Source organism: Streptomyces sp. NPDC002306, from assembly GCF_053593435.1.
This window is the reverse complement of sequence record NZ_JBSFCK010000016.1, coordinates 57,160-114,830: the sequence shown is the minus strand read 5'-3', so window position 1 is coordinate 114,830 and position 57,671 is coordinate 57,160. Positions and strand designations below refer to the sequence as shown.

The 57,671-nt window shown below is 70.3% G+C and carries 43 protein-coding genes and 2 pseudogenes (2 of these 45 only partly in view); 9 read left to right on the top strand and 36 right to left on the bottom strand.

Going from position 1 to position 57,671, the window contains the following annotated elements:
* The 4 genes from ACWCQK_RS27300 to ACWCQK_RS27285 all read right to left on the bottom strand — a co-directional run.
* Nucleotides 1-39 carry the beginning of a response regulator gene (locus ACWCQK_RS27300; RefSeq protein ID WP_451159252.1) on the bottom strand. It extends 645 nt beyond the left edge of the window, so 39 of the gene's 684 nt are visible here — the first part of the coding sequence; the start codon lies at nt 37-39; its stop codon lies off the left edge, out of view.
* On the bottom strand, nt 36-1,187 hold the full coding sequence (locus tag ACWCQK_RS27295) for a sensor histidine kinase (RefSeq protein WP_451159250.1): 1,152 nt from the start codon (nt 1,185-1,187) through the stop codon (nt 36-38). Before ACWCQK_RS27295 ends, ACWCQK_RS27300 begins: the two co-directional genes overlap by 4 nt.
* Nucleotides 1,184-1,708: a DUF1453 domain-containing protein gene (locus ACWCQK_RS27290; RefSeq protein WP_451159248.1), complete on the bottom strand. Its 525-nt coding sequence runs from the start codon at nt 1,706-1,708 to the stop codon at nt 1,184-1,186. Before ACWCQK_RS27290 ends, ACWCQK_RS27295 begins: the two co-directional genes overlap by 4 nt.
* A gap of 484 nt (nt 1,709-2,192) precedes the next feature.
* The gene (locus tag ACWCQK_RS27285) at nt 2,193-4,313 is read right to left on the bottom strand and encodes a DNA gyrase/topoisomerase IV subunit B (protein ID WP_451159246.1); all 2,121 of its coding nucleotides are present in this window, start codon (nt 4,311-4,313) and stop codon (nt 2,193-2,195) included.
* Between the two features lie 441 nt (nt 4,314-4,754).
* Here ACWCQK_RS27285 and ACWCQK_RS27280 point away from each other — a divergent pair, with 441 nt between their 5' ends.
* Nucleotides 4,755-4,985: a DUF7455 domain-containing protein gene (locus tag ACWCQK_RS27280; protein WP_451159244.1), complete on the top strand. Its 231-nt coding sequence runs from the start codon at nt 4,755-4,757 to the stop codon at nt 4,983-4,985.
* Between the two features lie 210 nt (nt 4,986-5,195).
* On the opposite strand, the gene ACWCQK_RS27275 is transcribed toward ACWCQK_RS27280, so the two are convergent.
* The 8 genes from ACWCQK_RS27275 to ACWCQK_RS27240 all read right to left on the bottom strand — a co-directional run bounded on the left by ACWCQK_RS27275 (nt 5,196) and on the right by ACWCQK_RS27240 (nt 19,359).
* Nucleotides 5,196-6,059, bottom strand: a complete 864-nt coding sequence (locus tag ACWCQK_RS27275) for a S1 family peptidase (RefSeq protein WP_451159242.1) — start codon at nt 6,057-6,059, stop codon at nt 5,196-5,198.
* A 158-nt stretch (nt 6,060-6,217) separates the two neighbouring features.
* Nucleotides 6,218-7,768 (bottom strand): RNA polymerase sigma factor, encoded by a 1,551-nt coding sequence (locus ACWCQK_RS27270; protein ID WP_451159240.1) that lies wholly within the window; start codon nt 7,766-7,768, stop codon nt 6,218-6,220.
* A 426-nt stretch (nt 7,769-8,194) separates the two neighbouring features.
* Nucleotides 8,195-9,082, bottom strand: a complete 888-nt coding sequence (locus ACWCQK_RS27265) for a FadR/GntR family transcriptional regulator (protein WP_451159238.1) — start codon at nt 9,080-9,082, stop codon at nt 8,195-8,197.
* A 162-nt stretch (nt 9,083-9,244) separates the two neighbouring features.
* Entirely contained in the window at nt 9,245-11,503 is a 2,259-nt protein-coding gene (locus tag ACWCQK_RS27260; RefSeq protein ID WP_451159236.1) for an ATP-binding cassette domain-containing protein, read from the bottom strand.
* A 138-nt stretch (nt 11,504-11,641) separates the two neighbouring features.
* Nucleotides 11,642-12,391, bottom strand: coding sequence for an NUDIX hydrolase (locus ACWCQK_RS27255; protein ID WP_451159234.1), 750 nt, complete (start codon nt 12,389-12,391; stop codon nt 11,642-11,644).
* 140 nt (nt 12,392-12,531) lie between these two features.
* Nucleotides 12,532-14,451 (bottom strand): glycogen debranching N-terminal domain-containing protein, encoded by a 1,920-nt coding sequence (locus tag ACWCQK_RS27250; RefSeq protein WP_451159232.1) that lies wholly within the window; start codon nt 14,449-14,451, stop codon nt 12,532-12,534.
* Between the two features lie 857 nt (nt 14,452-15,308).
* Nucleotides 15,309-16,958, bottom strand: coding sequence for a DUF4192 domain-containing protein (locus tag ACWCQK_RS27245; RefSeq protein ID WP_451159230.1), 1,650 nt, complete (start codon nt 16,956-16,958; stop codon nt 15,309-15,311).
* Nucleotides 16,959-17,199: 241 nt separating this feature from the next.
* Nucleotides 17,200-19,359 (bottom strand): RecQ family ATP-dependent DNA helicase, encoded by a 2,160-nt coding sequence (locus tag ACWCQK_RS27240; protein WP_451159228.1) that lies wholly within the window; start codon nt 19,357-19,359, stop codon nt 17,200-17,202.
* A 907-nt stretch (nt 19,360-20,266) separates the two neighbouring features.
* On the opposite strand from ACWCQK_RS27240, the gene ACWCQK_RS27235 reads away from it, so the two are divergent.
* Nucleotides 20,267-20,887, top strand: coding sequence for a hypothetical protein (locus ACWCQK_RS27235; RefSeq protein WP_451159226.1), 621 nt, complete (start codon nt 20,267-20,269; stop codon nt 20,885-20,887).
* A 408-nt stretch (nt 20,888-21,295) separates the two neighbouring features.
* Here ACWCQK_RS27235 and ACWCQK_RS27230 read toward each other — a convergent pair whose 3' ends face one another.
* The 3 genes from ACWCQK_RS27230 to ACWCQK_RS27220 all read right to left on the bottom strand — a co-directional run bounded on the left by ACWCQK_RS27230 (nt 21,296) and on the right by ACWCQK_RS27220 (nt 23,413).
* Nucleotides 21,296-21,937 (bottom strand): hypothetical protein, encoded by a 642-nt coding sequence (locus ACWCQK_RS27230; RefSeq protein WP_451159224.1) that lies wholly within the window; start codon nt 21,935-21,937, stop codon nt 21,296-21,298.
* Between the two features lie 68 nt (nt 21,938-22,005).
* Complete coding sequence (locus tag ACWCQK_RS27225) at nt 22,006-22,707, bottom strand: ribonuclease HII (RefSeq protein ID WP_451159222.1); 702 nt, start codon at nt 22,705-22,707, stop codon at nt 22,006-22,008.
* Nucleotides 22,708-22,789: 82 nt separating this feature from the next.
* Entirely contained in the window at nt 22,790-23,413 is a 624-nt protein-coding gene (locus ACWCQK_RS27220) for a TetR/AcrR family transcriptional regulator (RefSeq protein WP_451159220.1), read from the bottom strand.
* A 187-nt stretch (nt 23,414-23,600) separates the two neighbouring features.
* Here ACWCQK_RS27220 and ACWCQK_RS27215 point away from each other — a divergent pair, with 187 nt between their 5' ends.
* Complete coding sequence (locus ACWCQK_RS27215) at nt 23,601-25,148, top strand: MFS transporter (RefSeq protein WP_451159218.1); 1,548 nt, start codon at nt 23,601-23,603, stop codon at nt 25,146-25,148.
* A gap of 466 nt (nt 25,149-25,614) precedes the next feature.
* Here ACWCQK_RS27215 and ACWCQK_RS27210 read toward each other — a convergent pair whose 3' ends face one another.
* The 3 genes from ACWCQK_RS27210 to ACWCQK_RS27200 form a co-directional block, all read right to left on the bottom strand.
* Entirely contained in the window at nt 25,615-26,520 is a 906-nt protein-coding gene (locus tag ACWCQK_RS27210) for an ADP-ribosylglycohydrolase family protein (protein ID WP_451159216.1), read from the bottom strand.
* A 12-nt stretch (nt 26,521-26,532) separates the two neighbouring features.
* Complete coding sequence (locus ACWCQK_RS27205; RefSeq protein WP_451159214.1) at nt 26,533-27,192, bottom strand: histidine phosphatase family protein; 660 nt, start codon at nt 27,190-27,192, stop codon at nt 26,533-26,535.
* 118 nt (nt 27,193-27,310) lie between these two features.
* Nucleotides 27,311-27,916, bottom strand: coding sequence for a YdbC family protein (locus ACWCQK_RS27200; protein ID WP_451159212.1), 606 nt, complete (start codon nt 27,914-27,916; stop codon nt 27,311-27,313).
* Nucleotides 27,917-28,069: 153 nt separating this feature from the next.
* Between ACWCQK_RS27200 and ACWCQK_RS27195 the strand changes: the two genes are divergently transcribed.
* On the top strand, nt 28,070-28,594 hold the full coding sequence (locus tag ACWCQK_RS27195; protein ID WP_451159210.1) for a TerD family protein: 525 nt from the start codon (nt 28,070-28,072) through the stop codon (nt 28,592-28,594).
* Nucleotides 28,595-28,605: 11 nt separating this feature from the next.
* Here ACWCQK_RS27195 and ACWCQK_RS27190 read toward each other — a convergent pair whose 3' ends face one another.
* From ACWCQK_RS27190 to nrdR, 5 genes are all read right to left on the bottom strand, one after another.
* Complete coding sequence (locus tag ACWCQK_RS27190) at nt 28,606-29,394, bottom strand: DUF2785 domain-containing protein (protein WP_451159208.1); 789 nt, start codon at nt 29,392-29,394, stop codon at nt 28,606-28,608.
* 389 nt (nt 29,395-29,783) lie between these two features.
* Nucleotides 29,784-30,926, bottom strand: a complete 1,143-nt coding sequence (locus tag ACWCQK_RS27185) for a hypothetical protein (protein WP_451159206.1) — start codon at nt 30,924-30,926, stop codon at nt 29,784-29,786.
* Nucleotides 30,927-30,956: 30 nt separating this feature from the next.
* Complete coding sequence (locus ACWCQK_RS27180) at nt 30,957-31,319, bottom strand: hypothetical protein (protein ID WP_451159204.1); 363 nt, start codon at nt 31,317-31,319, stop codon at nt 30,957-30,959.
* Between the two features lie 156 nt (nt 31,320-31,475).
* Complete coding sequence (locus tag ACWCQK_RS27175; RefSeq protein ID WP_451159202.1) at nt 31,476-34,379, bottom strand: vitamin B12-dependent ribonucleotide reductase; 2,904 nt, start codon at nt 34,377-34,379, stop codon at nt 31,476-31,478.
* A 165-nt stretch (nt 34,380-34,544) separates the two neighbouring features.
* The gene (nrdR, locus tag ACWCQK_RS27170) at nt 34,545-35,123 is read right to left on the bottom strand and encodes a transcriptional regulator NrdR (protein WP_451159200.1); all 579 of its coding nucleotides are present in this window, start codon (nt 35,121-35,123) and stop codon (nt 34,545-34,547) included.
* A 622-nt stretch (nt 35,124-35,745) separates the two neighbouring features.
* Here nrdR and lexA point away from each other — a divergent pair.
* A complete protein-coding gene (lexA, locus tag ACWCQK_RS27165) occupies nt 35,746-36,525 on the top strand; it encodes a transcriptional repressor LexA (protein ID WP_046257039.1) in 780 nt (259 codons plus the stop codon).
* 297 nt (nt 36,526-36,822) lie between these two features.
* Here the strand turns inward: lexA and ACWCQK_RS27160 are convergent, their stop codons facing one another.
* The 4 genes from ACWCQK_RS27160 to ACWCQK_RS27145 all read right to left on the bottom strand — a co-directional run bounded on the left by ACWCQK_RS27160 (nt 36,823) and on the right by ACWCQK_RS27145 (nt 44,692).
* Nucleotides 36,823-38,835, bottom strand: a complete 2,013-nt coding sequence (locus tag ACWCQK_RS27160) for an ATP-dependent DNA helicase (RefSeq protein ID WP_451159198.1) — start codon at nt 38,833-38,835, stop codon at nt 36,823-36,825.
* Nucleotides 38,836-39,390: 555 nt separating this feature from the next.
* Nucleotides 39,391-40,215, bottom strand: a complete 825-nt coding sequence (locus tag ACWCQK_RS27155; RefSeq protein ID WP_451159196.1) for a GNAT family N-acetyltransferase — start codon at nt 40,213-40,215, stop codon at nt 39,391-39,393.
* 84 nt (nt 40,216-40,299) lie between these two features.
* Nucleotides 40,300-42,231 carry an IucA/IucC family protein gene (locus ACWCQK_RS27150; protein ID WP_451159324.1) on the bottom strand — a complete coding sequence of 644 codons (1,932 nt, stop codon included), beginning with the start codon at nt 42,229-42,231 and terminating at the stop codon, nt 40,300-40,302.
* 862 nt (nt 42,232-43,093) lie between these two features.
* Nucleotides 43,094-44,692: a diaminobutyrate--2-oxoglutarate transaminase family protein gene (locus ACWCQK_RS27145; RefSeq protein WP_451159194.1), complete on the bottom strand. Its 1,599-nt coding sequence runs from the start codon at nt 44,690-44,692 to the stop codon at nt 43,094-43,096.
* A gap of 211 nt (nt 44,693-44,903) precedes the next feature.
* Here ACWCQK_RS27145 and ACWCQK_RS27140 point away from each other — a divergent pair, with 211 nt between their 5' ends.
* A complete protein-coding gene (locus ACWCQK_RS27140; RefSeq protein WP_451159192.1) occupies nt 44,904-46,130 on the top strand; it encodes a trypsin-like serine peptidase in 1,227 nt (408 codons plus the stop codon).
* A 279-nt stretch (nt 46,131-46,409) separates the two neighbouring features.
* Here the strand turns inward: ACWCQK_RS27140 and ACWCQK_RS27135 are convergent.
* Nucleotides 46,410-46,605: pseudogene (locus ACWCQK_RS27135) on the bottom strand (hypothetical protein); the annotation flags it as partial.
* 75 nt (nt 46,606-46,680) lie between these two features.
* Here ACWCQK_RS27135 and ACWCQK_RS27130 point away from each other — a divergent pair.
* Nucleotides 46,681-46,878 (top strand): annotated as a pseudogene (locus ACWCQK_RS27130) (hypothetical protein); the annotation flags it as partial.
* A gap of 69 nt (nt 46,879-46,947) precedes the next feature.
* Here the strand turns inward: ACWCQK_RS27130 and hflX are convergent.
* The 6 genes from hflX to miaA all read right to left on the bottom strand — a co-directional run bounded on the left by hflX (nt 46,948) and on the right by miaA (nt 55,622).
* On the bottom strand, nt 46,948-48,441 hold the full coding sequence (hflX, locus tag ACWCQK_RS27125; RefSeq protein WP_451159190.1) for a GTPase HflX: 1,494 nt from the start codon (nt 48,439-48,441) through the stop codon (nt 46,948-46,950).
* Between the two features lie 175 nt (nt 48,442-48,616).
* Nucleotides 48,617-50,218, bottom strand: a complete 1,602-nt coding sequence (locus ACWCQK_RS27120; protein ID WP_451159188.1) for a M1 family metallopeptidase — start codon at nt 50,216-50,218, stop codon at nt 48,617-48,619.
* A 101-nt stretch (nt 50,219-50,319) separates the two neighbouring features.
* Nucleotides 50,320-52,629, bottom strand: a complete 2,310-nt coding sequence (locus ACWCQK_RS27115; protein WP_451159186.1) for a RelA/SpoT family protein — start codon at nt 52,627-52,629, stop codon at nt 50,320-50,322.
* A gap of 299 nt (nt 52,630-52,928) precedes the next feature.
* Nucleotides 52,929-53,822 (bottom strand): diaminopimelate epimerase, encoded by an 894-nt coding sequence (dapF, locus tag ACWCQK_RS27110; protein WP_451159184.1) that lies wholly within the window; start codon nt 53,820-53,822, stop codon nt 52,929-52,931.
* A gap of 250 nt (nt 53,823-54,072) precedes the next feature.
* Entirely contained in the window at nt 54,073-54,576 is a 504-nt protein-coding gene (locus ACWCQK_RS27105; protein WP_451159322.1) for a hypothetical protein, read from the bottom strand.
* Between the two features lie 107 nt (nt 54,577-54,683).
* A complete protein-coding gene (miaA, locus tag ACWCQK_RS27100; RefSeq protein ID WP_451159182.1) occupies nt 54,684-55,622 on the bottom strand; it encodes a tRNA (adenosine(37)-N6)-dimethylallyltransferase MiaA in 939 nt (312 codons plus the stop codon).
* A 183-nt stretch (nt 55,623-55,805) separates the two neighbouring features.
* On the opposite strand from miaA, the gene ACWCQK_RS27095 reads away from it, so the two are divergent.
* The gene (locus tag ACWCQK_RS27095; RefSeq protein ID WP_451159180.1) at nt 55,806-56,138 is read left to right on the top strand and encodes a hypothetical protein; all 333 of its coding nucleotides are present in this window, start codon (nt 55,806-55,808) and stop codon (nt 56,136-56,138) included.
* A gap of 24 nt (nt 56,139-56,162) precedes the next feature.
* Nucleotides 56,163-56,486, top strand: a complete 324-nt coding sequence (locus ACWCQK_RS27090; RefSeq protein WP_451159178.1) for an antitoxin — start codon at nt 56,163-56,165, stop codon at nt 56,484-56,486.
* 178 nt (nt 56,487-56,664) lie between these two features.
* On the opposite strand, the gene ACWCQK_RS27085 is transcribed toward ACWCQK_RS27090, so the two are convergent.
* Nucleotides 56,665-57,513, bottom strand: a complete 849-nt coding sequence (locus ACWCQK_RS27085) for a class III extradiol dioxygenase subunit B-like domain-containing protein (protein ID WP_451159176.1) — start codon at nt 57,511-57,513, stop codon at nt 56,665-56,667.
* 45 nt (nt 57,514-57,558) lie between these two features.
* Nucleotides 57,559-57,671 carry the end of a tRNA (N6-isopentenyl adenosine(37)-C2)-methylthiotransferase MiaB gene (miaB, locus tag ACWCQK_RS27080; protein ID WP_451159174.1) on the bottom strand. The gene runs 1,417 nt beyond the window's last position, so the window shows 113 of its 1,530 coding nt (coding positions 1,418-1,530); its start codon lies off the right edge, out of view; the stop codon is at nt 57,559-57,561.

Sequence of the window (57,671 nt, the reverse complement as noted above, 5' to 3'; positions counted from 1 at the left end):
CACGACCCGCGCGGGCTTCGTCGCCGCTTCCTGCGTCATGTCGGCACCTTCAACGTCACCACGAACCCCTCTTCGTCCGGCTCCGCCCGGAGTGAGCCGCCCAGCAGTTCGGCGCGCTCCCGCATGCCCAGCAGACCGTACCCGGCCCCCGCGCCGGAGAGTTCGCCCGGCGAACCGCCCGAATCCCTCACGTCCAAGGTCACCTGGTGCGCGCTGTAGTCGAGCCGGACCTCCACCTTGGCGCCCAGGGCATGCTTGCGGACGTTCGTGAGGGCTTCCAGCGCGACCCTGCGCACGGCCTGCGACGCCTCGGCCGGCAGGGCTCTGCGTTCACCCGTGACGGTGACCTCGGCTCCGTCGGCCGCGCGGACGAGCTCTGTCAGGTAATCCTCCAGCGGCGTCAGATCGCCGCGCAGCGCGGACAGTGCCTGCCGGGTCTCGTCGAGGCCCTCCCGAGCCATTCCGCGCGCCGCCACGACCCTCTCCAGGATCCGGTCCCGGTCGGCTCCCCGCTCGATCAGCAACCTGGCCGCCTCCAGGTGCACCAGCTGCGCCGAGAGACTGTGGGCCAGTACGTCGTGGATCTCGCGCGCGATGCGAGCCCGCTCCGCGAGCGCCGCGGATTCCGCCTCGGCCGCCCGCGCCGCCCGCTCCTGGGCGAGCAGCCGCTGGGCGCTGCCTCGCGCCTCGGCATCCAGACGCAGCACGTAGCCGGCGAGGGCGAGCCCGACCGTGGTCGCGGCGGTGGTCAGCCATGAGTCGTTGTTGACCACCGCGTAGGCACCGAGGACCACCGACGTCACCGGCACGGCGGCCATGAGAGGAAGCCGCTCGATGGCGGTGACCGCACAGCCGCACCAGATGACCAGGGCGGGCACCCTGAAGTCGACCGCCTGACCCGCGAGCGCGAGGACGAACAGTACGGTGATCAGCGCGATGGAGGGCCAGAGCCGGTGCGCGAAGGTGGTCCTGAAGAAGCCCCAGGCTGCCGCGGCCGCCAGCAGGACACCCGCCGCAGCGGCCACCACGCCCCAGCCGTGCATGCGGCTGTTGCTGAAGGCACCCCACAGCAGCGCGCCGAGAACCGACAGCCTGACGACCCGACCGAGCAGTCGTCGGCTCTGCACGATCTCCTTGCGCCCGAGCGCCTCCCGCGAGGGCCAACGGGTCCAGGCGTTCTCTGTCACACCCGTTCCTTCCGCGTGGACGGGGGCATGGCGTCACCGTACGCGGCGGCTCGGGCGTCGGCCGAGGCGACGGCTTGCGCCCGCCGGACCAGGATGCCGGAGCGGACCAGCAGGGTGGCCGCGAGGCCGAGCATCAGGGCGGCGCTGTCCTGGTGCACGCCCATCAACGAGCCGAGCGCGACGAGACCCACGCGCAGGCCGATACCGGCGACCCAGACGGCCGCGCTCGCCTTGGCGCTCTTGCTCCACACGGCACCGTCCGGCTCCACCCATATGCGGGTGGTCCAGGCCCAGCCGGCTCCCGTGGCCAGGCCGATGAGGAGTTCGACGCCGAGCAGCAGAGCCGCCGCCGTGTGGTGCTGGGAGTCGAGCACGCCCGGCTCCCGCAGGGCCACCGCAGCCAGGATCACGGGTACGAGCCACCAGCGCCGGTCTGCGTCGACCTGCCGTGCGCGGAACTGGCGCACGACCACCAGGGCGACCACGGCCACGATCACCAACACGTTGACGAGCCCGGACATCGCAGCCTCCGTGAGCGGGAGAGGAGATGCCGACAGCGAGTGCCGCCGACGCCTTCGACGCTACGGAAATGGGCGCGACGGCAGATCGGAGCCGAGGTGGATCATGGGTGGATCCCGGACGGCCCAAGCACTCCACCCGTGGGTGGAGACGCCCCACGATGCCCAGGGCTGGGCGGGGCCGGCCGCGCCCCACGGTCCCGACTCGGGGCATGGGCGAGCGCCACGCGATGCCCGGGGCCGGGCAAGACAGCGAGGTCCAAGCCCTGGGAAGGAGGGCGGAGTGCGCGCCCCAGCCCGGCCCAGCCCGGCTCAGCGAAGGCTGGACCAGCCCAGGGCTGGTCCAGCGTCTATCTCAGCCAGCCCCGGCCACACCTAACACCGCACCCGCCCGCCCCAACCCCGGCACGGGCACAGAACACCAGGCCCGGAACGTCAGACCCCCCGCCCCGGGACTCGGAACCCGAACCCCGGCCAAGAGCGGCACCTACGCGTCGATGCGCGACCGGTCCAGCGTCGCCGCCGAGCTCGAGATGAACTCCTTGCGGGGTGCCACGTCGTTGCCCATCAGCAGATCGAAGACCTGCTCCGCGGACTCCAGGTCGGAGAGGTTGATGCGGCGGAGGGTGCGGTGGCGCGGGTCCATGGTCGTCTCGGCCAGCTGGTCGGCGTCCATCTCGCCCAGACCCTTGTAGCGCTGGATGGAGTCCTTGTACCGGGTGCCCTTGCTCTGGAGCTCCATTAGCTTGTCGCGCAGCTCACGGTCCGAGTACGTGTAGATGTACTTGTCCTGGCCCTTCTTCGGCTGGGTCAGCTCGATCCGGTGCAGCGGCGGCACCGCGGCGAACACCCGGCCCGCCTCGACCATGGGCCGCATGTAGCGGTGGAACAGGGTCAGCAGCAGAGTGCGGATGTGGGAACCGTCCACATCGGCGTCGGTCATCATGATGATCTTGCCGTAGCGGGCCGCCTCGATGTCGAAGGTCCGGCCGGATCCCGCTCCTATGACCTGGATGATCGCACCGCACTCGGCGTTCTTGAGCATGTCCGTCACGGACGACTTCTGGACGTTGAGGATCTTGCCTCGGATCGGCAGCAGCGCCTGGAACTCGGAGTTCCGGGCGAGCTTGGCGGTGCCGAGCGCGGAGTCTCCCTCGACGATGAACAGCTCACTGCGGTCGACGTCGTCGCTTCGGCAGTCGGCGAGCTTCGCGGGCAGTGAGGAAGATTCCAGGGCCGTCTTGCGGCGCTGCGCGTCCTTGTGCTGGCGCGCGGCGATGCGCGTACGGGCGGCGGCGACGGCCTTCTCCAGGACGACGCGAGCCTGGGCCGCGTCGTCACGCTTCGTGGAGGTCAGGAAGGCCTTCAGCTCCTTGGAGATCACCGTGTTCACGATGCGGCGGGCCGCGGATGTACCGAGCACCTCCTTGGTCTGGCCTTCGAACTGCGGTTCGGCCAGACGGACGGTAACGACGGCGGTCAGACCCTCCAGGGCGTCGTCCTTGACGATGTCGTCCTCAGCGACGCGCAGCAGCTTCTTGGTCCGCAGGACCTCGTTCATCGTCTTGGCGACGGCCTGTTCGAAGCCGGCGATGTGAGTACCGCCCTTGGGGGTGGCGATGATGTTGACGAACGACTTGAGTGTCGTGTCGTAGCCGGTTCCCCAGCGCAGCGCGACGTCGACGCCGAGCTCCCGGGTGACCTCCGTCGGAGTCATCTGCCCGTGGTCGTCCAGGACCGGAACCGTCTCCTTGAAAATGCCCTGGCCGGTGAAGCGGAGGACATCGCAGACGGCCTTGTCGGTGGCCAGGTACTCGCAGAACTCGCTGATGCCGCCGTCGAAGCGGAAGGACTCCTCGCCCTTGCTGCCGCCCTCCCCGAGGCCGTACTCGTCGCGGACGACGATCGTCAGGCCGGGCACCAGGAAGGCGGTCTGGCGGGCGCGCTGGTGGAGGTTCTCCAGGGAGAGCTTGGCGTCCTTGAGGAAGATCTGCCGGTCCGCCCAGTACCGCACGCGCGTACCGGTGCGGTTCTTGGCGATCCGCTTGGTCTTGCGCAGGCCGCCCGTCTCGAACTTCGCGTCGGGGCCCTCGGCGACGAAGGCGCCGGGAACACCGCGCCGGAAACTGATGGCGTGGGTGTGACCGCTGCGGTCCACCTCGACGTCCAGCCTGGCCGACAGGGCGTTCACCACGGAGGCGCCGACGCCGTGCAGACCGCCGGAGGCCGCGTACGAGCCACCGCCGAACTTGCCGCCGGCGTGCAGCTTGGTCATGACGACCTCGACGCCGGACAGACCGGTCTTGGGCTCGACGTCGACCGGGATACCCCGGCCGTTGTCGCGCACCTCCACCGAGCCGTCGTCGTGCAGGATCACGTCGATGTGGTCGCAGTAGCCGCCGAGGGCCTCGTCCACGGAGTTGTCGATGATCTCCCACAGGCAGTGCATCAGGCCGCGGCTGTCGGTGGAGCCGATATACATACCCGGGCGCTTGCGTACGGCCTCGAGGCCCTCGAGGACGAGCAGGTGCCGCGCGGTGTAGTTGGAACCGTCCCGGTCAGCTCCTGCCAGCAGCGCTGTGGACGGCACGGACGTTTCGGCGGTCACGCGGTTCGCTCCTCGCTGAATTTCAATGGGGGCCCTTCTGGGTAAGGGCGCGGCTTGGGTCGCCGTCAAGAGGGTACCGAGGCCTGGTAGAGCCGTTGTAACGCCACCCACTTCCGAACTCACAGTAGTCCAGAGTCGCATATCTGTTCGATCCCTCGTTGGAGTGAAGTACATATCACGTTCCCTTCGGGGCATGAACCATTTAGGCTCCGGGCACGTCCTCATGAACAAACCGGCAACCCGGCCGGGAGGATCCGACCATGATCGACAGCGCGAAACCGTAAGCCGACAGACACGCAATACGGCACATTCGCCGCTAAACCGGCAGCAACCTGCCGCCTCGGAAGAATTTTTCGAGGAGAAGCCACGAGCGGGAACGTTTTGGGGCTGGTTGGATGTTGACCCTGGTACGACAGCTCGTCGAGCTAGAGAAGAGGCGACGTGACTACTGTTCTGACCCCCGCGAGCCCGCTGACGGCGGCTGATCGCTGCGACCGCTGCGGCGCCCAGGCATACCTGCGCGTCGTCCTGGTGAGCGGCGGAGAACTGCTCTTCTGCGCCCACCACGGCCGCAAGTTCGAGCCGGAACTCAAGAAGATCGCCGCTGAGATACAGGACGAGACGGAGCGGCTGACCTCCGTTCCGGAATCCTCCCCCGACGACGACCGCTGACGCTTCGGATCCACGACGAGCCAGCTCCGGCAGAGGCCGGCGCACGGGCGGCCGCCCCCCGAACGCGGGAGACGGCCGCCCGACTCGTGAAGAGGACTTCCGTGCGTCACCCCGGAACAAGGGGGCCGGGCCGCTGAGCGCCCGAACGCCCGACCAGGCCGCTGGGCGACCGGCCGGGCGCTCTCTCGACGCACCGACGCTCAGAAAGCGTCAGCGGGCTCTGCGCGCCCCCTGTGTCGGGGCTGTGCGGCTCTGGCTCAGCACCCGTACGACGTCGGAGACGCGTGTGTAGACGCCAGGGTTCCCGGGCCGCCCACAGCCGCTCCCCCACGACACGAGCCCGATCAGCTTGCCTCCGGCCACCAGCGGGCCGCCGCTGTCCCCCTGACAGGCGTCAGGGCCTCCCGCGGTCTCGCCGGCACACAGCATGGTCGCGGCCAGATACCTTCCGTCGGCACTGCCGGGATAGGCCTGCTCACACTGAGCGTCGGGCAGCACGTGCACATGCGCCCCCCTGAGGCTGCGCACATAGTCACCGCCCCCCGTGACGTCGCCCCATCCGTAGACCGTGGCGGCCGTCCCCGGCTCGTACGCGGAATCACCCACCGCGGCCATCCCGATGACCGAGCCTGCGGGCAGTGGCTTCGCCAGCGTCAGCACCGCGAAGTCACCGGCATTACTGAAGCTGTCGTAGCTCGGATTCACCCAGGTGTCGCGTACGGCGATCTCCTGGCCCTGGGACGAGAGCAGATCGGTGCGGCCCGCGATGACCTTGAGGTCCGTCGCACGGTCCGGTGGCGCCCCCAGGACCTCCTCGCCCATGCAGTGGGCGGCTGTGAGGACTGTGGTCGGACCGATCGCCACCCCACCGCAGAACTGCCCCGCCCGCGTACCCCCGAACCGGTCACGGCTGGACACCGCCACCGTCCAGGGGCTGCTGGACACATCGACGGGGAATCCGCCCACGACGATGCTGTCGGCGGCCACGGGGGTGGTGGAGACCAACGGTATGGCAGCCGCCACAGCCGCCAGCATCACCGGCCGGGCCAGGGCCCGGAAAGAAAGACGACGCATGCACCGATCCTCACTCTGGGGTGTTCATGGGAGACCCAGAGTGATCCAGTGCGTGGCGGCGCGCACCCCCAGACACGCGCGAAGGCCCGGTCCCCTCGGGGAAAACCGGGCCTTCGGTGTCGTACGGCCAAGGTCTCTCGGTGCCGTACGACCAGGGACTAATCGAGGTAGTCGCGCAGCACCTGGGAACGCGACGGGTGACGCAGCTTGGACATCGTCTTGGACTCGATCTGACGAATCCGCTCGCGCGTGACGCCGTACACCTTGCCGATCTCGTCGAGGGTCTTCGGCTGACCGTCGGTGAGACCGAAGCGCATGGAGACGACGCCCGCCTCACGCTCGGACAGGGTGTCCAGGACGGAGTGCAGCTGCTCCTGCAGGAGCGTGAAGCTGACCGCGTCGGCCGGGACGACGGCCTCGGAGTCCTCGATGAGGTCACCGAACTCGCTGTCGCCGTCCTCGCCCAGCGGGGTGTGCAGCGAGATGGGCTCGCGGCCGTACTTCTGGACCTCGATGACCTTCTCGGGGGTCATGTCGAGTTCCTTGGCGAGCTCCTCCGGGGTGGGCTCGCGGCCCAGGTCCTGGAGCATCTGCCGCTGCACGCGCGCGAGCTTGTTGATGACCTCGACCATGTGCACCGGGATACGGATGGTGCGGGCCTGGTCGGCCATGGCGCGGGTGATCGCCTGACGGATCCACCAGGTGGCGTACGTGGAGAACTTGTAGCCCTTGGTGTAGTCGAACTTCTCGACCGCGCGGATCAGACCCAGGTTGCCTTCCTGGATGAGGTCCAGGAAGAGCATGCCGCGACCGGTGTAGCGCTTGGCCAGGGAGACCACCAGACGGAGGTTGGCCTCCAGCAGGTGGTTCTTGGCGCGGCGGCCGTCCTCGGCGATGATCTCCAGCTCGCGCTTGAGCTTCGGCGCCAGCTTGTCGGCGTTGGCCAGCTTGTCCTCGGCGAACAGACCCGCCTCGATGCGCTTGGCGAGCTCGACCTCCTGCTCGGCGTTGAGGAGGGGGACCTTGCCGATCTGCTTGAGGTAGTCCTTGACCGGGTCGGCGGTGGCACCAGCGGCCGCGACCTGCTGGGCGGGCGCGTCGTCCTCGTCGTCGTCGGACAGCACGAAGCCGGCGCTCTCGGTGCCCTCGGGCTCCTCGGCGCCGCCCTTGACCTCTTCGAGCGCCTCGTCCTCGACGAGCTCGCCGTCGTCCTTCTTGGCGCTGGTCTTCTTGGCCACCGTCTTCTTCGCGACGGCGGTCGTCTTCTTCGCCACGGCCTTCTTGGCGGTCGTCTTCTTGGCAGCGGCCTTCTTGGCGGTCGCGGCCTCGTCGGCGGAATCGGCGACGTCGGAATCGGCGGGGGTCGCAGGGGCAGCCGTCGAGGCGGTGGCCTTCCTGGTGGTCACCGTCTTCGCCGCGACCGTCTTGGTGGCGGTGCGCTTGACCGGACTCTTCGCTGCGACGCTCTTTCGGGTGCGCTTGGGCTCCGCGGCACTGACCATCAGCGTCACACCCTCTTCCTCGAGGATCTGGTTGAGGCTGCGCAGTACGTTCTTCCACTGAGTGGCCGGAATCTGGTCAGCTTCGAAGGCCCGACGCACGTCATCGCCGGCGATCTGCCCCTCAGCCTTTCCCCGCTCGATGAGCGCCATGACAGAGACGGACTCGGCGATCTCCGGCGGGAGCGTACGGGATGTGCTGGCCGACACGAACAACCTCTCGGAACGTTGGAAAACGGCTTCCGGCCCCGTCCACGGCGGACAGGAGCCGACCACCGGCCTGGGGATGGGCCGACGGTGCGGGCGGGGGCCGGGGAGATACACAGCGCCTTTAACGGCGTCCGTATTCCCTCCGCGGCAGTCACCTCTTAGGTCATCGCGTTGTTTCCACGAGCGTTACGCCCAATCTGCGTGGCCCGAGTCACACCCCGTAAGCGCTCAAAAAATGTCACACATGGACAAACTAGGTCACCCGTGGCTGACCTGGATCGCCGCGACGAACGTGCCGCCCCGTCGCACCGCCGGACCCCGCAGGAACCGGAGGCTCCTGCGGGGTCCGGCGGAGGACGGTACGCCGACCGGGCGATGTCGCGGGAGGGGCGAGACATCTCCGGCCGGGCCGACCGCGGAGCGCGGTCAGTGCTCGCGTGGGGCGGGCACCACACGCTCCACCTCGGGGTGGATGGTGAGCAGCTGACGCATGGCCGTCTCGGCCGCGGCGCCGTCGCCCGCGGCGAGGGCGTCGGCGATCCTGCCGTGGTGCGCGAGGGAGGCCTCGTTCGGCCGGTCACAGCCCGTGACCGGGCCGCCGGAGACCTGGAGGGCGGCGGACACGATCCCGGAGAGGTGCTCCAGCATGCGGTTGCCGGCGACCTGGATCAGCAGCGAATGGAACTCCGCGTCGGCGCGGGAGAAGGTGAGCGCGTCGCCCTGTCCCATCGCATGACCCATGATCTCGACCATGTCGGACAGCCGCTGCTGGATGTCCTCGCGCCCGTGTCCTGCGGCAAGGCGCGCGGCGAGCGGTTCGATCGTCCAGCGCAGCTCGCTCAGCTCGCGGCGCTGGTCGTCGCGCTGCGGTCCGAAGGCCCGCCACTCGATGATGTCCGGGTCGAGGAGGTTCCAGTCACTGACAGGGCGCACGCGCGTGCCCACGTTCGGGCGGGCGCTGACCAGGCCCTTGGCCTCCAGGACCCGGAGCGACTCACGGACGACGGTCCGGGAGACCTCGAAGCGCTGACCGATCTCCTCCGGAACCAGTGGGCGGTCCGCGCCCAGGTCACCGGAGACGATCATCTGCCCCAGTTGTTGAACAAGTTGGCCGTGCAGGCCGCGGCCGCGGTTGCCCGCGGCGCGTCGGCCCACACGCCCCAGTTCCGGGTCTGCGCTCTCCCACACGGGAGCTCCGACGCGGTCGGAGACGGAGGTCTCCGCGTAGGGGTAGCGGTCCAGTTCGCCCGGGCCGACGAGGCCGGAGTCTGCGGAGCGGGCGGCGGTCATCATGGTGTGCGCAAGGGTACTCACGGATCCTTTGTCGGCGTCGTCTCCAACTCCCTTGAGGTCTTTGGTGAAAAGCACACGAAAGGGTGATCGCTCACCCCGTCGCAATTGACGCCTTATCGGAAAGAAATGGGCTTTCTCCGGGGAGTTGTGCGCAGGCCGTACATCGAAGCGTGCGGACGGCCATCATCGGCCCTTGCTCCGCAGGGTCGTGAGCAGATACGCGCAGAGCAGCGCGGTGAGTGACAACGCCAGGGCACCACCGACGGGTTGACCGACGACCTGGACCGCACCCGCCAGATATCGCTCTCCGCCGAAGGGCCACTGCAACAGGAACACCTCGCGCAGCCGGCCGGGGAGGCCGGCCGCGCTCCGCACGGACGGTCCCTCCACGATCTTTTGTGCGAGCGGTACGACGACGACCGGAACGGCCAGCACCACCGCGAGCCCACCGGTCGTGGACCGGAAGACGCCTGCGGCGAGGACCCCGGCCCAGGCGCAGCCGACCACGAACCCGATCCAACTGACTCCCAGAGAGAACCAGTCGGCGGGAACCTGGGCGAGCTCCCGTCCGTATACGACATAGAGCACTTCGGCGTCGCAACCCACCGTGAGAACGGCCAGCATCAGCCCGGTGACGGCGGAGACGAGCAGTTTGGCGGCGAGCAGCCCGAGGCGGCGGGGCACGGTGCCACGGTCCACCGCGAGGGCGGGGTGGCGGAACTCGTCGCCGAACGCGAGCGCACCGAGCAGTCCGGCGCCGAGCGCCGCGGGCGGCAGGGGCAGCTCCCGGGGCCAGGCCGCCAGCAGCCGCGCCTGCGGGGTGTGGCCGACGCGGCCGAGGAGTACGGCGACGAGAGCCGAGGTGACGAGCACGGCGGCGGCCGTCAGGAACCCGGTGCCGATGCCGGCGGCGCGGCGGAGTTCGTAGCGAAGGGGGCGGAGCGGGCTGGGGGCCGATCGGACGGAGATCGGGGGCGGGAGAGCGGACAGGGTGTCGCGCGCGTCGGTCTCGAGCGGGCGAAGGGGGGTCAGCGTGACAGGCGCGTCCGGTGTGACGGGCGAGGTGTGACCGATGGGGCGCGTCGACGGATCGGCCTCGTCCACCGCGGGAGCCCTGGTGAGGACCGGCGATGTCCCGGCGGGATGCGGTCCGGCAGGATGCGGGCCGGCGGAAGAAGCCGGGGATGCCTCGGCGGGACCCGGCGTGGCGGGAGTCATCGTCTCCGCGTCGCCGGAGGCCGGGGTGGCGGGTTGTTCCGCCTGGGCCATGGCGTGGGGCTTCTCCCAGGTGATGGGGGCGGCCGGGGCGATCCCCGCACGGGGTCGCGGCGACGGGAAGGCGGACGGTACCGGCGAGTCGGCGGTGAGCTGTTGAACTCCGGCAGAGGACGGCTCGTCGACCGGGGGATGCAGCGTGTCGACGGGATGGACCGCGCCGGGCTCGCGCTGCCCCTCCGCGGCGGTGACGGCGGCGCCGGAAGGGACGGTGCCCATTTCCTCCGGAGAACCACCGGCCTCGGACTCCCGCTCGTCGAGTCCGTCACCGGTCGGCTCGGCCCCCGCCCCTGCGCCCATGTCACCGACTTCGTCGGCGAGTTTGTGTACGAGGATGCCGTGGCGGAACGCGGTCTCGCCGACGTCGGCACAGGTACTGCCGTAGACGGAGAGGCGGTTACCGCCGTCCTCGACCACCTCGACGGAGCGCCGGGCGGTACGGGCCTCCCTGCTGAGGAGAGCCGCTAGGCGAGCGGCATGCGGGCTGCGAACGGCCACGCGAGGGCGAAGCCGGGTACGGGCGAAGTCCGCGGCCTCCTGGTCGGCGACGACCCTGCCCTGCTCCAGCGTCACGATCCGGTCGGCGGTGCGGGCGGCCTCCTTGGGGTCGGCGGTCGTGAACAGGACCGTGCCGCCTTGGTCGGCGTGCGCGCGCAGCATCCCGTGCAGCCACCGGCTTTCGCGAGGGGAGAGACCTTCCGTGGGGCCGTCGAGTACGAGGGTGTGCGGGTCGGCGAGCAGAGCGCAGGCGAGGCCGAGACGGCGGTCCATGCCGCGCGAGAGGGTGCCGAGGCGTTCGTCGCGCAGGCTGACGAGGCCGACGACTTCGAGGACTTCGTCGGCCCTTCGTGCCGACACGCCCGCGGCGGCGCAGAGCATCCGCAGGTGTCCGCGGACCGTACGGGCCGGGTGCCCCGGAACGTCTCCGAGCAGCACACCCACCTCACGCGACGGGTGAGGGATGCGGTGCAGGGGGCGGCCTCTGAAGTAGGTGATGCCACGGCCTTGTTGGAGTTCGAGCATGAGTCTCAGTGCCGCGGTCCTGCCCGCACCCGCCGCTTCGAGCAGCGTGGTGACGCGGCCCGTGCGCGCCTCGAAGGAGACGTCCTCGACCGCGGGAGGAAGGTCCTTGCGGGAGTTGCTGGTCAGTCCGAAGGCCTGGATCACCTGAAGCAAGATAGCGCGCTATGTCCGTTTTGTTGGACATCGCGGGGCGCAGAGTGCCAGCGGACGACCGGTTGGCTCGCTCTCCTGCCCCGGCGGCTGCCGCCGGCTCGGTGTGAAGTGCGCTCGCCGGAGCCGAACTCAGACCTCGGGGCGGAGCATCGGGGGGTTGAGCAGTGTGGCGCCGCCGGCGTGGAAGAGCTGGGCCGGGCGACCGCCCTGACGGGTCGTGGTACCGCCGGTGGGAACCAGGAAGCCGGGCGTACCGGTCACCTTGCGGTGGAAGTTGCGCGGGTCGAGCGCCACGCCCCACACGGCTTCGTAGACACGGCGCAGCTCACCGACGGTGAACTCGGTGGGGCAGAACGCCGTGGCCAGCGACGAGTACTCGATCTTGGAGCGAGCGCGTTCCACCCCGTCGGACAGGATCTGGGCGTGGTCGAAGGCGAGCGGCGCGACCGGTTCGCCGTCCCGGCCGTGGCCGCCCTGTTCCAGCAACTCCTCCACGGGTGCCCACCGTGCGTTGCTGGCGTCTCCACCGGCCCGGGGAGCGGGCAGATCGGGGGCGAGCGCCAGGTGGGCCACGCTGACCACGCGCATCCGCGGGTCGCGCTGGGGATCGCCGTAGGTGGCGAGCTGTTCCAGATGAGCGCCGTTGTCCTGGGCGGGATCGTGGGCGCGCAGTCCGGTTTCCTCGGCGAGTTCGCGCGCCGCGGCCTGCGCCAGATCCTCGTCGGCCCGTACGAAACCGCCGGGAAGTGCCCACCGCCCCTGGAACGGCGCTTCCCCCCTCCGTACCGCCAGCGCGCACAGAGCATGGCGGCGCACGGTCAGCACGACCAGGTCCACGGTGACGGCGAAGGGCGGAAATGCTGACGGGTCGTAGGGCATGCGGCGATCATAGTCGTCTGCCTGACGATAAACACTCCCTTCGTCGGCCGCATCGATGACTGGTCCAGTCCGCTCGAAATGCGCCGAACGGCCCGTTCAGGGCGCCGGGCGTGCGGCGTACGGCGTGGCGTCCTGCGAGGTCACACTCCCAACTGGAGCCCGACAGCCGCCTCCTCCACCATGGCGAGGCCGAGTCTGCTGACCCGTACGGAGAAGGGTGCGCCCGCGACCCGCAGGCCCGTCAGAGCGATCTCGCCCAGGGGCGCGCTGCGCACAGGACGCAGCGTGACCGTGCCCGCCGGGGCGTCCGGGCGGATCCCGACGAGGGTGGTGAGCAGCAACACCCCGGCGGCCGCCGCGGTGGCGGCGGGACGGCAGGCCGCGGGATGCGGCACGGGAGCGCCCCCGTCGGTGCGCTGCTCGCCCGCGTACATCTCGGGCAAGCGGTGACCGAAGGCGTCGGCCGCCGCCATCACCCCGCGCAGCAGTGAGGTCGCCTCCTTCTCGTACCCCGCAGCGGTCAGACCGGCGACGGCGATCACTGTCTCCTGGACCCGCACAGCGCCGCCGCGGTGACCGAACGGGCTGTACCCCGCCTCCTTGACACCGAGCCCACGCAGTCCCCAGCCGGAGTCCATGGCGGGGGCTCCGAGCAAGCGGGCGAGTTGTTCCGTCCGCACCTTGTCGAGCAGCCCTGGCGCCAGTTCGCCCCCGCCCAGCAGACCTGTGTCGAGCAGGTGGACGACCGACGCGCCGAGGTGCGCGACGAGGCGTCCGTCCGCCGCGCGTGCGACCGCGGGGCGCCCGCCGCCGGGGTGCTCGACCCAGAAGTCCTGCCGAAACGCGTGCCGCAGTGTCCTCGCCCATTGCCGTAGCCCGTCACCACCGGGCCGCCCACAGGCGTCGAGCAGGTCGGCGCCGAGCACCGCCGCGCGGTGGGCGTGGGCCTGCGTCTCGCAGCGGGCGGGGACTCCGGTCTGCGGGTCGTACAGGTAGGTGCCGTCGCCCACCGTGGCCCGCAGCCAGGTCAGACAACGCTCGGCCGCCGGCAGCAGTTCCTCGACCTCGTGCGCGGGCAGCCCCCAGCGGCGGGCCTCGGCGAGCAGCACCGGGAACAGCAGTGTGGCCTCGGTGGCCGAGCAGGCCGGCGGCAGGCGTGGGCCCGCGTCCCGCAGCGGTCCGGGGATCATCCCGGACCGCACCCCGGGGTCCAGGAGTTGGGTGCGAGCGAGGGCGCGCAGCGTACCCGCCGCGAGTCGGGTGCCGAGCGGCAGCGCCATCCGCGCCGCGGCCAGTGCCTCGGCCGGAGCCAGGCCGCAGCGCCAGGGCACCCCGGCCGCGAGGTAGGTGTCGGACGGATGCGCCGGGTCGCGCAGCAGCAGCGCCTGGAGGTCCTCGACGCTCGTGCGCAGCAATGCCTGCACGCCCGGGTGGTCGCCGGTCGCGCGCGCGGCGGCGACCGGGCTCGTCGCCGCGCGGCCCACGGCTCGGACAGGTCCCGCGCCGTCCGGTCGGATCCGCAGTTCCAGGGTGGTGCTTCCGCCCGGAGGCAGTTCGATCTCCCAGCGCAACAGTCCCGCGGAGGCCAGCGCGTCGGCGGGTGGCGGGTCCGCGGTGACCGTCGACGTACCGGAGGCACAGGACCAGCGCAGGCCGGAGTCGTGCACGCTGGCGGACAGTTCGGGCCCCGGCTTACCGGACGCGATGGCCCCCAGGTCGGCCAGGTCCGTACCGAGAGCCACCTCGACCGGGAGACGCAGCGGGCGCTGAGCCGTGCTGTGCAAGGTGATCCGCTCCGTGCCGTCCGCGTGGCGGATCCGCTCGACGACGACGTCCGGATCCGGGCCCGCGCCCGGGGAGACACACAGGGTCCCGACGAAACGCGACTGGTCGGCCGCGGTCATCCGCGCCTGGACCGCGAGCGGTTCGCGGCCTGCCACCCGGACCTGACAGCGGGACAGAATGCGCCGACCCGCACGGTAGTAGCCCTCCAGTCCCTGGCCGGTCAACTGTGCCTGCTCGGTCGAGATCACGAGTCCGGGGAGGGCCACGCAGATCATCGCGGTGTGGGTGGGAGGGAGCTCCGCGGCACGTCGAGGAGCCGGGGGCGGAGAGGACGGTGGCTGGCCCGATGACTGGGACGTGGACCGTGCCTGGTTCGACGGAGACCATGACTGGCTCCTGGACCAAGACGGCTTCGCGCGGCCGGCGGGCAACGGGGGTGGGCCCGCGCTCGCGGGCCCGGGAGTTCGGTCTTGATCTGCGGGCGTGTGGGGATGGTTCTGGTCCTGGTTTGGGTTCTGGGTCGGCCCGGGGTTTTGGCTCGGCCCTGGGGTCTGGGTCCGGCCTGTGTTCGGGACCTGGTTTGAGTCCTGGACCTGATTTGGGTTCTGGCCCCGGTTTGCGTCTTGGTTCGCATTCGGGTTCGGGTTCGTCTGGGTGGACGTTCGGTCCTGCTCTGCACCGGACTCGTCTGCGGGCCGCGGACCCGTGTCTGCGCCCGCGCCCGGAAATAGGGGCGGAGTGGATCGCCCGGCGGCAAAGCGGTCGTCGTCGACTGAGGGCGGAGTGGACTGGTGCATAGGGTGTCTTCTTCTGCGCTCTGTGCGCCGCCGGCGTGGGCGGCGCCGGGCGGAGGGCTGGGGCGGAAGCTGGGCGCGGCAGCGCGCACCGTCCATGCGTTCCGCCACTCAGGTGAACGGAGGCGGGCTCCCTTGGGTCACGGGCGCCATGGGACAGCCCACCTAATGGCGGCGGTGCGGCGGTCCACCCTGCGGCGGCCCCGGGGCGCGGTCGGCTCCCCGCCCCGCCCCGACGCCGCCACCTGCACAAGGACGACGGCGACGACAACAGGCGCGTCCCAGCGGTCGCTCATGCGTCCATGGCGGTTCTGCCTGCCCTGAGCATGCCCCTTTGGTCATGCCTCCTTATCTGTGTCACCGCGCCCAAGGGTCGTGCCTCCCGTCCTGGTGCTTCGACACCGCGCAGCGCCCTTTCCCGCATTCCGTGGGCGCGTACTGCCCGTCGGAGCCGCGCCGTGGCGGCGCTCTTCTGTGGCATCGGCACCGCCACGCGTACGGCGTCGCCGGCGAGGGGGCGCTCCCGATGTGACCGGGGAACCGGGTGCGTGACTCGCGACGGCGCCGTCCGCGTCACCGGACGCCGCTTCAGTCACCTCACCGGACACCGCTTCAATCACCTCACTGACCACCGGCTCGGTCGCCTCACGTACCTCCGGCGCAGCCACGTCACGTGACACCGACTCGGCCGTATCGCTCGGTGCCAGGACGTCATAGTTCCCCGACGTCGAGGCGTCGTCGTCCACCGGTTCCCTTTCGACCATCGGCTCAGCCGCAGGACGGCCACGGTTCCCGCGTTCCGCGCGCTCGGTTCGCAGGCAGCGGCGCACCGACTCCGGGTCCAAGCCCTCGTTGCAGGCCTGGTGCAGGAGTCGAGCAAAGAGATAGCCCGGGTCGGCGCCCAACGCCATGGCCAGGGCCTCCCTCGCCTCCAGGTCGTCGCCGGTCGACCAGGCGACCCAACCCGCCAGTGTGAGGGGCGCGGCAGCGTGTTCGCCGTAGGACCCGACACAGCGGCGGGCCAGCGCGCGCCAGAGCCGGAGCGCCGGGACGGCCTCGTCGCCCTCCATCCACGCCGCCGCACAGTCGCGGGTCGTACGGTCCTGAAGGCCGAGAATCAGCGCCGCGGCCTCGTCGTGTCCCAGCAGTTCGTCGTCGCGGTCGTCGGCCATGAGCGTTCCGGAGACCGTGGACGCCTCGGCGTAGCGCCGCATGACCCTTTCGGCCAGCGTCAGGGTCTCGTCGGCCACACAGGCACGGCTCGTGTCGTCCAGGATCCTGGGGACCAGGTTCCTGCTGGCGCCGTCCAGGGCGGCCTCCTGATCGAGCGCGGCCTCCGTCTCCCAGGGCAGCAGCCTGGCTCGCAGTTCTCGCAGCGTGCCGCGCACCTGAACGCCGGCATAGGTGGCCGCGGCAGCCAGCACCGAGGTGCCGGGCAGGCCCATCGCGACGCCTTCGGCCGGACAACACGCCTCGCCTGTGCAGCAGTACGACCAGAAGCGACCGTCCGAGATGCACAGCGCTTCGATGACCGGCACGTCGAGGAGACCGCATTCGACACGGATGCGCTGGGCGAGGGGCTGAAGCCGTTCCATGACCTGCCGGCCGGACTCGCCCTTCCCCGGCTCCTGACAGAGGTAGGCGACCATCTGCTCGGGCCTGGCGCCCCTGCGCTCGCTGCCCGTCACCAGTCCCTGCGCCAACTGCCGGGCCGCGGAGGCCCAGTCGTCGGAGCCGGCCGGAATTCCGAGCCGCGCCCGGCCGCCGAACCGACCCCGGCCGCCCTTGTCGTGCAGAGCGACCAGGACGATGCTGTCCTCGGGGCGGTACCCGAGCAGATAGGGCAGTGCGTCGGCCAGTTCGGCCGGGGTGCGCAGGGTGACCTGGTGCGTGGCTGTCGGGCCCTCGAATGCGGCATGTCCCATTTCCGCGTCTCGCGCCATGTCGCCGCTTTCGAACGATCCAGTCGTTTCGCCGTGATTCGTCATGCGCTGACGATCTCGCGAATCCCGAGATCCCGTTTTGCCCTGTGGATAACTTCCACCAGGGACACGTCATGACGATCGGTCGAGTGCCGGACCATGGGCGGAGGAGCGCGCGACCGTGACCCGTCAAGAACGGGGCCGTGACCGGTCGAGAACGGGGGCTATGACCGGCGGAGAACGGGGACCGAGACCGGTGGAGCGCTCGACTGTGATCGATGGAGCCCAAAACCCTCAGCCGGGACCCTCAGCCCGCCGTGGCAAGGACCAACGGCAGTACGCCCGCGCCACCTGCCTGACGGAGCAGGCGGGCGGCGACCGCGAGGGTCCAGCCGGAGTCCGTGTAATCGTCCACCAGCAACACAGGGCCGGGAGCAGCGGCCAGGGCGCCGGCGAGTTCCTCCGAAACGGCGAAGGCGCCGGACAGCACCCTGAGACGCTGGGCGGAATTGCTTCGACGCGGCGCGTGCGCGCCGCTCGGTCCGGTGTGCGTCAGGGTTCCGAGGAAGGGGAGACGGCCGACGGTGGCGATGCCCTGGGCCAGGGAGCCGACCAGTTGCGGGCGGGTCAGGGACGGAACGGCGACGACTCCCACCGGTCGGGCGGAGGCGTCCGGAACATTCGGCGCCCAGCCACCGGCCGAGCGAGCCCAATCCGCGAGCACCGCCACCGCGGCCTGAAGAACATCGTCCGGGACCGGCGCATCGGGCGCGTTCTCGGCCAGCAGGGGGCGCAGACGGTTGCCCCAGCCGATGTCCGAGAGACGCCCCAGGGCCCGCCCGGTGGAACTCTGCTCCTTGGCCGGGATACGCCCCTTGAGGTCGATGCCCAGTGCGGCCATCCCCGTGGGCCACATGCGGCGCGGTTCGACCTCCACACCCGGGCGGTCCAGTTCCTTCGTCGCGCCCGTCAGCATCTCCGCCGAAACGGAGGGATCGGCCCAGACGCCCGCGCAGTTGTCACACCGGCCGCACGCGGTCGCCCCTTCGTCGTCCAGTTGCCGACGCAGGAACTCCATCCGACACCCGGACGTGCTCACGTAGTCACGCATGGCCTGCTGCTCGGCCGCACGCTGTCTGGCGACCCAGGCGTAGCGCTCGGCATCGTAGGTCCACTCCCGGCCGGTGGAGGTCCAGCCGCCCTTCACCCGCTTGACGGCCCCGTCGACGTCGAGCACCTTGAGCATGGTCTCCAGTCGGGTACGCCGGAGCTCCACGACCGCTTCCAGCGCCGGCAGGGACAGCGGCCGTCCCGCGTCGGCGAGGGCCGAAAGCGTCTGGCGAACCTGGGCCTCGGGCGGAAACGCGGTATCGGCGAAGTAGCGCCAGATCGCCTCGTCCTCCTTGCCCGGCAGCAGCAGCACATCGGCGTGCTCCACACCGCGGCCGGCGCGGCCGACCTGCTGGTAGTAGGCGATCGGCGAGGACGGCGAGCCGAGATGGATCACGAAGCCCAGATCCGGTTTGTCGAATCCCATGCCGAGCGCGGAAGTGGCGACCAGCGCCTTGACCCGGTTCTCCTGGAGGTCGACCTCAGCCTGCAGCCGGTCGGCGTTCTCCGTCTTGCCCGTGTAGGGGGCGACGTTGAAACCGCGTTGCCGCAGGAAGGCGGTGGCTTCCTCGGCCGCGGCCACGGTGAGGGTGTAGATGATCCCGGAGCCCGGGAGTTCGTCGAGGTGCTGAGCGAGCCAGCCCAGGCGGTGGGCCGCGTCCGGCAGCTGCACCACGCCCAGGCGCAGGCTTTCCCTCTCCAGCGGGCCGCGCAGCACCAACGCCTCACCGGCCCCCGTGCCGAGCTGCTCGGCCACATCCGCGGTGACTCGGGCGTTGGCGGTCGCGGTGGTCGCCAGCACCGGCACACCTGGTGAGAGCTCGGCGAGCATCGCCCGCAGCCTGCGGTAGTCGGGGCGGAAATCGTGTCCCCAGTCGGAGATGCAGTGCGCCTCATCGACCACGAGGAGACCGGTCGTTGACGCGAGCTTGGGCAGTACCTGCTCGCGGAAATCAACAGAATTGAGGCGTTCCGGACTTACGAGGAGGACGTCCGTCTCGCCGCGCTCGACCTCCCCGTAGATGGTGTCCCATTCCTCCGGGTTGGCCGAGTTGATGGTGCGCGCCTGGATGCCGGCCCGCGCCGCCGAATCGACCTGGTTGCGCATCAGCGCCAGCAGCGGCGAGATGATCACCGTAGGGCCGGATCCGCGCCGCCGCAGCAGCGCGGTGGCGACGAAGTAGACCGCCGACTTGCCCCAGCCGGTGCGCTGCACCACCAGTGCGCGGCGTCGATCCTCCACCAGCGCGGCGACTGCTTGCCACTGGTCGTCCCTCAGCCGCGCCGAACCCCCTGGGTCACCGACGAGCTCAGCGAGGATTGCGTCGGCTTCAGCGCGGAGCTCCAGGTTGTCCATACCCCCATGCAACCCGATCGCAAGGACAATGGGCCAGCTCACCCAGCGTGACCACCGGTCGGCGCGGCGGCACGTCCGAGCGGCGGGCGATGCGCGAGCGCACGCAGGCGTGGGCCGTATGTGAGTACATGCGGGGTGCGGGGGCCGCGTAGGAGCTGCGCAAGTACGCGCGGGACGACAGGTAGGCCATGCGCGAGCGCGCGCGGCACGACGGTTAAGCCATAAGCGACTACGCCCAGGACGAGGTGGGCGATCCAGGAGGAAGCGCGCCACAAGAACCCGCGGATGGCGCACCTCCGGCGCCGGCGCCGGACGACGAGGACGCCGAGCCCTGTGACCGGCGTGACAACTGCGCAGGTGTGAAATTCACCGTGGGCGACGGATTCCCGCCGCCCAGCAGGTTGCTTCCCGGCGGGGCGTGGGGTGACTGTCGGACAATGGCGGACCGCCCCACAGCGCTCGGTGGGTGCCGTGACCGCTGACAGAGTCGAGCACGTCAGGGCGCTCGGCCGTAGGGCCGACCCTGCCGCCCAGCCTCGCCGCGGACCTCGTCGACCGTCCTACTACTCCCCCGCCGCCCTTACCCGAGAAGGAGAGGCGAGCCCTCACGGCCGCATCACCGCACTCGTTCGAGTCCTGTACGCCTCACCGCCCGATCAGGGTCGGACGCGTCACACGCTGGCGTCTCTCGTATCATGGGGTGAAACACGGGGTAGGGATATAAGCCACACAGCATCACATACGGGTCGGTGGCCCCAATTGCTCGTTGCCGCATCCCAGTTCGACAGGAAGAATTGAAGTCCGCTCCCCGCACGGCTCGTCCGTGATCAGGTAGGGCTCTGCTGCGGTGTGCGTTCCCCCGAATCCGACCCGCCCGCAGTGTGGGCGCGTAGCCGAAGGGAGGACCGTGACCTTCGGATTCGCTCCGTCCTCGGCGGCATCGTTGTCGACATCCACGTCCGCCGCGTCCGCCAGCCGTCTGCTCGAACCCGCGGAGTGGGCCGCCGCCGGGATTCCGCTGCTGCGCAACCCCCGAGAGGTCGTCAGTGGCCTCCATTCCCGGCACCGCCCCAAGTCGGAGACCGCGATCGTGGCGGTGCTCGACCCCGACGAACGCGTGCGGGCCAGTGCCTCGTTCACTCGTCGTTCGACTCCGGCCGACGGCTGGATGCTCCGCAACGCGCTGCTCGCCCAGTTGCGCAAGGTGATCCCGCACGACCTGCGGCGCCGCACCCCGGTACGCACCGCCGTACTGCTCTACTGCCGTGAGGGCGACGCGCGCTGGACGGAAGAGGACGGCGCGTGGATGTGGGGGCTGCGCGACGCCTGCACGCTGCACGGACTGCGCTGCGGGGCGTACATCACGCTGACGCACGACGGCTGGCAGGTCCTCGGCGAGGGCCGCGGCGGCCGTCGCCCCCATACCGACTCGGCGCCCGAGCCTTTCGGTCTGTCCGAGGCGCCGCCACTGCTGCCGCGCACCGGTGGCGCCGCGTCGGAGGTCCTGCTCCGCGCCGCCGCCCGCTGAACCAAGACCGATAGGCGGAGCTTCACCCCCAGCGTGGCGGACACGTGCGTACGCCACGCAGGGCCTGCCTGCGGGGCGCACGGCCGGGCATGTCACGGAGCCAGAGCCCCGTCGAGCCCCGTCGGTGGCAGTGCCTGGCATCAGGCTGCCGCAGCGACGTGCCATGACGCAGCCGACTGTGGATTAACACGCCCCGGACCGGCGGCCGAGCACCGACCCACGCGAGCCGGCCGTCCAGTGAGGACACGCGCCTCACGCCAGGAAGCCGGGCCGGGCGGAGGCGCATGCCCACAGCGTGCGCCCACTACACCCACAGCTGTCCGGGCATACGAAAACGCCCACCGTGCGAGTGCCGCCACGACGGCACCTCCGTCGCTCTCGGCCTACACCGAGACCGGCGGATACGGCTCAGACGCCCTCGCTCAGCACCGCGTTGATCTGCTGAGGGTCACCGCAGACGATCAACAGGGCACCGGCCTTGGCATGAGCCGACGACAGGGCGGCAGCGGCAGCGGCGCCGGGGCCGGCGTTGACGGCCACGACGACCACGGGACGCGATCCCGCGCGCGCCGCGATGGCGGCGTCGGCGTAGAACACGTCGTCGCGTGCGTCCTGCTGCGCCCAGTACGAAGCTTCACCGAAGGACAGCTCGTGCGCGGCCCAGGGGTGCGGATCGCCGGTGGTGATCACAAGAATCTCACCGGGAAGACGGCCCGAGTCCAGGAGCAGGTCCACGGCCTCGTCCGCGGCTTCGAGCGCACCCTCGACCGTGGCCGGGATCAGCTGGAGCTGCGGAGCCGCCGCGACAGAAGGGGCAGGGGCAGGGGTGACAGGACCCGACGGTTCGGGCTTGGACCCGGCCGCGTCGCGCGGAGTACGTTGCACCGGCGGCGCGGGCCGGAGAGGTCCGGGACGGCCGGGGCGCGATGGAGCCGCGGGGCGGGGGCCGGGTACGGGGCGGGGGGTCGGCGCGGTACGGCTGCTGGCCGGAGTGGCGCGGGGACCCTGGACACTCTCGTGAATCTGAGGCTCCTCGGGAATGAGAGGCATGAGCTGTTATTTATCAAACATTGGTGCGGCTCGCGCCAGCGGGTGACACATCAGTGCGAGCGGAGTCGTCAGAAGTCGAAGCCGAGCTGACCCTCGATCTCCGGACCGCGTCCGTCCGCCCAGATGCGGGCCTTCTTGAGATGCCGCCACTGGGGCAGCGCATCAAGATACGCCCAGGACAACCGGTGGTAGGGGGTGGGTCCCCGTTCCTCCAGTGCGGCCTTGTGCACGGGCGACGGATACCCGGCGTTGTCCGCGAAACCGAAGTCTGCATGGTCGATACCCAGTTCGGCCATCATTTTGTCGCGCTGAACCTTGGCGATGACCGAAGCAGCAGCGACCGCCACGCACGACCGGTCACCCTTGATGACCGTGCGGACTTTCCAGGGAGCACCGAGGTAGTCGTGCTTCCCGTCCAGGATCACCGCGTCGGGACGGACCGGAAGGGCATCGAGGGCACGACCCGCCGCGAGGCGTAGTGCCGCTGTCATGCCCAGGTTGTCGATCTCCTCCGGAGAGGAGTGCCCCAAGGCGTACGACATCACCCACGTCCTGAGTTCCAGGGCGAGTTCGTTGCGTCGTTTGACGGTGAGCAGCTTCGAGTCGGTAAGCCCTTGCGGAGCCCGGCGCAGTCCGGTGACCGCCGCGCAGACGGTGACGGGACCGGCCCACGCACCGCGCCCCACTTCGTCGACACCGGCAATGACCTTCGCTCCGGTCGTGGCGCGGAGGGAGCGCTCGACGGTGTGGGTAGGTGGTTCGTACGGCATGGCGCCCTTAGCCTACGCCGCCCCGATCCCTGCGCGACACCCTGGTTCGCTCGGGCTCCCGCACCGGCGCCGCGGCCCGCCCTCAGTCGTTGTGCGGACGTAGCAACGGCACCATCAACTGGTCGATCATCTCCTCGATGTCCCGGTCGGCCCATTCGCTCGCGCACATCTTCGAGCGATACATCATCATGGCCGGAATGGCATCGAGGACGTATCCGTTCACCCCGTCCGGCCGCACCTCGCCTCGCTCGATTCCGTGCTCGATGACCTCCCTCAGGAGCTTTATGGTCGGCTCGACGACTCCGCCGACGATCACCGCATGGAAGCGCTCAGCCTGGGCGTGATCGCATTCGTGAATCACCGAACGCAGTGCGAAACCGGGGCGCGAGAACATCGCGTCGCGCGCTTGTGTACACAGCGCGACCAGGTCCGAGCGCACGCTTCCCAGGTCGGGAGCCGCGTCCAGGCGTGGCAGCCCGGCCTGTAGCGCGTCCGCGACCAGGTCCTCCTTCGACGGCCAGCGTCGGTAGACCGCGGCTTTCCCCGTCTGGGCGCCGGCGGCGACGCCTTCCATCGTGAGGCCGTTCCAGCCGACCGTGCCGAGCTGCTCCAGCGCGGCATCGAGGATCGCGCGTTCGAGCACGGCACCGCGCCGGCGGAGGGAGGCCGACCGAGCGGGGGCGGCTGTCCAGCGCGAAGTATCCATCTGAGCGTCTCCAACGAGCAGGGGAAGCGGGTGTTCCGGGGACGGGGCACGAGCCGCACGGCAGCGAAGGGGGACAGGCCGGGCGACAAAGCGTTAAGTGAACGCTTGCGTTCACTACTGGGGACTCACTACCGTTGACGCGACAGTGAACGCGAGCGTTCACTAAGGCACTTGTGGGGGACCCATAGTGACAACCTCTCAGTTGGTTCAGAACCAGAAGCCAGGAGCGGCTCGCCGGGAGGGGCATCCCGGCATAGCGCTCACCGTCATCGCGGCCTGCCAACTCATGGTGGTACTCGACGCGACGATTGTGAACATCGCTCTCCCGCACATTCAAGACGCGCTCAAGTTCAGCACGACCGATCTCACCTGGGTGGTCAGCGCCTACACGCTCACCTTCGGCGGTCTGCTGCTGCTGGGCGCCCGGGCGGGTGACATCCTGGGTCGCCGCCGGGTGTTCATGTCCGGCATCCTGCTCTTCACCTTCGCCTCGCTGCTGGGCGGACTCGCCCAAGAGCCCTGGCAGTTGCTCGCGGCACGCGCTCTCCAGGGCGTGGGTGGCGCGATCGCGTCGCCCACCTCGCTGGCGCTCATCACCACCACCTTCCCGGAGGGACCGGAACGCAACCGGGCCTTCGGCGTCTTCGCCGCGGTGTCCGCGGGCGGCGGAGCCATCGGCCTGCTCGCGGGCGGCATGCTCACCGAATGGCTCGACTGGCGGTGGGTGCTCTTCGTCAACGTGCCGATCGGTGTGCTGATCGCCGTGCTGACCCCGCTGTACATCAGCGAGTCGGAACGACACCCGGGACGCTTCGACATCGCGGGGGCGTTGACCTCGACGGTGGGAATGGCATCCCTGGTGTACGGCTTCATCCGGGCGGCCGAGGAGGGCTGGCGGGACGGTCTCGCCCGTGGCTCCTTCGGGGTCGCGGTGGTCCTGCTGCTGGCCTTCGTGTTCGTCGAGAGGCGGGCGAAGGAACCGATCACCCCGCTGAGGATGTTCACCGACCGCAACCGTTCCGGCACCTACGTGATCATGCTGAGCCTGGCCGCGGCGATGTTCGGCATGTTCTTCTACATCGTGCTGTTCGTGCAGAACGTACTGGACTACAGCCCGATCAAGGCAGGCGTCGCCTTCCTTCCCGTGACGTTCGCGATCGCGCTCGGCGCGGGTCTGTCGCAACGCTTCCTGCCCGTTCTCGGCCCCAAGCCGTTCCTGCTCACCGGCTCCGCCCTGGTGGCGATCGGACTGGCCTGGCAGACCCTCATCAGTCCCGACAGCACCTACGTGGGCGGCATCCTGGGCCCGATGCTGGTGTTCGCCTTCGGGATGGGCCTGAACTTCGTCACGGTGACGGTCACCGCGGTCTCCGGGGTCGCCCAGCACGAGGCGGGCGCGGCGTCGGGACTGCTCAACGCCACACAGCAGGTGGGCGGTTCGCTCGGTCTGTCCATCCTGACGACCGTGTTCGGCACGGCCAGCAAGAACGAGGCGGAGAAGCAACTGCCGAAGTTCCTGGCCGACGGTTCCGCCGAACAGAAGGCGGAGTTCGCGAAGACGCACCAACTGCCCGCCCCCTGGGGCCACGACGTGCTCGCCCAGGGCATCTCCACCGCCTTCATCCCGGCAGCCGCCATGGCCCTGCTCGCCCTGGTGACCGCGGGGCTGGTGATCCGGGTCCGCAAGAGCGACCTGGAGGCACTGGCGGGAACGGCCGGCCCCACGGCCGGCTGATCCCGTCGGGCCCGCACGGTGCCACGGGTGACCGGACCACGTCCGAGAGGATGGCGGCAGAGCCGTCGGTCCGGTCACCCATACCGTCGCGTACACGGCAACCGCGAGCATCACGAACACCAGCCACATCCCCGCCTCCCCCGCACCGCTCCCCTGCCACTTGCCTGTGCGCCCCCATACGTCGCACCGGATGTCAGAAGAACGAGCGGACGGTCACGCAGAGTTCCCATCAGACACGGAGAGTTCCGACAGTCGCGGAGAGTTCACATCCGGTGTGCGGTCCACCTCGAAGCGGGCAGGACACGAGCCGGGCAACCCTGCAATGAGCCTCTCGAACCGCGCACTGACCAGGACCGACGCGCACCGTGACGCCGAGAGCCACGGACCGACGTTGCGCGCACCGTGAAACCGGCGCCTCTGTCGGGCCGTCGCACACCGTTGCGCCCATCAAATCCGACGGACCGTGTCAGACGGACGTCGGAACCCAGCCGGGCACCGCCTCCGTCTGCTCCAGCCAGCCCGACGGCGGGGCCCCCGCCTTCCCCGAGGCCAGCACCCCGCCCACGATGGCGCAGGTCGTGTCCACGTCCCCGCCGACCTGTGCGGTAGTCCAGAAGGCCCGTTCGTAGTCGCCCAGCGCTCGCGCGGCCGACCAGATGGCGAACGGCACGGTGTCATGGGCGGTCGTACGCCGCCCGGAGCCCAGCACGGCCGCGACCGTGGCCGCGTCGTCGTAGTCCAGCATGTCCCGGGCGCGCCGCAGGCCCGCGCCGACGGCGCTCCTGGGCACGAGCGCGATGACGCCGTCGAGGAGTGCCTCGGGGCTGGGCGGCCCGGCGGGGGCGCCGGCCAGCGCGGCAGCCGCGGCGACGGCCATGGCGCCGACGACGGCCTCACGGTGCTGGTGCGTCGGGTAGGCGGAGATCTCCGCCTGGTGGGTCGCCTGCTCGGGATCGTCCGCGTAGTAGGCGCCCAGAGGTGCGATCCGCATCGCGGCGCCGTTGCCCCACGATCCCTGCCCGTTGAAGAGCGCGGCAGCCAGTTCGCGCCAGTCGCCGCCTTCCCGGACCAGGCGCAGCAGTCGGTTGACCGCCGGCCCGTACCCGCGGTCGAAGTCGTGGCGTTCGGCGAAGGAGAGCGCCAGGGCGTCCTGGTCGATGCGGTGGTGCGCGGCCAGGACGGTGACGACGGAGCAGGCCATCTCCGTGTCGTCGGTCCACTGCCAGGGGCCGGGCGGCAGCTCGCGCTGCTTGAGCAGCGGATAGTTCACCGGCACGAAGAACTGCGATCCCAGCGCGTCCCCCACCGCCAGTCCGCGCAGGCTTGCCAGGGCGCGGTCCAGGCGCCCGTCGTGTGAGGAATCAGCGGTCATCGCTCTGCCACTCTATCCGGTGATCCCGTACGGTTCCGGATCTCGCCAACGGTCGAACGGCCGGTCAAGCGTGTATTTGCCGTCGTCCCCCAGAACGAGCATCCGCATCTCCGCGTTCCCCGGGTTCGACAGCGACTCGAAATCCGCGACCGTCCAGTGGAACCAGCGCATGCAGAACAGGCGCATGGCCAGGCCGTGGGTCACCAGCAGCACGTTCGGCGGATGGTCGGGGTCCTCGAAACTACGGAAGAGGCTTTCCAGGAAGCCGCCGACCCGGTCGTACACGTCGGCGCCGGACTCTCCCTGAGGGAAGCGGAAGAAAAAGTGCCCGTAAGCGTCCCGGTAGGCCTTCTGCAGACGTACGTCGTCGTGGTCCTGCCAGTTTCCCCAGTCCTGCTCGCGCAGCCGGGGCTCCTCGCGCACCCGTATGAGCTCGGGGTCCAGGTGGAACGCACGGAACGTCTCGTGGGTACGGCGGTACGGGGAGACGTACACACTGACAGGTTCGCGGCCGAACACCTCGCGCACCCGTTTGCCGGTCTCCTCGGCCTGTCGCCACCCCCGTTCCGTCAGGGCCAGGGCGTGGTCGGGCTCACGCTCGTAGACGGTGTCATCAACATTGCCCGTTGACTCGCCGTGCCGGACAAGGACGATGCGCCGTGGTCGTGCCATGCCAAGACCCTAGATCTAGTGACGGCCGATCGAAGACTCCTACGGCCTCCATACGGCGTAGGTCACACAGATACCGCTCAGGGGCCGCACAAGGGCACATGATCGACCGTACGGGAGATCACACCGTCCAGCTCGGTTCCATCTCCACGATGTCCCCGGTCAGGGCGGCGACATCCGCCTCCAGCTGGGCCCGCAGGGCGAGACGCTCCACCCGCTCGGTGCGGTACTTGCCGTGCTCGGCTTGCGAGCGCCACATGGAGAGCACCAGGAACTCCTGGCCCGGCGCCTCGCCGAAAAGCCCACGGACCATCCCGGGCGAGCCGGCCATGGCGGGATTCCAGACCTTCTCCTGCATGAGGGTGAAGTGCTCGGCGCGCTCCTCATGAACGCGGCACAGGGCCACCCTGATGAGGTCGGCGTCCGTGAAACGCGGTTCGAAGCCGGTCTTCACGTCGAAGCGGTGGTCGAACAGCTTGACCTGGGAATCCTTGAACGTGCCGGCCTGGGCCGTCGCGAGCCGATCGTGGGAGCGGGCCATGAAGGAGTCGTAGAAGGCACGGCTCTCCCAGAAGGCGAAGACATGCGCCACCGAGGGCCGCCCCCTGCTCCAGCCTCCGCCCTGTCCCCGGAATCCCGGCTCTCCCAGTAGCCCCGCCCACTTTCGCTGCCCCCGCTCGAAGCCGCGGCGGTCCACCACGGTGCAGCGAATCCACTTGACCAGCACCGCGCCATCGTACGGCCCTGAGCGTGGCACCCGTCACTGTCCGGCCGAGAGCAGCCACGCGATCACCACGCGCGCGTGGCAGGATGGGCAACCGGCCCCGGCGAATGGGCAGTTCGGTCCGAGGGCTTCGGTGACACGGGGAAGGGGAGTCCGGTGAGCGGCCTCAACAAGAGCATCCGGAAGGTCGAAGTCGCGCTGAAGTGGGACCCGAGCGCGCCAGGGGAGGCGCCCACCGACCTGGACATCGTCGCCGCGACGTATGTCACGGGCGATCCCCATGGCGCCCCTGCCTACGTCGTCTACTTCGACAGCCGCTCCCCCGACGGCACGATCTACCTCAACCGGGACAGCAAGGACGGCAAGGGTTTCGGCTGGGACGAGGTCATGACCCTGGAGCTCGACCGGCTCGACGCGCGGTACGCGCGCGTGGTGGTCGGCGTCGTCATCCAGCAGCGTTCCGCCGAGCGCACGTTCGTGGGCGTGCTCAACCCGGGGATGCGCATACGGGAGGGCTACTCGGTCCTGGCCGAGGACGACTTCGGCACCGTCCTCGGCGCTACGGCGGCCACGGTCGCGGAGTTCGTCCGCGACTCCTCCGGAGAGTGGACCTTCCACCCCGGTGTCGAGGGCTTCGACGACGATCCCACGACCTTCACCAGGACCATGGGCCGCGCGTAGCGGTCGGCCCCTCATCCAGTCCAGGGGGCGACGATCGCGAGGGTCTCCGCCAAGGCCTCCAACACCTGTTCCCGGTGGGTCAGCGGGTGGGGCGGCTCGTCGGTGTTGCGGGTGCGCACACCGCGGTGGGCCGCGACGTAGAGCATGCGCAGCGTGCGTACGGCGTTGGAGGCCCAAGCGGGCACCGGTCCCGGCTCGCCCGCGCGAAGGGCCTCGGTGATCGGTTCCAGCCACGCCACGGACTGCGCCACGGTGAGGTCTGGATGGCTCAGGATCCGGGCGAGCGCGTAGGCGATGCGGTCGTCCTCCAGAGCGTCGAAGAGGTGGTCGGTGGGTGCCAGCAGGCGCTCGGCCGCCAATCCGGCCAGTGGCAGGGGGTCCTGACCGGGACACCGGGACAGGGCCGCCAGGAGGTCGGCACCGTGTGCGGCGGCGTGGAGCCAGCCGAGTGCGGGGTCGTATCCGCGCAGGTCCCGCTCCGCCGGATACCAGTCGGCGAAGGGACGCCACCAGGTCTCGCGCCAGTCGCCCGCCTCGACGATCCGCGCCAGGATCAGCGGGGCGAAGGTGCGGGCCTGTGGCTCGGGATCGGTGAAGTACACGGCCATCCGGCCGCCGAGGTCGTGTCGTTCCCCCGAGTCGAGGGCTGGTATCCAGCGGACGGCCGTGACGTAGGCCCAGTCGTCGCGCACCGCGGGGTCGGGTGAGCGGAGTGAGGTGACGAGGTCGTCCAGGGCAGCGGCACGGGGCGCTCCCGAGAGCTTGCCGATATCACCGTCGTACAACTGCGTCATGTCCATGATCGGAGGCTAAGGGATACGCCTCCGGTTCGTGCCCGGAGGCGAAAGGCGGGGCCGACGGGAAGAGAGTCGCCGCCACGAGTCGGGAAAGAGGCCCGCCAGATGGTCGGGGCCTCTCCTCCTCAGGGACTACGCGTCAGTCCCCCTTCGCGCGTCCGAGTCACTGCGCGTCGTTGCTTCGCGGCTCAGCTGGACCTGCTCGGCTCCGCTGACCGCGCGCGGCCGCAGTGTCCCTGAAGGAGGTGCTGTGGTCGGGGTCCGGTCGTCGTGTGCGACGGGCTGTCGCACACGCGCGTGCAGCCTGATGTCGGCGACCCCTGCACGAAGGCCCTGACCGCACTTGCGCGAGCGATGTCGATAAAGCTCCAGAGTCCCTGGTCCTCGCGGCCCTACTTCCGCGCGGAACGATCCGGGGTCTTGATGTGCGGGGTCGCGAGTGTGACCAGGCGGTGCATCACGGCGACAGGAATGGCGGGGTTACGGACGGCGGTCTCAGCACTGTGCGGGTCGAGCAGGCGCGTCAGCAACTCTGACGTCGGCAGTACGGGGTTGATCCACGCACGCCAACGCACACCCTGATCGGAATCAGCGGCCAGCCTGACCGCTGCTGCTGAAGCAAGCCGATGGTCCGCGGCGGCGGCCCTGCGGACAATCGGGTCGGGATCCAGGCCGAGCCGTTCGACATGCACCGCAGTGGAGACTGGGTCGTCGAGCGAAAGGGCACGCAAGAGCGGGTTCGGGTCCGTCGCGAAGCGCAGCAGGCCGTCGCGGGGGAAGTTCGGGTGGGAGCGCGGTCGGCCGGGGAACGAAAGGCTGCCGTCCCACCACTCCGCCACCTCCAACAGCGTCTCAGCTGGGGCATCGTCGCAGGACTCGGCCAGGAAGAGACGCACGACGCGGTCCTGGTCGCGGGCGAGGAGCGAAACGACATCCGCCGGCAGACGCGGCGCCCTGGCGACGCTGCGACGGATCAGCAGCTTGGGCGACCTCGCGAGTTGACGCATGGCTGCGTCATTGGCGTGCAGGGCACCGATCCACCAGAGGGCCATCGTGGAGCTCTGAGGATCTATGTCGGGAACCTGAGCGGCCATCGCCGCGATCTCGTCGGCGGTGGTGGGCGGTTCGGCGTCGGGGCGGGGCGCGCGTCCGACGCCTCGGCCGCCGCGTGACAGCCGCCGTGCCTCCAGGCGTTCCTCGGCGAGTTCCACTAGCTGCTCGCGAAGATCCGGCTCAGGGGTGGCAGCGATGAGCCGTTCCCACTGATCCGGCGACAGGCGACAGATCTCTGCCGCGTCGGCGCGGACCTGGCGATTCGGGTGGATGACCGCGGCATCTACGACGCCGTCGGACAGGTCCTCGCGGTACAGAAGGGCGGTCTCGCCGACATCCAGGAGCCTGAGGAGCACCTCCGCCGGTGCCGCGCGGTTCAAGCCGAGCCCGGACAACCAGGAAAGACCGGCTCGACGGTCGACTCCAGCGGCTGAGGGCAGTCCGTCCCAGGCAGAGCAGGGCACGGCGGGTATCTCTGTCATCGGCTGAAGACTATGACCCGGCCGGGGTGTTCAGCGCACGACGTTGCGGAAGACGACTACGGCGCCGTGGCCGCCCTGGAGCGTCCGGCGGAACGCCGGCCACGCCTGCTCGTCCAAGAGCACCGGACAGCGCGTCGGCATCAGCGCCGTCATCGCCGAACCACTCGGGCGCGGGGCCCGGCCCGCCGGTGCTGAACCGACAACCTGGTCGGCGACGCGGGTAGCGGTGATCGGAAGAGAGCTGATCCTGTGCAGTTCGTGGGTGGTTGTGTTCGCGAGGTTGTGCCGGTGCTGGCCCGTAGCCAGGGCAAGCGAGAGGAGAGCGTGGTCGCGGTCGGCGCCGAGGTGGGCCTGCCGACAGCCGTTGAGGTCGACGCGAAGGGCTGCACGCACCCATCCAGTGCCATGACGTCTCCCGAAGCAGTGTGTCCCCTCGAAGCATTTGAGCTTCGAGGGGACACACTGTCTGGTCACATTGGCGTCAGTCGGTGCTTCGCCTGATGGTCACTCCGACGGGCGGCAAGGGGACGCAGCGAGGCTGGTCATTTTTCAGCTGCAACCACTGGTCGAGCCGCAGCCCTCGCAGATGTAGCAGGAACCCGCCCGCTGCATCTTCGTGCCGCACGAGAAGCACAGCGGGGCGTCGGCCTGGATACCCAGCTGCATCTCCACCAGTTCGGCGCTGGTGTGGACCTGCCTGGGGGCCTCCGGCTTCGTCTCCTCGACCTGGACCTTCGGCGGGGCGGCAACGGCCTTCAGCTCCGTCTGACGCGGCGCCGACTGGGCCAGACCCTCGACGTCGACCTCATCGTCGGCCGGCTCGTAGGAGCCGGTCTCGAGGTGACGCTGGCGTTCGTCGGCGGAGTGGATACCGAGCGCCGAACGCGTCTCGAAGGGCAGGAAGTCCAGCGCCAGGCGACGGAAGATGTAGTCGACGATCGACTGCGCCATCCGCACGTCCGGGTCGTCCGTCATACCGGCCGGCTCGAAGCGCATGTTGGTGAACTTGGAGACGTACGTCTCCAGCGGCACGCCGTACTGCAGGCCCACCGAGACGGCGATGGAGAAGGCGTCCATCATGCCCGCGAGCGTCGACCCCTGCTTGGACATCTTCAGGAAGACCTCGCCAAGACCGTCGTCCGGGTAGGAGTTGGCGGTCATGTAGCCCTCGGCGCCACCGACCGTGAAGGACGTGGTGATCCCCGGACGGCCCTTGGGCAGACGCTTGCGGACCGGACGGTACTCGACGACCTTCTCGACCGCGGTACGGATGGTGTCCTCGGCCTTCGCCGTGACAGCGTCCGTCGCGGACTTCTCCTTGGTCTTGGCGGAGAGGGGCTGGCCGACCTTGCAGTTGTCGCGGTAGATGGCGAGCGCCTTGACGCCCATCTTCCAGGCCTCGAAGTAGACCTCCTCGACGTCCTCGACGGTGGCGGTCTCCGGGAGGTTGACCGTCTTGGAGAGGGCGCCCGAGATCCACGGCTGGATCGCGGCCATCATGCGGACGTGGCCCATCGCGGAGATGGAACGCTCGCCCATGGCGCAGTCGAAGACCTCGTAGTGCTCGTGCTTGAGGCTGGGAGCGTCGATCACATTGCCGTGCTCGGCGATGTGGGCGACGATCGCCTCGATCTGCTCCTCCTGGTAGCCCAGGCGGCGCAGGGCCTGCGGGACGGTGCCGTTGACGATCTGCATCGAGCCGCCGCCGACCAGCTTCTTGAACTTGACCAGGGCGAGGTCGGGCTCGAGGCCGGTGGTGTCGCAGGACATCGCGAGACCGATGGTGCCGGTCGGGGCGATGACGGACGCCTGGGAGTTACGGAAACCGTTCTCCTCGCCGAGGCGGACGACGTCCTGCCAGGCCTCCGTGGCGGCGGCCCAAATCGGGGAGTCCAGGTCGTCCATGCGGACGGCCTTGCCGTTGGCGTCGGCGTGCTGCTTCATGACGCCGTTGTGGGCGTCGGCGTTGCGGGCGTAGCCGTCGTACGGGCCGACGACCGCGGCCAGTTCGGCGGAGCGGCGGTACGACGTACCCGTCATCAGGGAGGTGATGGCGCCGGCGAGGGCGCGGCCGCCGTCGGAGTCGTACGCGTGGCCGGTCGCCATCAGCAGGGCGCCGAGGTTGGCGTAGCCGATGCCGAGCTGGCGGAACGCGCGCGTGTTCTCGCCGATCTTCTGGGTCGGGAAGTCCGCGAAGCAGATGGAGATGTCCATCGCGGTGATGACGAGCTCGACGACCTTGGCGAAGCGCTCGACGTCGAAGGACTGGTGGCCCTTGCCGTCGTCCTTGAGGAACTTCATCAGGTTCAGCGAGGCGAGGTTGCAGGACGTGTTGTCCAGGTGCATGTACTCGCTGCACGGGTTCGAGCCGTTGATACGACCGGACTCCGGGCACGTGTGCCAGCTGTTGATCGTGTCGTCGTACTGGATGCCCGGGTCGGCGCAGGCCCAGGCGGCCTCGGCCATCTTGCGGAACAGGGACTTGGCGTCGACCTCCTCGATGACCTCACCGGTCATGCGGGCACGCAGGCCGAACTTCCCGCCGTTCTCGACGGCCTTCATGAACTCGTCGTTCACGCGGACCGAGTTGTTGGCGTTCTGGTACTGGACGGACGTGATGTCGTCGCCGCCCAGGTCCATGTCGAAGCCCGCGTCGCGCAGGGCGCGGATCTTCTCCTCCTCCTTGACCTTGGTCTGGATGAAGTCCTCGATGTCGGGGTGGTCGACGTCCAGGATGACCATCTTGGCGGCGCGGCGGGTGGCACCACCGGACTTGATGGTGCCCGCGGAGGCGTCGGCGCCGCGCATGAAGGAGACCGGGCCGGAGGCGTTGCCGCCGGAGGAGAGCAGCTCCTTGGAGGAGCGGATGCGGGACAGGTTCAGGCCGGCGCCGGAGCCGCCCTTGAAGATCATGCCCTCTTCCTTGTACCAGTCGAGGATCGACTCCATGGAGTCGTCGACGGCCAGGATGAAGCAGGCGGAGACCTGCTGCGGCTGCGGGGTGCCCACGTTGAACCAGACGGGGCTGTTGAAGCTGAAGATCTGGTGCAGGAGGGCGTACGCCAGCTCGTGCTCGAAGATCTCGGCGTCGGCGGGCGAGGCGAAGTACTTGTGGTCCTCGCCGGCCTTCCGGTACGTCTTCACGATGCGGTCGATCAGCTGCCTGAGACCGGTCTCGCGCTGCGGGGTGCCGACGGCACCCCGGAAGTACTTGCTGGTGACGATGTTGACCGCGTTCACCGACCAGAAGTCGGGGAACTCGACGCCACGCTGCTCGAAGTTGATCGAGCCGTCGCGCCAGTTGGTCATGACGACGTCACGGCGCTCCCAGGCCACCTCGTCGTACGGATGCACGCCGGGGGTGGTGTGGACGCGCTCGATACGCAGGCCCTTGTTCACCTTGGTGCCCTTGGCACGGGAACTCCGTGCCGGACCGCTCGCCGTCTCTGTCATGCCGCCTCCCTGTACGGGCAAAAACGCCCTGAAGTGCCCTGATTGTTCCCGGGGCACGGTGTTCTGTCTGGTGTCACGGGCGCCCTCACGCTGCCACCCGCAACAGGTCTCTGGTCGCCACCGCTCGGCCGGATCCGGCGTTTCCGCCCGGCTCCGGCCCGTCGGTCAGTCGGCGGCGTGCGCGGGGTCGGGGACTCGAGCAGTCCCGCCGGACCCGCGATGGTCTTCCTGGCTCCCCGAGGTCACGCCCGCACCGCCTGCACGGCCCTCACGGTCTTCGTCGTCCGCGGCGGGGTGTCCCGGCTGTTCCCTGAGTTCCGTGATCGCGGCCTCGAAGTCCTCGAGCGTGTCGAACGCCCGGTAGACCGAGGCGAACCGCAGATAGGCGACGAGGTCGAGCTCCTGCAGCGGGCCGAGTATGGCCAGCCCCACGTCGTGGGTGGTCAGCTCGGCACTTCCGGTGGCCCGCACCGCCTCCTCGACCCGCTGGCCGAGTTGGGCGAGCGCGTCCTCGGTGACCGGTCGTCCCTGGCATGCCTTGCGCACGCCGTTGATGACCTTGGTGCGACTGAAGGGCTCGGTGACCCCGGACCGCTTCACCACCATCAGCGAGCACGTCTCCACGGTGGTGAACCGACGGGAGCAGTCAGGACACTGGCGGCGCCTACGGATCGACGTGCCGTCATCGGTCGTACGACTGTCGACCACACGGCTGTCGGGGTGCCTGCAGAAGGGGCAGTGCATGGACTCCCAACCCTCCTCACAGCAGACTCAATGGCCTCGAAAGACCTCCCGGGCCCCTCGAAGCAGCCCCAAGCATAGGCGATCGCCGAGGCCCCGAAGACCGGGGGGACCACAACTTCTGGGCCGCCGCCGCAATCCAACCACTAGATGTGGGGATTGGCTCATACATACACGCCGAACTCGCGTGTCACCTGCGGATTGGCGGGTGCCGGACGCCGGCGCCGCCGCACCGGGCACGCGGGGCCCTGGGCGGCACACGGACACGCGGGCGCCGCAGGACACACGGGGGGCCGCGCGGTGCACGGACGTACCGTTTCGGCACTTACGGAGATACCGTGGTCGCCGCACGGAGGGGACGTGGGACTCCCGCACAGAGCGCGGGGGGTTCACGGTCGACGGACCTCCGGATGACAGACTGGGGCGACAGCCCGAGAGGTCATCGGCCCCGGCGGCGAAGGGTGCAGCAATGAGCCCTTTTGTCCGCCGACCAGCACGTTAGCCATACACCCAGACACATGATCGCGACAGACAATCCGCGATTTTTCACTCGAACGTGTGTTTGGCGCAACCTTTCGAAAGCTACTACCGTTGTCCAGCAGGGAGACCATCGAGAGGGGCCGACGTGACCACCACCGCAGACAGTGCCACCATCACTGCCCAGGACCGCTCCCAGGGCCGACTCGAGCCGGTGCATGCGATGAACGAAGCCACGAATCCCGAGGGGCACAAGCGGTCCCTACCGGGCCGACCTCCAGGGATCCGGGCGGACAGCTCGGGACTCACCGACCGGCAACGCCGGGTGATCGAGGTCATCAGGGACTCCGTGCAGCGACGCGGCTACCCGCCGTCGATGCGGGAGATCGGCCAGGCGGTCGGCCTGTCCAGCACCTCTTCGGTCGCACACCAGCTCATGGCACTGGAGCGTAAGGGCTTCCTGCGCCGAGACCCGCACCGCCCACGCGCGTACGAGGTCCGCGGCTCCGACCAGGCGGCCTCCGCACAGCCCACGGACACCGCGGGCAAGCCCGCCGCGTCGTACGTTCCCCTGGTCGGCCGCATCGCCGCAGGTGGTCCGATCCTCGCCGAGGAATCCGTCGAGGACGTCTTCCCGCTTCCCCGGCAGCTGGTCGGCGACGGCGAGCTGTTCGTCCTCAAGGTCGTCGGCGACTCGATGATCGAGGCCGCGATCTGCGACGGCGACTGGGTCACCGTCCGCCGCCAGCCGGTCGCCGAGAACGGCGACATCGTCGCAGCGATGCTGGACGGCGAGGCCACCGTGAAGCGCTTCAAGCGCGAGGACGGCCATGTCTGGCTGCTCCCGCACAACGCGGCCTATGAGCCGATCCCCGGCGACGACGCGACCATCCTCGGCAAGGTGGTGGCCGTTCTGCGCCGCGTCTGAGCACAGCCGCGGGAAGGCCTCACCAACCCGCCGCGTGACTGGGCCCCGGGACCCCTGCGCCGGTTCCGGGGCCCTGTGTTGTTCGCGTTCGGTCCGCCAGTGATCTCTGCCGCGATGCTGGGGTGCGGCGATTCAGGGGGACGGTCGGCGATCGCACGGTGCAGGGTTGCGGCTCGGGTTCGCGCTTCGGGATGTGCGCGCTTCGGGTGTCACCTGGTGAGGTCTGCCGTCAGGCCTCTCGGGGTGGCCTGTCGCCACCGATGCGACAGGCCACCGTGCGAGCCCACGGTGCGACCGTCACACCGCTTCCGTCTGCTTCGCCGTGGCGTCCGCTTCTGTCTGCTTCGCCGTCGCGTCAATGGCCGCCAGCGACTTCCGCACCTGGTTACGGTCCGTGGTGAACCAAAAGTCGGGCAGTGACGCCTTGAGATAGCTTCCGTAGCGTGCCGTGGCCAGTCGCTGGTCGAGGACGGCCACCACACCTCGATCCCCCATCGCCCGTACGAGGCGACCCGCGCCCTGAGCCATGAGCAGCGCCGCGTGCGTGGCGGCGACCGCCATGAAGCCGTTGCCGCCGGCATCCTCCACAGCCTTCTGGCGGGCGCTCATCAACGGATCGTCCGGGCGCGGGAACGGAATCTTGTCCATCACGACCAGCTGACAGCTCGGGCCGGGCACGTCCACGCCCTGCCAGAGGGACAGCGTGCCGAAGAGACATGTCCGGGGATCGGCCGCGAAATTCTTGATCAGCTCGCCGAGGGTCTCCTCCCCCTGGAGGAGGATCGGGAACTCGGGGATCCGGCTCCGCAGCTCCTCTGCGGCCAGCTGGGCGCCGCGCATGGAGGAGAAGAGGCCGAGCGTTCGACCGCCGGCCGCCTGGATCAGTTCGGTCAGCTCGTCGAGCATGTCGGCCCGGTCGCCGTCACGCGCGGGACGCGACAGATGCTTGGCGACGTAGAGGATGCCCTGTCTGGGGTAGTCGAAGGGGGACCCCACGTCGACGCCCTTCCACTGCGGGACGTCCTCGTCCTCCTTGCCCACCGTGCCCTCGGGAGCGAGCCCCAGTGAGGCGCCCACGCCGTTGAAGTCGCCGCCCAGTTTCAGCGTCGCGGAGGTGAGGATCACCGAGCGGTCGGCGAAGAGTTTCTCCCGCAGCAGGCCCGACACGGACATCGGGGCGACACGCAGGGAGGCTCCGAAACGGTCGTGCCGCTCGTACCAGACGACGTCCCACTCGGAGCCGTTCACGATCCGCTCGGCCACGTCGTGCACCGACTCCACGGAGGCCAGCGCCTGCTTGCGTACGGCGTCCTCGTCCTGGACGGACTTGTCGCGGGTCGCGCCGATGCCAGAGATCACCGTGCGGGCAGCGTCCCGCAGCGCCATCAGCGCGTAGCCGAGATCCTCCGGGATCTCCTCCAGGCGGCCGGGCAGTGCCAGCTCCATCAGCCGCTCGAAGCCCTCGGCCGCGGTCTGGAGCTGATCGGCGGCCTTCTCGTTGACGAGCTTGGCGGCGCGCCGCACCGCACGGTTGACCTGGCCCGGGGTCAGTTCGCCGGTGGCGACCCCGGTGACACGCGAGACCAGTTCGTGCGCCTCGTCGACGATCAACACCTCGTGCTGTGGGAGGACCGGGGCCCCCTCGATGGCATCGATCGCGAGCAGGGCGTGATTGGTGACGACCACCTCGGCCAGCTTGGCCCGCTCTCGGGCCATCTCGGCGAAGCACTCCGCGCCGTACGCGCACTTCGACGCGCCCAGGCACTCCCGGGACGAGACCGACACCTGGCCCCAAGCCCGGTCGGAGACGCCGGGCGTCAGGTCATCACGGTCGCCGGACTCCGTATCGTCCGCCCAGTCACGCAGGCGGAGCAGGTCCTGGCCCAGCTTGCTGGTGGGCGCGGCGGCCTCGAACTGGTCGAAGAGTCCATCCTCCTCGTCCTGCGGGACCCCTTCGTGCAGGCGGTGCAGGCACAGGTAGTTCGACCGGCCCTTGAGCATCGCGAACTCCGGTCGGCGGCGCAGCAGCGGGTGCAGCGCGTCGACCGTGCGCGGCAGGTCCCGCTCCACGAGCTGACGCTGGAGGGCCAGGGTGGCCGTCGCGACGACCACACGCTCCCCGTGCGCGAGCGCGGGCACGAGATAGCCGAGCGACTTTCCGGTGCCTGTGCCGGCCTGGACCAGCAGATGGGAACCGTCGTCGATCGCCTCCGCGACGGCTTCGGCCATGGTCACCTGGCCGGGGCGCTCCATACCGCCGACAGCAGCGACGGCAGCGTGCAGGAGTTCGGGAAGTGAAGGCTTCGTCATAGCCCGACCACCCTACGGCTCGGCACTGACAAACGTCTGATCAAGCGGGGGATCGCGGTGCGCGGGGACGCAGGGATGAGGGTGGGACTGAGGGCCGGGCTCGGTGGGCGAACGGGGGCTGGGCTGCTGGCTGAGGCTGGGGGCGGAGTCACGGTGGGGTCTCTTGGATCGGGGTTGGTGGGGGGGCGAAGGACGTTGGGGGGAGCGGAGGGCGTGGGAGGGGGAGCGGAGGACGCTGGGGGGGCTGGGGGGGCTGGGGCCGGATTGAGGGATGCGGGGTGGGGTGGTGGCAGGAAGGGCGGAGCGGGTCGCGGGACATCCGTGGAGCCGGATCGCGGGACATGGGTGGGGCAAGGCTGGAATCTGGGATCCAGATCGCCGGGAGTCCGCGGGAACGGGATCGCGACAAGCCCGCGGGACCGGATCAGCCCGAGCGAACAGGGGGAGGATCCAGATCGACGCGAGCGGCAAGGGTGGGATCCAGATCGCAAGAAGTCCGTGGGAACCGGAACAGCCCGAGCGGTGTACCAAAAGTGACGGCACTGCTGCATGGCGTCACATCAAGTCACGTCGGCTCCGGTCTCGGACCATGAGGGCGGCCCGCTTGGCGGGCAGGTCGACCTCGGCGGAGAACCGGAAGCCGGCACTCAGGAAGGCGGCGACGGAGGGGGTGTTGCGAAGGTCGGGTTCGGCTACGACGCGTGCGCAGGCAGGGCGCCTGTCGAGTACAAGATCGGCGACGGCTCTGAGAAGAGTGCTGCCGAGGCCACGACCACGGTCGGCGACAGCGCCGATGAGGAGGTGGATTCCGGTGTCATGAGGTCGGGCGGGATAGTGCCGCGCGAGCGGGTCGAGATCTGCACGGTAGACCTCCCAGTAACTCATCGGCGTGCCCTCCAGCAGGCCGAGGCAGGGAACAGTGCGCCCGTCACCGGCGAGCTGTGCACGGAGGTGGTCCTCCGTCGCGGACTGCGAGTCGGCCAGGTGCCAGAACGCCGCCACTGCGGGGTCGTTCATCCATCCGCCGATGAGGTCGAGGTCGCGGTCGAGGCTGACCGGCAGGAGGCAGAACTCACCGGCGGGGGTGGCGATCGGCCCCCAGTCGGCGACGCCGCCGAGCAGGTCGTCACTGGACGCTTTGAGGAGGCCGGCTCGTGCCCTGCCGATCGAAGGGCCCGGGCTCCCCCCGGGGACGGCTTCGGCGCCTTCCTCTGCGATCAGTGCGAGGAACTCATCGGGAAGACGCAGGTCCAGCGTGTCCTCGCTGTCCGTGCCGTCGGTCGTGTCGGTCTCACGTCTCGCCGGATCCGGGTACGTGTGGGGGCCGATATCTGCGACGGGGACGGCACCAGCGTCGGGCCAGGCGTCGTTCGGAGGCACGGCGACGCTCCTCTCAGGAGATGGGGTGGGGCATGTTCCTCAGGGATGAAGGGGATTGGCGATGGCCAGGAGTGCGGGTGAAGGTCAAGAGCGCAAGGGGTTGGCGATGGTGACGTAGACGGACTGGGTGTCCACCGGGCCGACAAGTTCGTCGAGGCCGTGCAGCCGGGTGAGCAGATTGGCCTTGCAGCGCAGGACGGGTGAGTCGAGCAGCCGGGCGGGCAGGGAGGTGCGCAGCCGGGAAGGACCGGAGACGGCACAGCCGAGAAATCGTCGGAAGGCGGCGAGCAGCAACTGCTCGTCGGCGAGGCGCTGAGATCCGAACGCACCGATGAGACCGAAGACGTTGTTGATCGCGAGGTAGTACGCGAATCGCTCGTCGGTGACCTCGTCGGAGACGAAGGTGTCGCTGTGCTCGCCGATGCCGGGCAGTCGGGCGTCGAGTTCCGCTCGCCGGGATTCGCGGAAGTAGTAGCCCTGGTTGTCGCGGTATCGGCCGCCGGCGGGCCAACCGTCGCCGTCCAGCAGGAACAGGGTGTTCTGCTGGTGCGCCTCCAGGGCGATGCCCGCCTCCCCGTCCAGCCACAGCACCGGACGGACCACCTGCTGGAGGTAGCGCAGGAACCACTCGGCGGCGACCGTTCCCAGCGGGCGGCCGGTCCGGCGGGCGAGGCGCGTGACGATCTCGGCCAATCGGGAGCGCAGGACCGGTCCGCCGTCGTTGTGGTGGTCCGAATCCGTGGCCGACGGGTCCTCGCGGGGCCGGGGCGAGACGAGTCCGGCGATGCAGGAGACGTCGTTCCAGGGGGCGAAGGGGTTGTGCCTGATCACCACGTCGAGTCCGGGCACGGGGGCACCGTCCCGGCCGTCGACGGCGAGCCAGGCCGGGTCGCGGACGATGTCGAAGCCCGGGTGCGCTGCCTGCCACTGCTTGGACAGGCCGGCCCGCAACAGGCGATGGACCTCGACGCCACGGTGGAGTTCCTTGCGGAGGTTCTCACGAAGGGAGTTGGTGATGCGCAGGCCAAGGGAGAGTTTGAGCATGGCGGGGGCGCCGGACCGGTGGACGGTGCGTAGCGAGGACGTGGGGTGCCACAGCGAGCCGTGCGGGCCGAGGTCCTGGAGCAGTCCGTCGTCGATCAGGGCGGCGGTCTCGGCCCGGAGAAGGACCTCGCGTGCCTGCCAAGGATGCAGCGGCAGGGCTGCGTGGCCGTCGGGCAGCGCCAGTCCGGTTCCGGCGAGCCGTGCCGTGAGTGCGGCCGCGGAGACAGGACGGCCGCCCTCGGTCCAGGCCGAGTCGGTGGCGAGCACGGAGGGGGCGACAGCGATCCAGTGGAGGGGGTGGGAACCGCGCAACTCCGGTGAGTACTGGCGAGCTTCGGTATCGGAGAGTCCCTCGCGGCTCTTCGGGGTCGGGTGCAACGGGTGCCCCAGCATGAGTGCCTGTTCGGCCGCGAGGAAGTGGTCGGCGTCGTCGCCAGGGTGTTGCCTGCGATCGCTCACGAAGGTGGCGATACGACGGACGGAATCGGCGACGCGGGCGACCAGGTCGGTACCGGTCCCTGGACCGATTCCGGTGCCGTCGCCAGCTCCGGAGGTGGAGCCGGCGCCGTTGACCGAGCCGGAAGGGGTGTCGGTCCGCGTGCCCCCGGATGCGCCTGCCGACGGTCGGGGAGGCGTCACGGACGTCTCGCGGGTGAGCAGCGCGGCGATCGTGACCGCGTCGGCAGGTGGGGACTGGTCGGGGGTGTCGGCGAGGTACGGGAGGCCGAAGCGGTGCCAGCCCGTCGGGGACCAGTAGCGGACGGGGGCGAGCAGGGCCGTGGCGCTGGCGGGGAGAGGGATGCGAAGGATGCCGTCGTCCGGGGCGGTGAGACCGGTCTCGCGTACCCAGCAGCGGAGGAGGTTCTCGACGACGGCGGCTTCGGCGGCGGTGTGCGGGTCGGGGTGCTCCAGGAGGTCGCCTACAGCACCGGCCTGCCATGCCTCGTCAGGGGAGGAACCTACCGAGGTCAGGGCGCCCTCCTCGTTGCGGGCACGCTCTGCTTCAAGGGCAACCTCCACACCAAAGGCACCCTCCTTGTCATGGGCAGTCTCCGCGCCCGAAGCCTCTTCCCCACCGGCGGCGCGCTCCTCGGCAAAGGCACCCTCCGCACCCAATGCACTCTCCTCGTCGCGGGCGCCTACCCAGGCCAACGCACGCTTCTCTTCGCGGGCAGCCTCCGTGCCCGAAGCCCCTGCCCCACCAGGGGCCCCTTCCCCGCCATGAGCCGCTTCCAGGGCAAAGACGCCCTCCGCGATCACGGCGCCCTCTGTACTCAAGGCGCCCTCCCCGGCCAAGGCGCCCTCCCCGGCCAAGGCGCCTTCCGCTGTCGAGACACCGTCCTGCGGCCCGGGGACGAAAGCGGTGACCGCAGTCGGCTCGACCTGTGCGACGGCGGAGTCCGGCGTGGAGATGGAGGTGGGAGTGGTGTTCAAGTCGGTTCCTCATCAGGTGGTTCCGGCGTGTGCGTCAGCGGCCGACCGGGGAAGTGGTGGCGGCCGACAGGCCGGTCGCTCCGCGTTTCGGGGCCGTGGGGCGGGTCCGCGATCCTGGCGCTCACCGCTTTGGGGCCGTGGACGGGGCGGCTCACAGCGGCTCGGCGTCCCGGGTCGGCTCGGGGTGTGGCGCGTATGCCGTCGGGGCGGACCGCGGATGTCAGGCGGGTCCGTGTGGGAAGGACCGCCGGACGTGGGCCCGACGCTGCCCGCCCATAGGTCGACGGGCCCCGAACCGGGGGAACGCGGATTCACGCGCCCGGACGTCGACCCGCGGATCGACAGCCCCGAAGGTCCGGCCAGAAGCCTCGGCCGGACCAGTCAGCCATTCGCCGCTCGCCTATCCCGCGCGCTCTGCGCGGTCTCCCTGGCGACGTCGGCGGCGCTGTGGCTGTGCGGGCTCGTCGTGCGCCGTGTGGCTCTTGGCCACCGAGGCCACGGCGTCGGCGAGGCGGTCCAGTACGGCGGAGGCCTGCTCGTCCGTGATGGTCAGTGGCGGGAGCAGGCGTACGACGCTCGAGTGGCGGCCGCCGAGTTCGACGATGAGACCTCGGCGCAGGCACTCCCGCTGGACGGCGGCCGCGAGTGCGGGCGCCGCGGGGCGGGGGCCACCCGCGGACTCCCAGGCCCCGCGGGTCACGGCACCGACAAGGCCCCCGGCCGTTTCATCCGCACCCGATCGTCCGGCGGCGTCGGCAGAAGCGCCCTCGGCCTCCGCGCCGGTAACCGCACCGACACCGAAGCCCGCACCCCCGCCTGCATCGAGAGCACTATGCACATCTACATCCGCCCCCGCACTCCCGCTGCTCCATCCACTCCCCCCGCTCCCCCTCGCGGCGGCGCTCGCGTCCACCACCTCCACCCCCATCATCAGACCGCGCCCCCGTACGTCCCCGATGCACGGAAACCCCGCCGCGAGCGCGCGAAGTTGGGACAGCATGCGCGCGCCGAGGGTGGCCGCTCGTTCGGAGAGACGCTGTTCGCGGACGTAGGCGAGGGTCGCGGTGCCCGCGGCCATGGCGAGTTGGTTGCCGCGGAAGGTGCCCGCGTGGGCGCCGGGTTCCCAGACGTCGAGATCGTCGTGGTAAACGACGACGGCCAGTGGAAGGCTGCCGCCGATGGCCTTGGAGAGCACCATCACGTCGGGGGTCACCCCGCTGTGCTCGACCGCCCAGAAGGCGCCGGTCCGGCCGACGCCGGTCTGGACCTCGTCGGCGATCAGCGGAATGGAACGGTCGGCGGTGATCCGCCGCATGCGCCGCAGCCAGGTGTCCGGCGCGGGAATCACCCCGCCCTCGCCCTGGACGGGTTCGAGGATCATGCCGGCGGGTTGCCGCACTCCGGACTTGGGGTCGTCGAGGACGGATTCGGTCCATCGGGCGCCGAGTTCGGCGCCGGTGTCACCCCCGACACCGAACGGGCAGCGGTAATCCTGCGGAAAGGGCAGGCGCGTGACCCGGACGTCGCCGGCGCCGCCGGACGCGGCGAGGGCTCCGGCGGTCATGCCGTGGTAGGCGCCGGTGAAGGCGAGGATGCCGGACCGGCCGGTGGCGGCCCGGACGAGTTTGAGCGCGGCCTCGACCGCGTCCGTGCCTGCCGGCCCGCAGAACTGCACACGCGCGTGGTCGGCGAGTCCGGGCGGCAGGGTGTGGAACAGCTCGGTGATGAAGGCGTCCTTGACGGGGGTCGCCAGGTCGAGGACGTGCAGGGGCGCGCCCGAGTCCAGAACCTTGCGGATGGCCTCCAGGACGACCGGGTGGTTATGCCCCAGGGCGAGTGTTCCGGCGCCGGAGAGGCAGTCGAGATAGCGGCGGCCGTCCGCACCCTCGATGGTGAGGCCACGGGCGCGCACCGGCACGATGGGAAGGGCGCGCGCGTAGGTGCGCGCCGCCGACTCGCGTGCCGACTGGCGTCCCAGGATCCCCTCGGTCACCGCCACGGCTCACTCTCCTCCCCGTACACCCCCGCGCAGGCCCCACCGCTACCAACCGCGGACCGTCCAGCGGGTTACGGGTTGCTTCAAGATCCTTGCCGTGACGGAACTGTTGCGGCTTCGTCGGCAGTCCCCCACAGCGAGCGCATAGTGTGTGATGCCGTTCCCACAGCGTTGGCACAGTGCCAAGTCGTCTCAGTTCAGGGGGAGTCAGACCATGCGATCCATACGGCCGTCGTTCCATGCTCGACGAGGGGGGAGTGCGCGCCGCAGGACCTCCCCCGTGCTGGTCGCGGTCGCCCTGGCCTCGACGCTGGCGCTCACCGTCACCGCCTGCGATTCGGGAGGGACGGACGTCGACGCCCAGGCCTCCGCCGCCGCCTCGGCGACCGGCGACGACGGCAAGATCAAGATTCCGGACGACATCAGGGACCGGCTCAAAGAGCACGGGATCGACATCGACAAGTGGAAGAACGGCGCCTGGAAGAAGTGGGACAAGGACGACTGGCTGCGCGAGGCGCAGGACTACGTCAACCCGATCATCGAGGGCCTGTGGAGCTCGGACCGGATGCGAGGCGCGGACGACCCCGACCGGGGCGTGGACGAGAACGACCTCTCCGGTGACCAGGGCGTGACCGACCCGACGCCCGCGACCGTGGACGCCAGGACCGTGGCGCCTACGTACCACGGCAACGCCCCCGAGGCGGGCAAGGTGTTCTTCGACTCCCCCGAAGGCACGATGGTCTGCTCGGCGACGGTCGTGCAGGACCCCGCCCACCCCGGCAAGTCCAACCTGGTGTGGACGGCGGGCCACTGCGTGCACGCGGGCAAGAAGGGCGGCTGGTACCGCAACATCGCGTTCGTGCCCTCGTACAACAACGCGGGTGCCTCGGCCGCCGAACTGCAGAACGCCCCGAAGGAGGAGGTCGCTCCCTACGGTGTGTGGTGGGGCGACTGGGCGCAGACCTCGGACCAGTGGATCAAGGGGGGTAGCGAGTCGGGTGGTGACGGTGCCTCGTACGACTTCGCCGTCATCCATGTGACGCTCGAGAAGGGCGGCACGGGCAAGTCCCTGGAGGAGACGGTCGGTTCCGCGCTGCCGGTGAACTTCAACGCTCCGGCCGTGCCGAACGTGAAGAGCATCACGGCGACCGGTTATCCGGCGGCGCCGCCGTACGACGGGCAGACGTTGTACCAGTGCCAGGACAAGCCGGGACGCCTGTCGATCAACGCCTCGGATCCGACGATGTACCGGATCGGCTGCAGCATGACGGGTGGCTCCTCGGGTGGCGGCTGGGTCGCGACGGGTTCGGACGGCAAGCCGGCGCTGGTGTCCAACACCTCGATCGGTCCGGTGACCGCCGGCTGGCTGGCGGGCCCTCGGCTGGGCACGGTGGCGAAGGGTGTGTACGACTCGGTGAGCGGCAAGTTCGCCAAGCAGTGACGGCCCGCTCGGCGCGGCTCGGGACGTTCGCATGACCGACGCACATCTCAACGGGGGTCGACGCACCCTGCGGTCGGTCCATACGTACGCCCGCGACACCGCGCGGTAGGTGGCGGCGGGCTCTGCTCGCCGCCACCCACCGGCCTCGTCGCGGCCTTGGTGCACACCGCGCCCGCCTGCGACGGCTCCGGCTCCGGCTCCGGCTCCGACAAGGCGGACGCCAAGCCCGCGTCCCTTCCGCCCACCAGTTGCCGTAGGGGGCGGTCTCCGAGGAGTTGGGTCGTGGTACGGCGTCCTCTCGGTGACGGCCCGTACGGGCGCCGGTTCGGCGTAGCTGACACCCTGATCGGCCGCGGCGTCCTTAGCGGAGACCGTCGTGTCGGCCTCCTCTGTGGGCTTCATCCGCTCGGGGCTTCCAGAGCCCCTCGATCACCGGGTTGACGAAGTCCTTGGCCTAGCTGAGCCAGGTGTCCTTGTAGGCCGGGACGAAGGCGATGTTGCGGTACCAGCCGTCCTTTCCGCCCGCGTGCACACAGTGGCCGGCCATCCAGACGAGGCCTCCACCTCGGACCAGTGGCTCCAGGGCGGCTCGGAGACCGGCGGCGCGGGTGCCTCGTACGACTACGCGGTGCTGCGTGTGCAGCCGAAGCAGGGTGACGAGTCGCTGAAGGAGACGGTCGGTGCCGCGCTCGACGTGGACTTCAGCGCCCCGTCGGCGACGTCCGAGGACATGAGCGGAGCGCACGGCGGCCGGTGGTCGTCCGGAGACGCCGAAGGCCCGCCCCCTGCGCGAGGGGGCGGGCCTTCATGTCGATGGTCAGAGCGCGGGAGCGGGCACGTACGGCGCGAGGTCCGCCGCGAGCTCCTCGTGCACCCGGGCCTTGAGCAGGGTGCCCTCCGGCGTGTGCTCCTCGGAGATCACCTCGCCCTCGGAGTGGGCGCGGGCGACCAGCTTGCCGTGCGTGTAGGGCACGAGGGCCTCGATCTCGACCGAGGGCCTGGGCAGCTCGTTGTCGATCAGCGCGAGCAGCTCCTGGATGCCCCTGCCGGTGCGGGCCGAGACCGCGATGGAGCGCTTCTCGTTCCGCATCAGCCGCTGAAGGGTCAGCGGGTCGGCCGCGTCCGCCTTGTTGATCACCACGATCTCGGGCACCTTGATGGCGCCGACATCGCGGATCACCTCGCGCACGGCCGCCAGCTGCTCCTCCGGGTTCGGGTGCGAGCCGTCCACCACGTGCAGGATCAGGTCGGAGTCGCCGACCTCCTCCATGGTGGAGCGGAACGCCTCGACCAGGTGGTGCGGCAGGTGCCGGACGAAGCCGACCGTATCGGCCAGCGTGTACAGCCGGCCGCTCGGTGTCTCGGCCCGGCGCACGGTCGGGTCGAGGGTCGCGAACAGGGCGTTCTCGACCAGTACGCCCGCGCCCGTGAGGCGGTTGAGCAGCGAGGACTTTCCGGCGTTGGTGTAGCCGGCGATGGCGACGGACGGCACCTTGTTGCGACGCCGCTCCTGGCGCTTGATCTCGCGGCCGGTCTTCATCTCCGCGATCTCCCGGCGCATCTTCGCCATCTTCTCGCGGATGCGACGCCGGTCCGTCTCGATCTTGGTCTCACCGGGACCACGGGTGGCAAGGCCGCCGCCCTTGCCGCCGCCCATCTGACGGGACAGCGACTGACCCCAGCCGCGCAGCCTCGGCAGCATGTACTGCATCTGCGCGAGCGCGACCTGCGCCTTGCCCTCTCGGGACTTCGCGTGCTGGGCGAAGATGTCGAGGATCAGGGCCGTGCGGTCGATGACCTTGACCTTGACGACGTCCTCAAGATGGATCAACTGGCCCGGGCTGAGCTCACCGTCGCAGATGACCGTGTCCGCGCCCGTCTCGAGGACGATGTCGCGCAGCTCCTCGGCCTTGCCCGAACCGATGTAGGTGGCGGCGTCGGGCTTGTCGCGGCGCTGGATCACGCCGTCGAGCACGAGCGCTCCCGCGGTCTCCGCGAGGGCGGCGAGCTCCGCGAGGGAGTTCTCCGAGTCGGTCACGGTGCCCGAGGTCCAGACGCCGACGAGCACGACCCGCTCCAGGCGGAGCTGCCGGTACTCGACCTCGGTGACGTCCTCGAGCTCGGTGGACAGGCCCGCCACGCGGCGCAGAGCCGCGCGCTCGGAGCGGTCGAACTGGTCGCCGTCCCGCTCTCCGTCGATCTCGTGGCTCCAGGCGACGTCCTCTTCCATCAGGGCATCGGCCCGGAGACCTTCGGGGTAGGCGTGCGCGAAGCGCTTGGTGTCCTGGGAAGGGGAAGAAGAGGAGGTCATTGGATCCTTACGTAGATCGGGTGGGTGCGGTTCGGCGACGAACGCGAACCGTCACAGGTCACAACGCTTGAGTACCCCGGGAGATTCCCGGCCACCCGTGTCGCGGGGGACGGGCCGCCGGGGTGCGTCGCCGACCTGACGATGGTCGCACGGGACGGCCCGTCTCGTCACCGTGTTATTCCGCGGTCACCGCGCCGGGCATCGAGGGCGCCGAAGCGTGCCCCGCGGTCACCGCCGCGGACCTCACAGCGGGCTTCGCGGCAGGCTTCGCGGCGGGTTTCCCGGCGGGCTTCCTGGTGGCCGTGTCCGGCTTCCAGTCCGGGTGCCCCGGCATCGGCGGGGTCTTCTCGCCGTAGAGCCAGCCCTTGAAGAAGGCGTTCAGGTCGCGTCCGGAGATGTCCGAGGCGAGGCGCTCGAAGTCGGCGGTGGTCGCCGTGCCGTCCCGGTGGTCCCGCACCCAGGACCGCTCCAGCCGGTCGAAGGCCTCACGTCCGATCTCCTGGCGCAGGGCGTAGAGGGCGAGGGCGGCGCCGTCGTACACGTTGGGCCGGAAGATGCTGATCTTCTGGCCGGCGGCGGGGGCCTTGGGGGCGGCCGGCGGGCCGCCGGACGCGCGCCAGCCGTCGGAGGCGCCGTACGCCGCCTTCATCCGCGTCTCCATCGGCTTGTTCGCCTTCTCCTGCGCGTACAGGGCCTCGTACCAGGTGGCGTGTCCCTCGTTGAGCCACAGGTCGGACCACGTGCGGGGGCTGACGCTGTCGCCGAACCACTGGTGCGAGAGCTCGTGCACCATGATCGACTCCACGTACCACTTCGGGTAGAGGGGCTCGGTGAACAGGTCCTTCTCGAAGAGGGAGAGGGTCTGCGTCTCGAGTTCGAAGCCGGTGGTGGCCTCGGCCATGAGCAAGCCGTAGGTCTCGAAGGGGTAGGACCCGACCTTGCTCTCCATCCAGGCGATCTGGTCGGGGGTCTTGGCCAGCCATGGTTCGAGCGTGTCGCGGTGCTTGGTGGGCACGACGTCCCGTACGGGCAGTCCGTGCGGTCCCTCGCGGTGCAGGACGCTGGAGCGGCCGATGGACACCTGGGCCAGCTCGGTGGCCATGGGGTGCTGAGTGCGGTACGTCCAGGTGGTCGCCGGGCCGACCCGGTCGACGCCGGTCGGGAGACCGTTGGCGACCGCGGTGTACTCGTTGGGCGCGGTGACCCGGATGGTGAACATCGCCTTGTCGGAGGGGTGGTCGTTGGAGGGGAACACCAGGTGGGCCACGTCGGCCTGGTTGGCCATGGCGAGGCCGTCCGCGGTCCGCACCCAGCCGCCGTCCCGGCCCTCGACGGTCCTGGGGTCGCTGGTGTGCCGCACGGTGATCCGCATCCAGCTGCCCTCGGGCAGCGGGATCGCGGGCGTGATCACCAGGTCGTCGCCGGCGGTGGTGAAGGAGGCGGGGAGGTCGTCGACGAGAACCGACTCGACCGTGCCGTGGGCGAAGTCGAGGTTGACGCTGTCCAGCGAGGCGGTGGTCCACGCGTCGATCGTGGTGACCGCCTGGAGGGGTTTGTCGTTGCTGCCGGGATAGGTGAAGGAGAGGTCGTACGACGCCACGTCGTAGCCGGGGTTGCCCAGGTACGGGAAGAGGCGGTCGCCGACGCCCAGCGGGGCGGGGGGTGCGCTCGCGGCGACGAGGCAGACGGAGACGGCGGAGGCGAGCAGGGCCGCCTTCAGACGTCGGCGGGCCTGGGTGCGCGGTCGGGGAGCCCGGATGCGAAGGGTGTGCGACATGCACCACGGCTACCAGCGCGCGCGTGCGCCACGGCGACGGCGCGCGTCGATCCCACCCGAACGGGTACTTCAGGAGGCGCCCGGGGCGCGCGGAGGCGCCCTCAGACCACCGGCGCCTGGTGCTGGGCGCGGCTCACGTCGAACACGCCGGGGACGTTGCGCATGGCGCGCATGAGGGCCGGCAGGTGGGCCGCGTCCGGGAGTTGCAGGGTGTACGTGTGGCGTACGCGCTGCTGGCTCGGGGGCTCGACGGTCGCGGAGACGATCTCGGCGCCTTCCATCGCGATGGCCTCGGTGAGGTCGGCCAGGAGGTGGGGGCGGCCGAACGATTCAGCGACCAGGGTGACCCGGCACTCGGTGGTGTCCCCCCAGCGCACGCCCACCTCCGCACGCCCCGTGCTCTTCATCCGCGCCACCCCGGCGCACTCCACCCGGTGCACGGTCACCGCTCCCCCGCGTACGGCGAAGCCGGTGACCTCGTCGGGTGGTACCGGCGTACAGCAGCCGGCGAGCCGGACGCTCGCCCCCGGCTGGTCGACGACGGCGGTCGCGGCGGGCCGGGACCCCTGGCCGCCGCCCGCGCCCACGCCGTCGGCAGGTCCGCCGGGAGCGCCCGGCGCCGTCCGCGCGCCGTCCGCGCCCGCTCCGGCCACCCGGGTGTCCCTGAACGCCGTGTACGCACCCCGCGCTCCGGCACGCGGGCCGCCGTCCGCTCTGCCCGTACCCTCATCGGCCGCCCCATCGACTTCCCGCGCGGCCTCGCCCTCGCCGTCCCCCTCGCCCTCGTTCTCGGCGCTCGCCGGATGGGTCGCGATCCAGCGCTGGATGGCGATCCGGGCACCGGGTGTGTGGGCGTGGTCCAGCCACTCCCTGGACGGCTCGGAGGCCGGGTCCTGGCCCATGAGGAGTTGGACGGTGTCACCGTCCTTCAGGACCGTGCTGAGCCTCGCCAGGCGGCCGTTGACGCGGGCTCCGATGCAGGCGTGCGCGTCCTCGCCGTACTGCGCGTAGGCGGCGTCGATGCAGCTGGCTCCCTCGGGCAGGCCGAGCGTGCCGCCGTCGGGCCGGAAGACGGTGATCTCACGGTCCTGGGCGAGGTCCTCCCGCAGGGTGGACCAGAAGGTGTCGGGGTCGGGTGCGGCCTCCTGCCAGTCGAGGAGGCGGGAGAGCCAGCCGGGCCGGGTGGGGTCGATCCGCTCGCCGTCGCCGACGGCCTGCTCCTCCGCCGGAGAGGCGTAGGGATTGCCGAGCGCGACGACACCGGCTTCGGCGACCTTGTGCATCTGGTGGGTGCGGATGAGGACTTCGGCGACCTGGCCGTCCCCGCGGGCGACCGCGGTGTGCAGCGACTGGTACAGGTTGAACTTGGGTACGGCGATGAAGTCCTTGAACTCCGAGACGACCGGCGTCAGACAGGTGTGCAGTTCACCGAGCACGGCGTAGCAGTCGGCGTCCTCGTTGACGAGGACCAGCAGTCGGCCGAAGTCGGCGCCGCGCAGCCTGCCGCGCTTGCGGGAGACGCGGTGCACGGAGACGAAGTGCCGGGGTCGGATGAGGACTTCGGCCTGGATGTCGGCCTCGCGCAGGACACCGCGTACCTCGTCGGCGATCTCGGCGAGCGGGTCGTCGGCGCGGGCCGCGTTGTCGATGATCAGTTCCCGGGTGTGCTGGTACTCCTCGGGATGGAGGATCGCGAAGACGAGGTCTTCCAGCTCGGTCTTGAGTGCCTGCACGCCGAGCCGTTCGGCGAGCGGGATGAGGACGTCCCGGGTGACCTTGGCGATGCGCGCCTGTTTCTCGGGGCGCATGACGCCGAGGGTGCGCATGTTGTGCAGCCGGTCCGCGAGCTTGATCGACATGACCCGGACGTCGCTGCCGGTGGCGACGAGCATCTTGCGGAAGGTCTCGGGCTCGGCGGCCGCGCCGTAGTCGACCTTCTCCAGTTTCGTGACGCCGTCGACGAGGTAGCGCACCTCCTCGCCGAACTCGTCACGCACCTGATCGAGCGTCACGTCGGTGTCCTCGACGGTGTCGTGCAGCAGCGAGGCCGTCAGCGTCGTGGTCTCGGCGCCGAGTTCGGCGAGGATGAGGGTGACGGCGAGCGGGTGCGTGATGTACGGCTCCCCGCTCTTGCGCATCTGGCCGCGGTGCGAGGACTCGGCCAGCACATAGGCGCGGCGCAGCGGTTCGAGGTCGGCGTCCGGATAGTGCGCGCGGTGGGCCTCGACGACGTGGCTGATCGCGTCGGGCAGTCGGTCGCGGGAGGCGGTGCCGAGCAGCGCGGCCCGGCCGAGGCGGCGCAGGTCGATCCGGGGGCGGGCCCTCCTGCGCGGCGCCGCGGGCGCCGTGGGAGCGGCGACTGTCGGCGTCACTGGGCCTGGGGTCACGGGATTCGTGGCCTCCGCACTCATGGGCACCTCCGGCTGCGTGGACCGGCGGACGGGGTGCCCCATGGCGGACACGGCTCAGGGGATGGCGAACGATCCCCCGTCCGAGCCGGTGCTTGATGCTACCGAGCCCATCACGTGCGACCGACCGTCTCTCGCCGAGCGTGAAACGGATCACCCATTCGAGCGATGACGGAGAGGTTTACGGTTTCAGGCCAAGGGAGTTGAGACCGGCCGTGGTTTCGTACGCACGTCTGTCGATCGGACGAACGCATCGCCCGCGCCGGTAGCCCGACGGCTGGGATGCCAAGCCCGTCGACGCCTCAGCGCACCGCGTTTTCCAGCCACTCCCGGTCGATCTCACCCTCGGCGAGGATGACCGCGGGACCGGTCATCTCGATGGCTCCGTCGGGCCGCTCGGTGATCACGAGCCGTCCGCCGGGCACATCGACGGTGTAAGTCGCCGGAATTCCGGTGACGGCCGGGTCGGCGCCGTCCCGGCGGGCGGTCGCCACGGCGACGGCGCACGCGCCCGTGCCGCAGGAGCGGGTCTCGCCGACGCCACGCTCGTGCACCCGCATCGCCACGTGCCGCGGGCCCCGGTCGGCGACGAACTCCACGTTCACCCCGTCCGGGTAGGCGGTGGCCGGGCGGAACGGCGGCGGGGTGAAGAGGTCACCGGCGTGCGCGAGGTCGTCGACGAAGGCGACCGCGTGCGGGTTGCCCATGTTCACGTTCCGCGCGGGCCAGCTGCGCTCGCCGACGGTCACCGTGACATCCCCTTCGGGGAGGACCGCCTTGCCCATGCCGACGGTGATCTCACCAGGGTCCGAGTCCCCGTTGGTCCCGCTCTTGGCGATGTGCACGGTCTTGACGCCGCCGCGGGTGGCGACGGCGAGGTCACCTTCGGTGACGAGGCCGGCGTGCTGGAGATAGCGTGCGAACACCCGTACGCCGTTGCCGCACATCTCGACGACCGAGCCGTCGCCGTTGCGGTAGTCCATGAACCACTCCGCCTCGGCCGCCATCGCCCGGGCCTCCGGGTGGGCGGCGGAACGCACCACGTGCAGCAGGCCGTCGCCACCGATGCCCGCGCGGCGGTCGCACAGGGCGGCGACGGCGGCCGGGGACAGGTCGAGGGCGTTCTCGGGGTCCGGGACGATCACGAAGTCGTTCTCCGTGCCGTGACCCTTGAGGAAGGCGATCCGCGTGCTCATCCCTCGATCGTACGGGGTGGGTACGACAACCCCGACGTGGACGGGTACGGCGAACCTGACGAGAACCGGTGCGGGGTCCCGGCGCGGACGAGCGCGAAGTGCACCGGCGCGAACGGGTGCGAGGTCCCGGCGCGGACGAGTGCGGCCGAGTGCGAAGAACCCCGAGGCGAACGGCTGCGAGGCCTCACATGGAGGGGCTGCTACGACCCCGACCTGGAGAGGCGCCGACAACCCGACGCGGACGCGAGGGTCAGCGCAGCCGGGCGACGCGCCAGACGGCGAGCACCCCGATCGCGGCGACCAGCACCACGTACATGAGGACCATCCGCCAGTCGGGCCGGCCTCCGGAACCCCGTGGCGGCAGTCCGGGCCAGGTGTAGCCGACCCGGCGCGCGGCCATCATGCCCCAGCCGGCGGCGCAGGAGCAGATCAGCAGGCCGAGCATGGCGATCACCGCGCCGCTGTCGCCGAAGTCGAAGGCGAGCGGGAAGGCGAACATCAGCGAGCCGACCGCCGCGAGGGCCACGATGGGCGCGAGCTGCCAGATACGCAGTCGACGCTGCGGTCGCAGCTCGACCTCGACCTCGGGTCCGCCCGCGAACATCTCCTCGGGCTCGGGGCCGTCCGCGGTCACGCCGCCTGGGATCTCGTCGGGTCCGTCGGGACTCAGTCGGTCACCGTCCTGCTCCGCTTCACCGCTGCCGGTGGTGACGGGCTCGGTGCCTTGTGCGGTGTCGCGAGGGCCGGCCTCCATCGCCACGCGCCCTCCCAACTCGGACTCACTCGGTCGATCGAAGCTCGATGATGGCATGGCGCAACAGGCCTGGATGACGGCCTGGGCGTCCCGATGCCATGACGTGATCAGGCTGTAACCGGTCGTTCGACCAACGCCAGCGCAAGGTGCGGAAGTTCCGTGAGGTCCGCCGCGGCCCCACTCAACCAGTGCACCCGCGGATCGCGCCTGAACCACGAATCCTGACGGCGCGCGAAGCGCTTGGTGGCACGGACGGTCTCCGCACGCGCCACGTCCTGCGTGCACTCCCCCGCGAGCGCCGTGAGCACCTGCTGGTAGCCGAGCGCGCGCGACGCCGTACGCCCCTCACGCAGTCCAACCGCCTCCAGCGCGCGGACCTCGTCGACGAGCCCCGCGTCCCACATCCGGTCGACCCGGCGCGCGATGCGCTCGTCGAGCTCGGGGCGGGCCACGTCGACACCGATCTGCACGGTGTCGTAGACGGAGTCGTGCCCGGGGAGGTTGGCGGTGAAGGGCCGGCCGGTGATCTCGATGACCTCCAGGGCCCGGACGATACGGCGGCCGTTGCCGGGCAGGATCGCCTGGGCGGCCTCGGGGTCGGCGGCGGCCAGACGCGCGTGCAGCGCGCCGGAGCCGCGCAAGGTGAGCTCCTCCTCCAGCCGGGCCCTGACCTCGGGGTCCGTGCCGGGGAACTCCAGGTTGTCGACGGCTCCCCGGACGTAGAGACCGGAGCCGCCGACCAGGATCGGCCAGCGCCCCTGGGCGAGCAGCGCGTCGATCCGTTCCCGGGCGAGCCGCTGGTACTCGGCGACCGAGGCGGTGACGGACACGTCCCAGACGTCGAGGAGGTGGTGCGGGACGCCGGCGCGTTCCTCGGGCGTCAGCTTGGCGGTGCCGATGTCCATCCCTCGGTAGAGCTGCATGGAGTCGGCGTTGACGACCTCGCCGCCGAGCCGCTGGGCCAGGAAAACGCCCAGATCGGACTTTCCGGCCGCGGTGGGTCCGACGACGGCGATGACTCGGGGGGCGAGGGGTGCGCTGCTCACCGCCCCAGTCTCGCAAACCTCCGGGACTGCTCTCGAACGAGTTAGGTGACGGCACCCGTTCGCCCTCGTTGCCCGTTGCGAGGTTCCGGCCGCCGATTTACCGATGGCGGCGACCCGGGCGACGCAATCGGACGCACCGGGTGACGCGGAATTTCGCCCGCACGAGTAACGTATGGAGTGGATATGGGTGTTTTTGCGCGACTTCTTGGGAAGTCGAAGGCCACGAAGGAGACCACCGGGCAGGCCACCGGAGAGGCGGGCCGCGCGTCGGCAGCCACCGAGGAGCAGGCCGACGCGGTGGCGGCTGTGTCCGAGGTGACGGTGGCGGAGAGCGCCGCGGTGGCGACGGGGTCGGAGCGGGACCGGGACGCGTCGGAAGTGACGAAGGAGGTCGTCGACGCGGTGGAGGCCGACGGGGGCGACGAGGTCGCCGCGGCCGACGGTGTCGAGATCCCGAAGCAGCAGTCCGCCGAGGAAGCGGCCGACAGTGAGGTCGGTGAGAGCGCCCGCAGGTAACTGTCCGGCGAGGGAAGGTGACCCATGGGTCTGATGGATAATTTCAAGGCCAAGCTCGCCCCGGCCAAGGACAAGGTCTCGGACCTCGCGCAGCAGCACGGGGACAAGATCCAGCATGGCCTGGACAAGGCCGCCAAGGCGGTCGACGAGAAGACCAAGGGCAAGTACAGCGACAAGATCCAGACGGGCACCGGCAAGGCCAAGGGCGCCATGGACCGCCTCGCGCACAAGGAGGGCCCGGAAGCGGGCGGTGGCACCTTCGGTCCGGAGGCGGGCGGCGGCAGCGTCGGCCCGGAGCGGGGCGGCGGCAGCGCCACCCCGCCGGGAACACCGCCACCGGCTCCCTGAACGGCACGGCACGACGACCGGCGGACGGCCGGGGCGCTCCGGCGCTCGCGGCCGCCCGCCGTCGGGCCACCAGCGTCAGTGTCAGTGACCGTCGGCCTCCACGACCGACACGGCCTCCACGACCGCCCCGGCAGCGGCGAACCCGCGTCCGTCCCCCGCGGCGCCTGCCCTTCGGCCCCTACGACCAGGCCGCGACCACGTACCCCACGCCGTACGGCGCGTCCTCGTACAGCAGGGTGCCGGTGAGACCCGCGTCCTCGGCCGCTCCGGCCAAAACCTGCCAGGTGGCCCGGCCGGATGCCTTGAGTTCGTACGCCAGCTCGACGTCCAGCGCCTTGAGGGCCGCGACGTCCGCCGCTCCCAGCGCTCGCGCGGCCTCGGCGTCGAACGGCTCGGCCCGCTCGTCGAGATAGCCCGGTGCCTTCAGCGTCCGGCAGGCGCTGGCGTCGCCCATCACCAGCAGCGCCACCCGCTCCGCTCCCGCGACGACATCACGCCCCGATTGGATACACCGCTCAGCCGCCAGCGGTTCCCCCACGCCGAGCCCCTCGACCGGCGCGGCCGACCACCCGGTCCGCTCCAGCAGCCACGCGGCCACCGAGAGGGAGGGCGGCAGGGCGCGCCCCGCGGGCGTTTCACCCTCCCGGCCGGAGGTCGCGCCGTCCCGGCCCGGCACCGCGAGGCCCGGTCCGGACGTCGTGTCGTCCCAGTCCCCCGCGACACCCTCGCGTTCTGGCGTCATGTCGGGCTCCGGGTCCGGCGTCACATCGAGCCGCACGCGGCCCAGCGTCACATCGAGATCGACGCCGAAACCGCGGAACGACCCCCGCGCGCCCTCCGGGTGCGGGCCGCGCCCGCCCTGCTCGGCGGGCCCGACGACCACGAGCCGGTCCGGGCGGGCGGCGGCGAGCACTCCCAGGGCGTCCACGCAGGCGGCACGGGCCGCGTCCAGTTCGGCCGCGGCGCCCGTGGCGACCTCGGGCACGAGCAAGGGCGGACAGGGACAGACGGCGGCGGCGACAAGCATGACCCGCAGGGTAGCCGAGCGTTCGCCGACGGCCGGGCCCAGCGGTCAGTCGCAGCCGCAGCCGCTGCCCGTGGCCACCGGCAGCGGGGCCGGCACGCCGATCCTGGGCAATCCGAGCATGACGCCGGCCGACTTGGCCGCCTTCTCGACGTTGCGCT

Bases quoted from the DNA above. Each gene is read 5' to 3' on its own strand.
- ACWCQK_RS27190 (WP_451159208.1), bottom strand. From the start codon at position 29,394: ATGGACATGACGCAGTTGTACGACGGTGATATCGGCAAGCTCTCGGGA.
- ACWCQK_RS27205 (WP_451159214.1), bottom strand. From the start codon at position 27,192: ATGGCACGACCACGGCGCATCGTCCTTGTCCGGCACGGCGAGTCAACG.
- ACWCQK_RS27140 (WP_451159192.1), top strand. From the start codon at position 44,904: ATGCGATCCATACGGCCGTCGTTCCATGCTCGACGAGGGGGGAGTGCG.
- ACWCQK_RS27175 (WP_451159202.1), bottom strand. From the start codon at position 34,379: ATGACAGAGACGGCGAGCGGTCCGGCACGGAGTTCCCGTGCCAAGGGC.
- ACWCQK_RS27210 (WP_451159216.1), bottom strand. From the start codon at position 26,520: ATGACCGCTGATTCCTCACACGACGGGCGCCTGGACCGCGCCCTGGCA.
- ACWCQK_RS27230 (WP_451159224.1), bottom strand. From the start codon at position 21,937: ATGCCTCTCATTCCCGAGGAGCCTCAGATTCACGAGAGTGTCCAGGGT.
- nrdR (WP_451159200.1), bottom strand. From the start codon at position 35,123: ATGCACTGCCCCTTCTGCAGGCACCCCGACAGCCGTGTGGTCGACAGT.
- ACWCQK_RS27115 (WP_451159186.1), bottom strand. From the start codon at position 52,629: ATGAGTGCGGAGGCCACGAATCCCGTGACCCCAGGCCCAGTGACGCCG.
- ACWCQK_RS27185 (WP_451159206.1), bottom strand. From the start codon at position 30,926: ATGACAGAGATACCCGCCGTGCCCTGCTCTGCCTGGGACGGACTGCCC.
- ACWCQK_RS27275 (WP_451159242.1), bottom strand. From the start codon at position 6,059: ATGCGTCGTCTTTCTTTCCGGGCCCTGGCCCGGCCGGTGATGCTGGCG.
- ACWCQK_RS27105 (WP_451159322.1), bottom strand. From the start codon at position 54,576: ATGGAGGCCGGCCCTCGCGACACCGCACAAGGCACCGAGCCCGTCACC.
- hflX (WP_451159190.1), bottom strand. From the start codon at position 48,441: ATGACCTCCTCTTCTTCCCCTTCCCAGGACACCAAGCGCTTCGCGCAC.
- ACWCQK_RS27240 (WP_451159228.1), bottom strand. From the start codon at position 19,359: ATGGACAACCTGGAGCTCCGCGCTGAAGCCGACGCAATCCTCGCTGAG.
- ACWCQK_RS27255 (WP_451159234.1), bottom strand. From the start codon at position 12,391: ATGCCCTACGACCCGTCAGCATTTCCGCCCTTCGCCGTCACCGTGGAC.
- dapF (WP_451159184.1), bottom strand. From the start codon at position 53,822: ATGAGCACGCGGATCGCCTTCCTCAAGGGTCACGGCACGGAGAACGAC.
- ACWCQK_RS27095 (WP_451159180.1), top strand. From the start codon at position 55,806: ATGGGTGTTTTTGCGCGACTTCTTGGGAAGTCGAAGGCCACGAAGGAG.
- ACWCQK_RS27245 (WP_451159230.1), bottom strand. From the start codon at position 16,958: ATGACGAATCACGGCGAAACGACTGGATCGTTCGAAAGCGGCGACATG.
- ACWCQK_RS27250 (WP_451159232.1), bottom strand. From the start codon at position 14,451: ATGATCTGCGTGGCCCTCCCCGGACTCGTGATCTCGACCGAGCAGGCA.
- ACWCQK_RS27160 (WP_451159198.1), bottom strand. From the start codon at position 38,835: ATGACGAAGCCTTCACTTCCCGAACTCCTGCACGCTGCCGTCGCTGCT.
- ACWCQK_RS27090 (WP_451159178.1), top strand. From the start codon at position 56,163: ATGGGTCTGATGGATAATTTCAAGGCCAAGCTCGCCCCGGCCAAGGAC.
- ACWCQK_RS27085 (WP_451159176.1), bottom strand. From the start codon at position 57,513: ATGCTTGTCGCCGCCGCCGTCTGTCCCTGTCCGCCCTTGCTCGTGCCC.
- ACWCQK_RS27290 (WP_451159248.1), bottom strand. From the start codon at position 1,708: ATGTCCGGGCTCGTCAACGTGTTGGTGATCGTGGCCGTGGTCGCCCTG.
- ACWCQK_RS27120 (WP_451159188.1), bottom strand. From the start codon at position 50,218: ATGTCGCACACCCTTCGCATCCGGGCTCCCCGACCGCGCACCCAGGCC.
- ACWCQK_RS27225 (WP_451159222.1), bottom strand. From the start codon at position 22,707: ATGCCGTACGAACCACCTACCCACACCGTCGAGCGCTCCCTCCGCGCC.
- ACWCQK_RS27220 (WP_451159220.1), bottom strand. From the start codon at position 23,413: ATGGATACTTCGCGCTGGACAGCCGCCCCCGCTCGGTCGGCCTCCCTC.